Origin of the sequence: Enterobacter sp. HMSC16D10, from assembly GCF_001807145.1 — a bacterium.
GTDB classification, from domain to species: domain Bacteria; phylum Pseudomonadota; class Gammaproteobacteria; order Enterobacterales; family Enterobacteriaceae; genus Enterobacter; species Enterobacter roggenkampii.
This window is the reverse complement of record NZ_KV787817.1, coordinates 120,528-178,198: the sequence shown is the minus strand read 5'-3', so window position 1 is coordinate 178,198 and position 57,671 is coordinate 120,528. Positions and strand designations below refer to the sequence as shown.

The window sequence follows — 57,671 nt, the reverse complement described above, 5'->3', positions numbered from 1 at the left end:
CCAGCAGCTGGCGGGTGGCAAAACCCGCTGCCAGCGTGTCATCGCTGCAGGCCGGTGAGTATTCATCGCGCCAGACCAGCCCGTTTTGCGCCATCGCGCTGCGAAAGCCGAGCAGGCGCTGCTCGCGGATAAGACAGCCTTCCCGTCCGCCTATGTAGGCGATATTACGATGACCGCGCTCGATGAGATAACGCACCGCCAGACTGGCCGCCTGTCGGTTATCGCGCATCACCAGATTGCATTTTTCATCCAGCAGCGACTGCGAGACCACCACCAGCGGCAGCGGGCAGTGGCGAATCTTTTCCGGCAGGGTAGAGGTGCGGGTATCCGAGGCCAGATAGATCACCCCGGCGACGCCCTGCTGCTTAAACGACAGCAGGCAGCGCTCAAGCTGGTCATGGTCGTTCTGGGGCTGACCGAGAAAAACCATATACCCCTGTTTTTCAAGATCCTGAACGATGCTCGCCATCACCTTGATGGAGAAGCTGTCGCTAAAGTCGCGGAGGATCAGGCCAATCAGATTAGAGGTATTGGCGCGGAGGTTGGCAGCGGCAACGTTATGAACATAGCCCAGGGTATTGATGGCAGCGTTGACCTTCTCGATCGTTGCCTCTGAGATTTTCCCTTTCTGGCGCAGCACCAGCGATACGGTGGAAACCGACACGCCCGCGTGCTTCGCGACATCAATAATGCTGACTTTCTTCAAAACCGCTCCCTGAAATTTACCGATTATCAGCCAGATAAAACACGCCTCCCAGCGTACAGGAGACGTGTCGTTCAGGCATCTTATTATTTGCCGATCATGGTGGACATGGTCTGGGCGATAAACTGTGCTCTGGCACCGAAAATCACCTGAATACCGTTGTCGCCGACGAAGACCACGCCGCGCGCGCCGAGTCCGTTAAGACCGTCTTTATCCACCGCGTCGCTTTTTGCCACTTCCAGACGCAGGCGGGTGATACAGGCGCCGACGGAGTCAATGTTATGCGCGCCGCCCAGCAGGGTGATGATCTCGGTCGCGAGCTCGGAATCCGATTTTTCATCCGCGTTGGCGGTTACTTCGGTGCGGCCCGGCGTTTTCACGTCGAAACGACGGATCACAAAGCGGAACGTGAAGTAATAAATCAGGCCCATTGGAATGCCGATGATAATGGCGCTCAGGAAGTGGGTCTGGTAGCCGTTAAACGACGGCAGGATCCCGAATGACAGATAGTCGATAAAGCCTGCAGAGAACGACTTGGCGATATGCGCATGCAGCAGGTACATGGTCATGTAGGCCAGACCCGCCATGATGGCGTTAAAGACGTACAGAATCGGCGCCACGAAGATAAAGGTAAACTCAACCGGTTCGGTGATCCCCGTCAGGAAGCAGGTCAGCGCCGCGGAGAACAGAATACCGGCCGCGATTTTCTTATTCTTCGTATGGGCTTCGTGATACATCGCCAGGCACGCCGCAGGCAGCGCGAACAGCATCAGCGGGAATTCACCCTGCATGAACTTACCGGCGTTCTGGTAGGTGTCGCTGCTGAAGGATTTCACCCCTTCTTCCAGCATCTTGAACCAGATGGTCTGGTCGCCGTGGATCACCTGGCCTGCCTGGGTGGTGTAATCCCCAAACGAATACCAGAACGACGGATACCAGATATGGTGCAGACCGAGCGGGATCAGCGCGCGCTCCACCAGACCGAAGATAAAGGTCGAGGCCGCCTGGTTGTCGCCGTTAACGATCACGGAGAGGGCGTCGATACCGGCCTGGATATGCTGCCACACGTACGGCAGCAGCAGCCCCATCAGGAACGAGAGGAATGCCGTTGCAATCGCCACGAAGCGCTTGCCGGAGAAGAAGCCCAGGAATTCCGGAAGCTGCATGGTGTGGAAGCGGTTATAGCACCAGGCCGCGAGAATACCGCAGATCAGGCCGCCGAAGACGCCCATCTGCAGCGTCGGAATGCCCACCACCATGGCGTATTTCCCGCCCTGAGAGGCCATTTCCGGCGTGATGCTCAGCACGGTGCTGATGGTGATATTGGTGACAAACACCGACACCGCCGCGGACAGCGCCGCAATGCCGGATTCTGACGCCAGGCCCACGGCAGAACCAATGGCAAACAGCATCGGCAGGTTATCAAAGATAACCCCGCCCGCGTTCATCATCAGCGGCAGATGGAACTTATCGCCGAAGGCCAGCAGCAGGCCCGCAGCGGGAAGCAGTGAAATTGGCAGCATTAAGGCGCGACCAATCATCGATAACTTAGACAGCGATTTAACAAACCCTGATATCAGACTCATGCTGATTTCCCCCGAGTAGCGCTTTTTTTGGCGCTGTTATTGTAAGTAGAACGTTTTAGTAGAACGTTCTACTTATCGTGGGCAAAGCGTGAAAAACGCGCAACTGAATTTTCACTTTTCAACAGACGAAATACTGATTATTTGAAGTGGATCGATAAAAAACCGTGATGGGTGTGAGGGGATAGAGAAAGAAATTGCCGGGTGGCGGCTTCGCCTTACCCGGCCTACAAACGGAGACAGTACGTAGGCCCGGTAAGCGCAGCGCCACCGGGCATCAAACGGCTTACGCCGTCACGGTCACGCTCTGCCCTTCAAAGCTCACGGTCTGGCCCGCGACAATCTTGCAGCGCTTGCGGGTTTCCACCGCACCGTCAACTTTGACAAGCCCGTCGGCAATGGCAATTTTCGCCTGCGCGCCGCTTTCGCTCCAGCCTTCCAGCTTGAGCAGATCGCACAGCTCAACGTGCGGGTGTTTGCCTAATGAAAATGTGGCCATCTTACGCGTCCTCTACGTCGTGATATTCTTCGCATGCCTGCAGGGTATTCTGAATCAGCGTTGCGACGGTCATCGGGCCTACGCCGCCCGGTACGGGGGTAATGTAAGAGGCGCGCGCGGCGGCATCTTCATACACCACGTCGCCGACCACTTTGCCGTTTTCCAGACGGTTAATCCCGACGTCCACGACAATTGCGCCCTCTTTAATCCACTCGCCCGGAATAAAGCCCGGCTTACCGACCGCGACGATCAGCAGATCGGCGTTCTCAACGTGGTGACGCAGGTTTTTGGTGAAGCGGTGGGTAACGGTGGTGGTGCAGCCTGCCAGCAGCAGCTCCATGCTCATCGGGCGGCCCACGATGTTGGACGCGCCGATGACCACGGCGTTCAGGCCGTAAGTATCGATGTTATAACGCTCCAGCAGCGTCACGATACCGCGCGGCGTGCACGGACGCAGGCGCGGCGCGCGCTGGCACAGGCGGCCAACGTTGTACGGATGGAAGCCGTCCACGTCTTTATCCGGTGCAATACGCTCCAGCACCTTCACGTTGTCGATACCGGCGGGCAGCGGCAGCTGAACCAGAATACCGTCGATCTCTTTATCGGCATTCAGAGTGTCAATAAGTTCCAGCAGTTCTGCTTCGCTGGTGGTTTCCGGCAAATCGTAAGAGCGGGAGACGAACCCCACCTCTTCACACGCTTTGCGCTTGCTGCCGACATAAATCTGCGATGCCGGGTTACTGCCAACCAGCACAACGGCCAGCCCGGGGGCGCGTTTTCCGGCCGCTTTACGCGCCTTCACTTTTTCCGCGACCTCAGAGCGCACCTGCTGCGCAATCGTTTTACCGTCAATAATCTTTGCTGCCATCAGAGAGAAGATTCCGTCTGTAACGTTCGAAAGGGGGGATGCGTGTATTTTGTCAGAAGCGAGCCCCGCTGTCAGTCACCCTTTGCGCGTTTTTATCCGCAAGACGCAAAAACCCTTCTTAAGGGATGGTCAATTTCTTAGGCGGGATTAGGATGTGACCTGGTAAAATGGCAGCGTTTTGACATATTTAAAAATCTCCTCCTGAGCTACTTTGTCTCCTCCGAAATAAGCTTTCAATTACTCAATTGAACGTATTTCTTATTCCCGATTTTTCGCGGGAAGGGTTATTTACATTTTAAAGGAATAGACATGAAACTCAGCAACATTGCTTCTACTGTTATTGCAACTTTGGCCCTGGTTGCGGGTGCCGCAAATGCAGCGGATCCTGCTGCGCCGGTTTCCGTAAATGGCGGTACCGTACATTTTAAAGGTGAGCTGGTTAATGCGGCTTGTTCAGTAAATACTGATTCTTCCGAGCAGACCGTTAATCTGGGTCAGTATCGTACCGCGAAATTCACCAAAGTGGGCGACACCACCTCTAATATTCCGTTCAACATTGAACTGAACGATTGCGATCCGCTGGTGGCCAAAACCGCAGCCGTTGCGTTCACCGGTCAGATCGACCCAACCGACAAAACCCTGCTGGCCGTCACCTCCGGCAGCAACGACAACACCGCGAAAGGCGTGGGTATCGAGATCCTCGACAGCAAATCCAGCGTTCTGACCCCAGACGGTGCGACCTTCTCTGCTGCGCAGACGCTGATCGAAGGGACCAACACCCTGAAGTTCACCGCGCGTTATAAATCCACGGCTGCGACTACCGAGCCAGGCCAGGCGAACGCTGACGCCACCTTCGTAATGAAATACGAATAATTCCTCCGCACAGGGATGTTCAGGCCTCAGGGACGAAGCCCGTCATACGCTATTGCCAGGAACAAAGGATGACAAGGACAGGAACACTACTGCTGTTAACCCTTGCGATGGCTTGCCCGGCATCGGCGCATACCGTGGTGATCGAAGGCGGCAAGGTTCATCTCAGAGGTGAACTGGTGAACGGCGGCTGCGCCGTGGCGCCCGACAGCCAGAATATGCGCATCGATATGGGGCAGTACCGAACCAATTCATTTTCCGGCGTGGGCAGTTTTTCCACGGTGAATGTGCCTTTCACCGTACGGCTGCTGGACTGCAGCGTTGATGTTTCGCGCACCGTGGGGATCCAGTTTCAGGGGGCCACACCCGCAGAAGATCCTCAGGTCTTTCTGGCGACATCGCGACCAGGTGAAACGCCTGTCAGCAGCGGCGTTGGGCTGGCGCTCTTTGACGAGCAGCAGCGTCAGATTATCCCAAATGCCACGGCCGTCAGCTGGCTGCCGATCGATACCCGCGAGCTGGCGTTCCATTTTAGCGCCCGCTATCGGGCTATTTCCGAACACCTCGAGCCAGGCAAAATTCAGTCGGATGTCTGGTTTACGTTGATTTATCCATAACACCTGCGAACACATTATTAAAGGTACGGTTGTGATGAATACCCTAATTAAACCAGGACTTTTTTTATCGTTTATTTTAATGATGGTTTCTGCCTGCGCGAATGCATCCGGCGGTATTGCGCTGGGAGCCACCCGCGTTATTTACCCGGCGGACGCGAAGCAAACGTCGCTGGCGATCACCAACAGCAATAAACAGGAACGCTATTTAATTAACGCGTGGATCGAAAATGCGAACGGGCAAAAAGAAAAAACGTTTGCCGTCACGCCGCCCCTGTTTGTTAGCGAGCCGGACAGTGAAAACACGCTGCGCATTATTTACGCCGGGCCTGCGCTGCCTGCCGACCGTGAATCGCTGTTTTACATGAACGTGAAAGCGATCCCGTCAGTGAACAAAGCCAAAACGGAAAACAATAACGTGCTGCAGCTGGCTATCCTCTCGCGTATCAAGCTGTTTGTGCGCCCGAACAACCTGGCAATGCAGCCGGAAGAGGCGCTTTCCCAGCTGCGGTTTGAGCGCGCGGGTAACCATCTCAAAGTCAGCAACGCGTCTCCGTATTACATCACCCTCGTCAATCTGAAGCTGGGCGGGAAGACGCTGGATAACCTCATGGTGGCGCCGAAAAGCGCGGCACAGCAGGTGCTGCCAGCCGGTGCCGGCGGCACGCTCTCCTGGCAGAGCGTGAATGACTACGGTGCCATCACGCCGGCGCGTAGCGTCAACCTGTGAGCAGAGTCAGGGCGATGAAAAACCATCAGGGACGTTACTGCCCGGTTGCACTGGCGCTGATGGCTGCGCTCTGGCCGCAGGCTGGCTGGAGCGAAAGCTATTTCAACCCGGCCTTCCTGTCCGACGACACCGCCAGCGTGGCGGATTTGTCGCGTTTTGAACAAGGACACCAGCAGGCACCCGGCGTTTATCGCGTGGATATCTGGCGTAACGATGAATTTATCGGGACTCAGGACGTGCGTTTTGAGCAGGCGGAGAACACGCCGCCGATGGCGGGCGGGCTATCGCCGTGTATTACGCGCGCGATGCTCGACCGCTTTGGCGTCAACGTCGCGGCGTTTCCCGAGCTGGCTCAGGTCCAGGGTGAGGCGTGCGTACCGTTGACCACGGCCATTCCCGGCAGCGAAACGGTATTCAACTTTGCCTCACAGCGCCTGAACGTCAGCCTGCCGCAGGTGGCATTGCAGAACAGCGCCCGGGGCTACATTCCGCCGGAACAGTGGGATGAAGGCATCCCCGCCGCGCTGCTGAACTACAGCTTTACGGGCAACCGGGGCAGCGAAGACGACAGCTATTACCTCAACCTGCAGAGCGGGCTGAACTACGGCGCCTGGCGTTTACGTAACAACGGCGCATGGCGATACACGCAGACCAACGGGCAGCGGCACAGCGAGTGGCAGAATATTGGCACCTGGGCGCAGCGCACCGTGATCCCGCTGAAAAGCGAACTGGTCCTGGGCGACAGCAATACCGGCAATGACGTCTTCGACAGCATGGGGTTCCGCGGCGGACGGCTCTTCTCGTCTGACAGCATGTACCCGGACAGCCTGCAGGGCTACGCGCCCACCGTGCGCGGGATCGCCCGGACGCCCGCCAAAGTGGTGGTGCGTCAGAATGGCTACGTGATCTATCAAAGCTATGTGCAGCCGGGCGCATTTGCGATTACCGATCTCAACCCCACCTCCTCAAGCGGTGACCTGGAAGTGACGGTAGAAGAGAAAGACGGTACCCAGCAGCGCTATACCGTGCCGTACTCCACCGTGCCGCTTCTGCAGCGTGAAGGGCGCTGGAAGTATGACCTCGTCGCGGGGGATTACCGCAGCGGTAACAGCGATCAGGATACGCCGTTCTTCACCCAGGGCACCCTGATTACCGGGCTTGCCAACGGCTTTACGCTCTACGGCGGGACGCAGCTGGCGTCACGCTATACCGCGGTCGCCGTCGGGGCCGGAAAAAACCTGGGCGACTGGGGCGCGGTTTCGCTCGATATCACCCACGCCCGCAGCCAGCTCGCGGACGACAGCAAGCATGAAGGACAGTCCCTGCGCTTCCTCTATGCGAAATCCCTTAACGGTTTCGGCACCAACTTCCAGCTGCTGGGCTACCGCTACTCCACAAAAGGGTTTTACACCCTGGACGATGTGGCATGGCGCTCCATGGAAGGCTATCAGTATGCCGACAGCCAGGACGATAACGATGTGCCGGACGTGCAGAGCTATCACAACCTGACGTGGAATAAAAAAGGCCGCTTCCAGCTTAACGTTTCTCAGTCGCTGGGGGATTACGGCTCGGTCTATATCTCCGGCAGCGAGCAGACCTACTGGGGTACCGACGAGTCGAACCTCTGGTACCAGCTGGGGTATGCGGGGGGCATGAAGGGGATCAACTACTCCGTTTCGTGGTCGTGGAACAAATCCGTCGGGATCGACGGCACCGACCGGATCGCGTCGTTTAACGTCTCCGTGCCGTTCAGTATCTTTACCCGTCAGGGCTATCGCCGGGACAGCGCCATCGACAGGGCCTACGCCACGGCATCCGCCAGTCGGAACAGCGATGGCGACACGAGCTGGCAAACCGGCGTCAGCGGCACGCTGCTGGAGGACCGCAACCTGAACTACAGCGTGACTCAGGGACACACCAGCACCAACGGGTCAAGCGGAAGCGCCAGCGCCAACTGGCAGGCGACCTACGGCACGTTGGGCGTGGGCTACAACTACAGCGACGATCAGCACGATCTCAACTGGCAGCTCTCCGGCGGGGTCGTCGGTCATGCCGACGGCGTGACCTTCAGCCAGCCGCTGGGTGACACCAACGTGCTGATCAAAGCGCCGGGGGCATCCGGCGTCAGTGTGGAAAACCAGACCGGCGTGAGAACCGACTGGCGAGGCTATGCGGTGATGCCTTATGCCACCGTCTACCGCTACAACCGCGTGGCGCTGGATACCAACACCATGAGCAACAACACCGACATCGAAAACAACGTCAGCAGCGTGGTGCCGACCAAAGGCGCGCTGGTGCGCGCCAGCTTTGATACCCGCATTGGCGTGCGCGCCCTGCTGACGGTAACGCGCGGCAACCAGCCCGTGCCGTTCGGCGCGGTGGTCCGTGAGACCCGGAGCGGTGTCACCAGCATGGTGGGGGACGACGGGCAAATTTACCTGAGCGGGCTGCCGCTGGAAGGCGAGCTGCTGATCCAGTGGGGCGAAGGGGCGCAGTCTCAATGTCGCGCTCACTATCGCTTATCGCCTGAAAGTCAGAACCAGGCCATTACCATGGCGGGGGCCAGCTGTGATCGTTAACGGGGATCCAAAGATGCGCATTTTACGCAACGTAATGAGCTTTGCGCTGCTGTGCAGCGCGATGCCCGCTTGGGCAACGATTTGTCAGAACGCCAATGGGGTGGCGAAGGATATCTCCTACGATCTCTCAAACGTTTTTAACAGCTCCAATAACAAACCTGGGCAGATTGTGACCCTGGCGCAAAAGTCTGGGCTGGTCGGCGTGAATGCCATATGTCCCAGAGGGACGACAGGCAAGTCCACCATGCGTAGCTACGTCACCAGTCTGCCGATAACGACGGTGATTGATAGCTACAAGTATGTGAAGCTCAATGACTATCTTGATGGCGCGATGCAGATCCACGATGACTTCGCGGGGACGTTCTATCCGCCGGCGAACTACATCCAGATGGGGGAGCACCCTAACGTTCCGAAGAACAAAGCGTTTCCGGTTACCGACTCAAAGCTGGTCTTTCGCCTGAGAGTCACCCGACGGTTTATCAATATGGTGGTGATCCCTCAGCAAACCATGTTCACCGTGTATGTGACCACCACGCCATCTGACTCCCTGAATACGCCGGTGTATACCATCAGCTATAGCGGTACCATTCAGGTGCCACAAAGCTGCGCGATAAATGCCGGGCAGGTGGTGGAGTTTGATTTTGGTGATATTGGCGCATCGTTGTTCAGCCAGGCGGGTGCCGGAAACCGTCCCCAGAAAGTCTCGCCACAAAGTAAAACCATTGCCATTAAGTGTACGAACGTGGAGGCCAATGCGTATCTGACGATGCGTATCGAGGCGGAAAAAATCGCTGGCAATGCGCTGGCATCCGATAACCCCGATCTGGGATTTGTGGTGGCGAACGATAGCGGCACGCCTCTGACGCCTAACAACCTGAACAGCAAAATTCCGTTCCGCCTGGATGACAGTGCACAGGCGCAGGTGGGGATCCGCGTCTGGCCGGTAAGCATTACCGGGAATAAACCCGCAGAAGGCCGGTTCACCTCTCGCGGCTATCTCCGCGTGGATTACGATTAAGGGGGAGAGATGCGGAACTGGAAAGGACATGTTACTGCGCTGGCGCTGGTGATGTTTCAGACCAACGCGTGGTCAGTGACAGCACTGGGCGAGATCAATATTCAGATGTCCGGCAATATTGTTGATTTTACCTGCGTCGCGGAAGGCAGCGACAGCGACAAGACCGTCACGCTGGGCACCTGGCCCACGAAACAGCTCAGCACCACCGGGAGCCGCACGCAGCCCATGCCGTTTACGCTGAAGCTGACCGGCTGTCCGCCGGGTGCCGCGTCGATTACGTTTTCGGGCAAAGCCGACGGGAGCAATAACGGTTTGCTGGCGCTGAACGACGCCAGTACAGCGAGCCGTGTCGCGGTAGAGATCAGGGATGCGGATAAAACGCGTCTGGCTCTCCAGCAGGCCAGCCAGCCGGTCTCGGTTGATGCGCAGGGGAATGCAACATTGTCGTTTTATGCCAATTATATTGCCACTGCAGATAACCCTCAGCCCGGACGAGCCGATGCGGATGCCACCTTTATGATTAACTATAATTAGCACTGACCGCACTCCCTGCAGCTCAGATAAGCTGCAGGGAGTGAATTCAGGTTAAAGCAGCTCGTGCGCTTTGGCGTAGTCGATTAATTCCACGATGCTTTGCACGCCCAGCTTGGAATAAATATTGGATTTATGCGCGCTAATGGTTTTGTTGCTTAATAGTAGCTGTTCAGCAATTTCCTTATTGGATAATCCATTCGCCAGATAGCGTAATACCGTGACCTCGCGATTTGATAATGGCATATCGACTGCCATCCCTTTGCCTGAACCCAAATGGTTTATAAAGTTCAGCGTTTCCGATGGGAAAAAGGAATAGCCCATCAGGATCATTTCTACGGCGTTGTAGATCTCACCCAAATCTTTTCGTTTACTGACGAAACCATTTGCCCCGGCGCGAATGGCGCGACCCGCGTAAAATAACTCTGATTTAGATGAGAGGAACAGAACCTTAATGTCTTTGTTTAAGTTTCTGATTCTCTTAAGTAAAGCGAAAGCATCCGTGCCCGTGAGTTCAATGTCAAGGATCACCAGATCGATAGGGTGATTACGGATACAGTCAAGGACTTCATGGCTATCGCCAGACTTGAGCTTGACTGTGATATTCTTATTTTTCTGTAGCAGGACTTCTATCGACATTCTGACGATAGGATGTTCGTCCATAATGATAACGGATGCCGGTTTCATTTTTAATGCCTCAGATTGTTAAAAGCGTTATGCAGAGTTTGGTAAAACTCTCGAAATGCCGGAAGGATATAATGTGCAGATCCCTATACCGTAGTATTTCCCTGGAAAGAGCGAAAGCATCCTTGTTTACGTAATGAAAAGAACTATGCCTCAGCGCGGTCATCTCATTTGGCTGGTGTTGGCAAAAAGGTTTTTCTTATTCAGATTTGGTACGCTTCTTATTATACAGGGTAAGTTTTTTCCGAAAACCCTGTAAATTAATCACAGGATATTGGTTTGTATCATCTTCTGGATCTGAATCGCTATTTTTTTAAATTTAGCGGAAATATCCTGTTATCCCATTTACCGCATATTTTCATCTTTATGTAATAACAAAAAATAACAGATATCTCTGTATGTTGATCAATTGTTAACAAAAATACGCATCATTTTGGGGGACTCGCCCGGTCTGATGAGGTGAACAATTGCCCTCGCAGGCCGTCAGACCTTCATCTGAAAGCGTGAAGGTTGACCTTCAGCTCCGCAACTCCTGCACAGGAGAACATGCTATCTGCTTCGCTTTTCCCTCCAGGGCGCAGTCGCTAAGCTGCTTGTTTTTACATCATTATCATCTTGTTAACGCTGTCTGCATTCACTTAACGGATGGAGGAAAGTGCTGCCGTTCGTTCAATTTGTGGCATTTCACAAGGTTCTCGCCCATAAATTAGGAATAGTTATAATTTCGACTTTATTGTTAAAAATTAACATTTTTGAAACACGAATGGTAAGTAAATTCTTAAAGCGCTTTAGGAAATAAGGGGTTAGGACGTGAGTGAAAACGTGCAGTCTGAGAGGTTATTAAGAAGATGCAACAATTCCTGTCGATGACTCAGCCCCAGCTTCACCAGGATGCAGCTAAGACGATAGATAATGCGGCTATACGGACGATTCTGCATAAGGGCAATCTGACGTAACGTCTTGCCCCGGGAGAGTTCCTGCAGGATCGGCCATTCATTGCGGTTGAACCAGTCTTTGTCGGAGCCCTGTGGCGGGCGGGCATCCAGCAGGCTGTGCTGGAGTGCCGCGGCGTTCAGCTGGCGCTCGAGCACATGAAAGGGACCTGCCGCTTTGCAGAAAAGGCGGGTGTCGTAATTATCGGCCCGGACTAACAGCCAGGGCGTCAGGAACGGAGGAAACAGGCTATGCCTTCTCAACTGATCCAGTTTCTCCAGAAGCCCCGTTGACCGGCTTTCAATATCCACGACCAGACGGGCGGAGGGCCATTGCGTCTGTGCGACAAGGGCGTCGTCCAGCGTGGCGAAATCGCAGCAGCTGCTCAGGGGAAACTGCCCGTTGAGAAAACCGGTGCGCAGGAAATGATCCTCAGTCACCAGGAGAATAAACGGGGCGTCTGTTTTGCGGGGCTGGCTGATGGACTGGCTCAAAAATTCGAGCCGGTCGAAAAAGGGGGGAGCAAAAGGTGAGCGCGTAAATCCCAGTGCATCACTTCCTGTACGCCGCCGCCGGTAACGGCGCACTGTCATTCGCATGGTCTCCCTCCTGGAAATGGCGTTTTAATCCTCCGGCCATGTCCAGGACGGCCAGTAATATCCCTGGCCGAAGTCTGCGCCTGCCTGCAGTGCCCAGGTACGATCGCGTTCAGTCTCAATACCTTCGATAAGCACTTTCCCGGCAAGCTGAAAGCAAAGGGAAACCAGTTGCCTCAGCGCAGGGGTGTCGCGTAAACGCCAGAATGCTTCCTTATCTATTTTGATGCCGCTTAACGGAAGTCGACAGGATAAAAACGACTGCACTAAGACATCATCAATGTCATCCAGCCAGATAGCGTGCCCCTGTCTGCTCAGCTGCTGCAGATTCTGAACCACGCGCTGCTTCTGCGCGACGGACAGCGCCAAAAAAGCCGCAAGGTCGACAAGCTCAATATTGAGCGGCACGCAGGGGAGTCTGATGAGCCGCTGGAAGGACGCAGGCTCTGTCAGGACGGTTATCGGCAGATTAATAAAAAGGTTATGACCGTGCGGCGTATTTTTTAACGCAGCAAGCTGCGCCTCAAGCAGCGTTAGCGACCAGCCAGCGGACCGATCGCAAAAAAAATCCTCACTGTGCCGCGTATCGGCCAGGACGCTAAGGACCTCGACGCCAACCTGACGCAAAGAGGCGAGGGCGACGATAGGCTCAAGCTTAATGCCGACGATGTCCTGAGAGAGGTACTGTAACCGGGGGGGCGTATCGATCAGGTTTTGCGCTGTCACTCCATTGTCCTGTTGTCTGTCAGCCTCCAGGCGGCCGGGATACCTGGCTCTAGTGTGACGAGCTGACGTTCAGGAAAACAGCAGGCGTTACTTAAATGCAACTAAGCCTTTTCGCAGCGCTAAATTTTACGGTAAAACAGGGAGGAATGTTGAGAAAATAGCCGTATTTACAATCGGCTAGCGGTAATTGGCCCTGAAAACGGAAAAGGCATTGACTCACCTGCCATTGACCGTATAATTCTTCGCGTTTCACCACCGCGAAGTACACGCTTCTCAGTGCGCCCTTAGCTCAGTTGGATAGAGCAACGGCCTTCTAAGCCGTAGGTCGTAGGTTCGAATCCTACAGGGCGTGCCATTTCATTTCATAGAGTTACGCCTCACTCACATCCTCCTGATTTCCGTTGTGGGACATATTTGGGACATCGACCCTAAAATTTATCGGTCATGAAGGACATTTATGTGGTATCTACTCGCAATTTCGCTTGCCGCACTTTCCCTTAATAAAAGCCTGGCTTACCTGCTGCTGGGATTAACGGCATTTCTCGGCTGGAAACAGAGCATTCTTGACGCCCCGGCGCTGCTGGTTATTGCGTCAATCGTTATTGGCTGGTCTGTTGTTGAATGGCTACGTAATAAGGATGATAAATATACTTATCTGATTGAAGGCCTGTGTGTGATCATCGCCGTTGCCCTGGTTATGCATGTGCTCCCGGGCTTCCATAATCCCAAAGTGCTGGATGCTGTCGTCGTTGGTCCGCAAAGCATACCGTTCAGTATGTACTTTAATATGGACAAGGCGGTGGTGCCGTTCTTTTTAATTACGTGCATGCCAACGCTATTCGTAGCAAAACCCCTCTATAAAATGGGCAAGCTCGGCTGGGTAATATTGGTACTTGCGGTACCCGCGCTGTTACTTCTGGCTGTGGCGTTGGGCGGGCTGAGAATTGAGCCACATGCGCCAGAATGGTTCGCGCAATTTGCCCTTGCGAATATTTTCTTCGTCTCTTTGGCCGAGGAAGCCCTGTTCAGAGGCTACCTGCAGCAGCGCTTGTCCCGGATCGTTCATCCTGTTGTCGCGTTGTTGATGGCCTCAGTCCTCTTTGGGCTGATGCATTATAGCGGCGGTTTACTGCTGATTATTTTTGCCAGCCTCTCCGGCATTATTTACGGCCTGGCGTGGATGTGGAGCGGCAGGCTCTGGGTTGCAACGTTATTCCATTTTGGGCTGAACTGCGTGCATTTATTGTTCTTCACCTATCCTGTGTATGCCCCTCATGCGGCTATGTGATGCTTTTTAAATGAGTAGCCTAATAAATTTAGCTACCTCCGGATAAGCATAAAAAGCCCCCGCAATATCGGGGCTTTTTTATATCTGCCGGGCGCGAATAACAGTTTTACCTTCGCGCTATAATGAATAGAAGGCTAATGAATTTCGTTGTTGGCAGGCTTAAGGTTTTCTTAATCTAGAAATTATCTCGCATTAAAATTTGGATTTTTATCATTACAAAATCGGCTAAAAAGAAATTTTACACTTTTACGCGTAAACTGGATTGATACTAATTATCATTAGCGTTGTTGTATGCTTTAATCCTGTCCCACAAAGCTATGAGTGGTTACTCCCGTTGGTCTATTAAGGATATGTTCATGAATTCTCGCCTGCTGTCCTGCTTCTCGCTTGCCTTGTTGTCACCACCCCTTTTCCTTTCCACACAGTCGGTTGCCGCCGATAACAACGACGGTATCGTTATTTATAACGCGCAGCATGAAAACCTGGTGAAGTCGTGGGTTGACGGTTTTACCAAAGAAACCGGGATTAAAGTCACTTTGCGTAATGGTGATGACAGCGAGCTGGGTAACCAGCTGGTGCAGGAAGGCAGCGCATCGCCGGCAGACGTGTTCCTGACGGAAAACTCGCCGTCCATGGTGCTGGTGGATAACGCCAACCTGTTTGCCCCGCTGGATTCAGACACTCTGAAGCAGGTACCGGCAGAGTATCGTCCGGCGCATGGCCGCTGGATCGGCATTGCTGCCCGCAGCACGGTGTTCGTCTATAACCCGGCGAAACTGAGCGAACAGCAGCTGCCTAAATCGCTGATGGATCTGGCGAAACCCGAGTGGAAAGGCCGCTGGGCGGCATCACCGTCAGGCGCGGATTTCCAGGCTATCGTGAGCGCGATGCTGGCCCTGAAGGGCGAGAAGGCCACCCTGGAATGGCTCAAGGCGATGAAAGCCAACTTCGTGGCCTATAAAGGCAACAGCACCGTGATGAAAGCGGTCAATGCGGGTCAGATTGATGGCGGGGTGATTTATCATTACTACCGTTTTGTCGATCAGTCCAAAACCGGTGAAAACAGCAAAAACACCCAGCTCTACTACTTTAAGCACCAGGACCCGGGCGCGTTTGTGAGCCTCTCCGGCGGTGGCGTGCTGGCGTCCAGCAAGCACAAAGCGCAGGCGCAGGCCTTCATCAAATACATTACCGGCAAAGAAGGTCAGGAAAGCCTGCGTACCAACAACGCCTTTGAATACGCCGTGGGCGTGAACGCGGCCTCTAACCCGAAACTGGTTCCGCTGAAAGATCTTGATGCGCCGAAAGTTGAACCTTCAACGCTCAACAGTAAGAAAGTTATCGAGCTGATGACGCAAGCCGGTCTGCTGTGATCCTGAGAGTGAAGTGAACGTCTTATGTCTGGTCTGAGTCTCGACATCGGAAAAAACAGAGTGCAGGAGCCTGCCCGCAGGCGTCCTGCACTGCCGATGGTTGCGTTAGCTGTCTTGTTTTCATTACTGGCGCTTCTGCCTTTGGGTTTTATCATTGCCATTGGCATTGAGACGGGCTGGGAAACGATAAAGGCGCTGGTGTTTCGCCCGCGTGTGGCTGAGCTGCTCAGCAACACGCTGTGGCTGACGGCTTTAGCGGTTCCGCTGTGTATCGTGACGGGCGTGGCGATTGCCTGGCTCACAGAGCGCACCCAGCTTGCCGGACGGGGCATTTGGTCCGCGCTGGCGGTCGCCCCGCTGGCCATTCCCGCGTTTGTGCAAAGCTATGCCTGGGTGAGCGTGGTTCCGTCGATGCACGGGCTCTCCGCGGGCGTGTTTCTCTCCGTGCTTGCCTACTATCCGTTTATCTACATGCCGGTTGCGGCGGTGCTGCGCCGCCTTGACCCGACGCTCGAAGATGTCGCCGCGTCGCTCGGCACCCCGCCGTGGAAGGTCTTTTTCCGCGTGGTGCTACCCCAGCTCAAGCTGGCTATCTGCGGCGGCGCGCTGCTGGTGGCGCTGCACCTGCTGGCGGAATATGGTCTGTACGTGATGATCCGCTTTGATACCTTCACCACGGCCATTTATGACCAGTTTCAGTCTACCTTCAGCGGCCCGGCAGCAAACATGCTGGCGGGCGTGCTGGCTTTGTGCTGCCTCGCTATCCTGGTGCTGGAAGGCGTGACGCGTGGAAAAGCACGCTACGCGCGCATTGGCGCCGGGGCTGCGCGCGAGCAGAAACGCTGGCCGCTGAAGCCTGCGGCTGCCGCGCTGGGGCAGCTGTTTTTCATGGTGCTGATCGTCCTGGCGCTGGGCGTGCCGTTAGCTGTTCTGTGTCGCTGGATTTGGCTCGGCGGGGTGGAAAACTGGATAAGCGCCGATCTCTGGCACTCGCTGCGCCAGACGCTGATGCTCGGCGTGGGCGGCGCGCTGCTGACGACGACGTGCGTGATCCCCATCGCGTGGCTCGGTATCCGCTACCCGCACCGTATCTTCCGGATGCTGGAAGGGTGCATCTATATCACCAGTTCGCTGCCGGGCATTGTCACGGCGCTGGCGCTGGTCACCGTCACCATTCATTACGCCCGTCCCATTTACCAGACGGAAATTACCCTGTTCCTTGCCTACCTGCTGATGTTTATGCCCCGTGCGCTCATCAACCTGCGGGCGGGGATTGCGCAGGCGCCGGTTGAGCTGGAAAACGTGGCGCGCAGCCTTGGCAGCACGCCCGCGAAGGCGCTCTGGAGCGTCACGATGCGGCTGGCCGCGCCGGGGGCGGCGGCGGGGGCCGCGCTGGTGTTCCTCGGCGTCAGCAACGAGTTGACTGCCACGCTGTTACTCTCTCCCCTGGGCACGCGCACGCTCTCAACCGGATTCTGGGCGCTGACCAGCGAAATTGACTATGTCGCCGCCGCGCCTTACGCGATGCTGATGATCCTGATTTCCCTCCCGCTGACCGCCATTCTCTATATGCAGTCGAAGAAAATTGCAGGGCTATGACATGCTTGAATTAACCGCCATTTCTAAATCGTTTGCTGATGTGCAGGTGCTCGACAGCTTAAACCTGAGCGTTGCGCCGGGGAGCAGAACAGCCATTGTCGGGCCGTCGGGGTCAGGTAAAACCACGCTGCTGCGTATTCTTGCCGGGTTTGAGACGCCCGACACCGGTCGTATTGTTATGCAGGGGAGAACCCTGTTTGATGAAAACCGTTTTGTCCCTGCCCACCAGCGCGGGATCGGTTTTGTGCCTCAGGAGGGCGCGCTGTTCCCGCACCTCAACGTGGCAGACAACATTGCCTGGGGGCTGGACGGGACCCGCCACGAAAAACGCCAGCGCGTTGAGGCGCTGATGGAGATGGTTTCGCTGGACAGGCAGCTCGCCACGCACTGGCCTCACGAGATTTCCGGCGGACAGCAGCAGCGCGTGGCCCTTGCCCGTGCGCTGGCCCAGCGTCCTTCACTGATGCTGCTGGATGAACCGTTCTCGGCGCTGGATACCGGCCTGCGCGCCATGACGCGTAAGGCCACGGCCGATCTGCTGGCCGAAGCGGGCGTGGCCTCGATTCTGGTTACCCACGATCAGAACGAAGCGCTCTCCTTTGCCACGCAGGTTGCCGTCATGCGTTCCGGACGCTTCACGCAGGTCGGGACGCCTTATGAGGTTTACACCCGTCCCGTTGACGAAGAGACGGCGCTGTTTCTTGGTGATGCGCTGATCCTGCCTGCGCAGCTCACCGCGGGCTACGCCCTCTGCGCCCTGGGTGAGGTGCCCACAGACAACCCGCTGGCGACAGGGCAGGGCAGAGTGATGCTGCGCCCGGAGCAGCTGAGCGTGACGGCATGCGCCTCACATGAAAGCCCGATCTCCATTCTTGATGTGGATTTTACCGGTCACCTGTCGACGCTCACCCTTGGGCTTACCGGACAGCCGCAGCCCGTCACCCTCAAGACCGTCAGCCAGCCTGGATGGAACCCGGGCACGGCGGTTCGCATTGATATTGCTGGCACCGCGCGTGTATTCGACTATTCTTAATATTCATTAATAATTTCATGCAATGGGTTGTTATAAAAGAATTTTCCAGAATATATGGCATTTCCTGAGATTCTCTACCATGCTCATAAAACCTCACCATCATGCGTGAGGTTTTTCGTAGTTGCTGATTAATCTCAAGGAAAAAGGTTATGATAAAGACGACTGCTATTTTGTTGGGAACGGCGTTACTGTTTACGACCAATGCTTTTGCTGCCCAACTGCTGACTAAAAATGAGTTCAAGAAAGTCGAGTCTCAGTATCAAAAAATCGGTACGGTAAGCACCTCAAATGAAGTATCGGTTGATGATGCAAAAAAAGAACTGATTGAGAAAGCCGATAAGCAAGGCGCGGATGTTCTGGTGCTCACCTCAGGGAACACCAACAATAAAATTCACGGTACGGCTAATATCTACAAGAAAAAATAACGTCATTGCAGCCACCCCATTTTGGGGTGGTTGTTCCTCATCCTGTCTCCCCACCTCTTCCTGTTGTTCGCGGTTACGCTTGCTAACGCATGGATAATGCGTATAGTTCTCATTTGCATTGCTATCGATACATTCTAAGGCCTGACAACGGGCTATTTTTGCGCGCACTTTCAAATGAGTTAACGATGAACAACACCAGAATACACAAAACGCTGCTGGCGCTCGCCGTTGGCGCGGTAACGCATTCCGCCTTCGCGGCGGACGATCAAAAAGAAGATACCCTCGTTGTGCACTCTGCACCGGTCAACGATTTCAAATCCGGTGGCGACCAGCTGGTACCGGCCTTCCTTGACGGACAGGTGGCGAACGGCGGGCGTATGGGGATGCTCGGTCAGCAGAACGCCATGGACGTGCCGTTCAACATCATCAGCTACACCTCGAAGCTGGTGGAAGATCAGCAGGCGAAAACCATTGCTGACGTGGTCGCCAACGACGCGGGCGTACAGTTCGTTCAGGGGTACGGCAACAGCGCGGAAACCTACCGCATCCGTGGTCTGAAGTTCGACGGCGACGACATGACCTTTGGCGGACTGTCCGGCGTGCTGCCGCGTCAGGTGGTGGATACGCAGATGGTTGAGCGCATTGAGATCTTCAAAGGGGCAAACGCCCTGATGAACGGCGCGGCGAGCTCGGGCGTGGGCGGGATGATCAACCTTGAGCCAAAACACGCGGGCGAACTCCCGCAGGCGAAAGTGGGCCTGGACTACACCTCCGATTCTCAGATTGGCACCACGCTGGATGCGGGCCGTCGCTACGGCGACAGCGACCAGTTTGGCGCGCGGGTGAACCTGGTCCACCGCGAAGGGGAAACCGGCATACCGAACGACCGCCGCCGCACCACGCTGCTCTCCACCGGTCTGGATTACAAAGGCGACCGTTTCCGCACCTCGCTGGATCTGGGTTATCAGAAGAAAACCTTCCACGGCAGCCCGACCAGCGTCAATATTTCGGCGGTGGATTTCGTGCCCGAGCCGCCGAAAAACGATCGCAATTTCTCGCAGAAGTGGGCCTACAGCGATATCGAAAACGAATTTGGGATGTGGCGCAGCGAGTACGACATCACCGACGGCTGGACCGCCTATACCGGGCTTGGCGCGCAGCACGCGCACGAGGAAGGGATCTACAGCGCGCCGAAGCTGCTGGATAAAAGCGGTAAAGCAACGGTCAGCCGCCTTGATACCAACCGCATCAGCGATTCCGTCAGCGGCATGGCGGGCATTCGCGGTAATTTCAATACCGGCTTCGTCTCGCACAAGGTCAACGTTGGCTATTCGGCGATGACCAAAAATGAAAAGATCGCGTGGAAAATGTCGGCGGCGAAGGATAACCCGACCACCAACATCTACCACAACACCGGCGTGGATATGCCGGACAGCACCAACCTCAACGGCTCAGGCGGGAAGTACAGCGATCCGCTGACCAGCGGGCGCACCCGCACCCAGGGCTGGCTGTTGAGCGATACCCTGGGCGTGCTGGATGACAAACTGCTGTTCACCGCTGGCGCGCGCCATCAGAAGGTGGTCATTCGCGGGTATAACAAAGTTACCGGTGCGGAAAACGCGGCAGACGGCTTCGACGGCAGCCGCTGGATGCCAACCTACGGCGTGGTTTACAAACCGTGGGAAGAAATTTCCCTTTACGCCAACCACACCGAAGCGCTGCAGCCGGGCAAAACCGCGCCTAACACCGCCACCAACTACGGCCAGAGCACCGGTATCGTTCACTCTAAGCAGAACGAAGTGGGCGTGAAGGCGGACTTTGGCCGCGTGGGCGGATCGCTTGCGCTGTTTGAGATCAAGATGCCGTCGGCGATCCTCGATGCTAACAATCACTATGGCCTGGATGCCGAGCAGCGTAACCGCGGCGTGGAGCTGAACGTCTTCGGCGAGCCGATGCTCGGGATGCGCCTCAACGCCAGCGCCACCTGGCTGCAGGCGGAGCTGACCAAAACCAAAAACGGCGTAAATCAGGGCAACGATGCCATTGGTGTCCCGAACTTCTACGCCGTGCTGGGGGCAGAGTATGACATCAAGCCGATTGATGGCCTGACGGCGACCGCCCGCGTCAACCACTCTGGCGCGCAGTACGCCGATCTTGCCAACACCAAAAAGATCGACAGCTACACCACGCTGGATCTGGGGATGCGCTATCGCTTCGCGATGAACCACAATGCAAACCAGATGACGGTGCGCGCGGGCATCGACAACGTGACCAATGAAAACTACTGGGCCAGCGTGGACGATTCCGGCACCTACATCACGCAGGGCGAGCCGCGTACCTTTAAGGTCTCGGTTGGCTACGAGTTCTAAGCGTTCCACCTCGTTATCCGGGGCAGGGACGCCCCACACCTCCGCCGTTGTGTTATAAAATTGTAATAAAAGCTTCTTAGACTGGTCGCCGACTCCTTACCTCTTGGCCAATGACAGGAAGCCGCTATGGGCAGACCCCTCAAATCCGTTTTTAAAAAAGAACATCGCGACGACATCGCTAACCGCAGCGCGAACCCGGTATTCTCCGAGGTTGCAGAGGTGTTCCTCTCCCGCCGTCGTTTTCTCCAGATGGGCGCCGTGGCGGGCGCTGCCGTTTCATTCCCCTTTCTGATCAAACCCGAAAATGCGATTGCCGCGGTATCAAAGCCTTCTGCACTGGCAAAAGCGGTTTCCCTGGGCTTTACCAGCATCGACGTCTCCACGGAAGATACGGTGAGGGTGCCGGAAGGCTATATCGCCCGCCCGTTCTATCGCTGGGGTGACCCGACGGGGATCAAGAACAACATGCCGGCCTTTAAGCCGGACGCCAGCAACACCGCGGACGAACAGGCTGCGCAGGCGGGCATGCATCATGACGGCATGGCGTGGTTTAGCCTGCCGCAGGGGGAGCAAAACCCGGAGCATGGCCTGCTGGCAATGAACCATGAGTACATCGACAACGGGATGCTGTTTATCGACGGTACGGCGAACTGGAGCCTCGACAAGGCCCGCAAGGGGCAGAACGCGATGGGCGTGTCGGTGGTGGAAGTGAAAAAATCGGGCAGCGACTGGCAGGTGGTTCGCCCGTCTTCGTATGCCCGCCGCATTACCGTCAATACGCCGATGCAGCTTACCGGCCCGGCGCGGCATCAGGACTTAATGAAAACCGCCGCCGACCCGCAGGGGGAGCGCGTGCTGGGCACCATGCAGAACTGCGCAAACGGCCATACGCCATGGGGCACCTATCTCACCTGCGAGGAGAACTGGTCGGATATTTTTGTCAAAAAAACCGATCTCAACCCGCTGGAAAAACGCTACGGGATCAGCGACAGCGATGAATCCTACCGCTGGAACGAGGTGGACGAGCGATTTAGCGTTGATAAAACCCCTAACGAACCTAACCGTTTCGGCTGGGTCGTGGAGATCGATCCCTATAACCCGACCTCCACGCCGCGCAAGCACACCGCCCTGGGCCGCTTCAAGCATGAGGGGGCGGCCGTCACGCTTGCCGCCGATAGCCGCGTGGTGGTCTATATGGGGGACGACCAGAAGTTCGAGTACATCTATAAGTTTGTCTCGGACAAAAAATACGATCCCGCTAACCGTGAAGCCAATATGCAGCTGCTGACGTCCGGCACGCTGTACGTTGCCCGCTTCAACGAAGACGGGAGCGGCGACTGGCTGCCGCTGATCTTCGGGCAAAATGGCCTGGATAAGAGCAACGGGTTTGAAAACCAGGGCGATCTGCTGATTAAAACCCGCCTGGCGGCAGACGCGGTGGGGGCAACGAAGATGGACCGCCCCGAGTGGATAGCGGTCGACCCGCACGCCAGCGGCAGCGTCTACTGTACGCTCACCAACAACAGCGATCGCGGGAAGGAGGGTAAGGCACCGGTTGATGCCGCCAACCCGCGCGCTAATAACGTGTTTGGTCATATTATGCACTGGCACGAAGAGGGGGCCGATCCTGCTGCCGCTCGCTTTAAGTGGGATATTCTGGTGATGGGCGGGCGGACCGACAGCGACGATCCAAAGGCTAAAGGTTCCATGCAGGGGGCGGCCTTCGGCAGCCCCGATGGCCTGTCGTTCGATCATCAGGGCGTGCTGTGGATCCAGACCGACGTCTCTTCCAGCACCATCAATAAGAAAGCCTACGAGGGGATGGGCAATAACCAGATGGTGGCCACCATTCCGGGCACCAACGAGTACCGCCGTTTCCTGACCGGACCGCGCGGGTGTGAAATCACCGGGATTGCGTTTACGCCGGATAACCGGACGCTGTTCATCAACATTCAGCATCCGGGGGAGGGCGGGGATGATATCACCGACCCTGCTAACCCTCGCGCTGTTTCCAACTGGCCAGACGCGAACCCGAACGGACGCCCGCGTTCCTCAACGGTGGTCATCGTCAAAGCGGACGGCGGGATCATCGGCTCATAACCTTGCATCGCCGGGGGCATGCCGTGCTCCCGGCGTTAAACTTGCTACCGCCAGCATGAAGTGTTAAAACGTGCCCCTTCTAAAAAAGAGACAGGGGTAGGACGTGAAAGACGCGTCATCCGCTTCAGGCCATGGTAGCGCTGAAGCCTCGTTGGATCAGAATCCGACGCTGCAACGTGGTTTGCAAAATCGACATATTCAGTTAATTGCCCTTGGCGGCGCAATCGGTACCGGGCTCTTTCTCGGCATCGGCCCCGCTATTCAGATGGCCGGTCCGGCGGTGCTGCTGGGTTACGGTATCGCCGGGATTATCGCCTTCCTGATCATGCGCCAGCTTGGCGAGATGGTCGTTGAAGAGCCGGTGTCAGGCTCCTTCGCGCATTTTGCCTATAAATACTGGGGCCCGTTCGCAGGCTTCCTCTCCGGCTGGAACTACTGGGTGATGTTCGTGCTGGTCGGGATGGCGGAGCTGACCGCCGCAGGCATCTATATGCAGTACTGGCTGCCGGATGTCCCGACGTGGATCTGGGCGGCGGCCTTCTTCATCATCATTAACGCCGTTAACCTCGTCAACGTCCGCCTGTATGGTGAAACCGAGTTCTGGTTTGCGCTGATCAAGGTGCTGGCAATTATCGGCATGATCGGCTTTGGCCTGTGGCTGCTGTTCTCCGGCCACGGCGGCGAGCGGGCCACTATCGACAACCTGTGGCAGCACGGCGGCTTCCTGGCGACCGGCTGGAAAGGGCTCATCCTCTCGTTGGCGGTGATTATGTTCTCCTTCGGCGGGCTGGAGCTGATTGGCATCACCGCCGCGGAAGCGCGCGACCCGCATAAAAGCATTCCGAAAGCGGTTAACCAGGTGGTGTACCGTATCCTGCTGTTCTATATCGGCTCGCTGGTGGTGCTGCTGGCGCTCTACCCGTGGGTGGAAGTGAAGTCAGACAGCAGCCCGTTCGTGATGATTTTCCACGATCTGAACAGCAACGTGGTGGCTTCTGCGCTGAACTTCGTCATTCTGGTGGCGTCGCTGTCGGTCTATAACAGCGGCGTTTACTCCAACAGCCGCATGCTGTTTGGTCTCTCCGTGCAGAGTAACGCGCCGAAATTCCTCACCCGCGTCAGCCGTCGCGGCGTGCCGGTGAACTCGCTGTTCCTTTCCGGGGCGATTACCTCGCTGGTGGTGCTGATCAACTATCTGCTGCCGAAAGAGGCCTTCGGCCTGCTGATGGCGCTGGTTGTCGCTACGCTGCTGCTGAACTGGATCATGATCTGCCTCGCGCACCTGCGATTTCGCGCGGCGATGCGCCGCAAGGGGCGCGAAACGCAGTTCAAAGCGCTGCTTTACCCGGCGGGGAACTACCTCTGTATCGCGTTCCTGGGGCTGATTCTGGTGCTGATGTGCACCATGGATGAGATGCGCCTCTCGGCGATGCTGCTGCCGGTGTGGGTGATGTTCCTGTTTATCGCATTTAAGCTCTCACGCAAAAAGTAGCCCGTTTTTCTCCCTCTCCTTGTGGGAGAGGGCCGGGGTGAGGGCAACAGACCGCACCAAACCAGACCGCACCTGCCTTCACGCCCGGTGGCGCTGCGCTTACCGGGCCTACAAAACACTGCTTCATCTTTATCGTGACCCCCCTCCCAAATCTGTTTCGATCCACAGGATCTTTATTTTGTAATCGATTACTTTTTATTTGAATCATTTTGTAATCGATTACTTTTTCCGGGTGAGGCTTATTATGGTGTCAACTGAAAGTAGTGAAAAGGCGATAGCGCAGCATCGGCTGCTGGTGCCGCGGCTGTCGCTGATGATGTTTCTGCAGTTTTTTATCTGGGGTAGCTGGTCGGTTACGCTAGGCCTGGTGATGACCCAGCACAACATGTCTCTGCTGATTGGCGATGCGTTCTCCGCCGGGCCTATCGCCTCCATTCTCTCGCCGTTCGTGCTCGGCATGCTGGTGGACCGCTTCTTCGCCTCGCAGAAGGTGATGGCGGTGATGCACCTGGCGGGCGCGGCGATCCTCTGGTTCGTGCCGGGGGCGCTGATTGCCGAGAACGGCGCGCTGCTGATTGGCCTGCTGTTTGGCTACACGCTCTGCTACATGCCGACGCTGGCACTGACCAACAACATCGCGTTTCACAGCCTGGCAAACGTGGATAAAACCTTCCCGGTGGTGCGCGTGTTCGGCACCATCGGCTGGATCGTGGCGGGCATTTTCATCGGCGTCACCGGCGTGGCGGCAAGCGTTACCATCTTTCAGGTGGCGGCGGCCAGCTCCGTGCTGCTGGCGCTTTACAGCCTGACGCTGCCGCACACGCCTGCTCCGGCGAAAGGCCTGCCGGTGAAGGTGCGCGATCTTTTCTGCGCGGATGCCTTTGCGCTGCTCAAAACCCGCCACTTTTTCGTCTTCTCCGTCTGCGCGATGCTGATCTCCGTCCCGCTCGGCACCTATTACGCCTACACCGCCTCGTATCTGGCGGATGCGGGAATTGCCAACGTCAGCACCGCCATGTCCTTCGGGCAGATGTCCGAGATCGTCTTCATGCTGGTTATTCCGCTGCTGTTCCGCCGTCTGGGCGTGAAGGTCATGCTGCTGATCGGCATGCTGGCGTGGTTTGTGCGTTACGCCATGTTCGCACTGGGCGTCAGCGAGGAGGGGCGCATTCTGCTGTATCTCGGCATCCTGCTGCACGGCGTCTGCTACGATTTCTTCTTTGTCGTCGGCTTTATCTACACCGACCGCGTGGCGGGCGAAAAGGTGAAAGGCCAGGCCCAGAGCATGATCGTGATGTTCACCTACGGCATCGGCATGCTGCTCGGCTCGCAGATTTCCGGCGCGCTCTATAACCGCCTGGTGGCAGGGCAGACCGTGCCGCAGGCGTGGGTGACATTCTGGTGGATCCCGGCGGTAGCGGCCGCGGCGATCGCACTGATTTTCCTTCTCACGTTTAAGTATGACGATGACAAGGCGTAACGTTCAGGAGGTGGTATGAGGACGATGAAAGGACCCGGCATTTTTCTGTCGCAGTTTATTGGCGCAGAAGCGCCGTTTAATTCGCTCGACGGGCTGGCTGAATGGGCGGCAGGTAAAGGTTATAAGGCGGTGCAGATCCCCTGCAACCATCCGCACATCTTTGACGTCGAGAAAGCGGCGGAGAGCCAGACCTACTGCGACGACATCGCCGCTAAGCTGGCCGCGCACGGGCTGGTTATCAGCGAACTGTCGACCCATCTGGAAGGGCAGCTCGTGGCGGTGAACCCTGCCTACAGCGACGCGTTTGACCACTTTGCGCCCGCTTCCGTGCGCGGTAACGATGCTGCGCGTCGGGCGTGGGCCACGGAGAAACTGAAGCAGGGGGCGGTCGCCTCGGCAAGATTAGGGCTGAAGGCACACGCCACCTTCTCCGGCTCGCTGGCGTGGCCGTTTTTCTATCCGTGGCCGCCGCATAACGAGCAGCGCTTTCAGGAGGCGTTCGAGGAGCTGGCGACCCGCTGGCGGCCGATTCTGGATACCTTCGACGAGCAGGGCGTGGACGTCTGCTTTGAGCTGCATCCGGGGGAAGATCTGCACGACGGCGTCACCTTCGAGCGTTTTCTTGCGCTGGTGGACAACCATCCGCGCTGCAACATTCTCTATGATCCAAGCCATATGCTGCTCCAGCAGATGGACTATCTGACCTTTATCGACATCTTCCATGCGCGTATTAAAGCGTTCCACGTGAAGGATGCCGAGTTTCGCCCCAGCGGGCGCAGCGGCGTCTACGGTGGTTACCAGCCGTGGATCAACCGCGCCGGACGCTTTCGCTCGCCCGGCGACGGGCAGATCGACTTTAAGGGCATCTTCAGCAAGCTGACCCAGTACGACTACGACGGCTGGGCGGTGCTGGAGTGGGAGTGCTGCCTGAAGGATGGCGATACCGGCGCGAGTGAGGGCAGCGAATTTATCCGCCGCCACATTATTCCCGTTTCCGGACGGGCGTTTGATGATTTCGCCGCAGGGGGCAGCCATGATTAACGTCGGGATTATCGGCAGCGGGTTTATTGGCCCGGCACATATCGAGGCGCTCAGGCGCCTTGGGTTTGTTCAGGTGGTCGCGCTGTGCGACGGCTCGCTCGTTAAGGCGCAGGAAAAGGCGCGCCTGCTAAACGTACCGCACGCGTACGGCAGCGTTGAGAAGCTGCTCGCGCACCCTGATTTGCACGTGGTGCACAACTGCACGCCGAACCACCTGCATGCACAGATTAACCGCCAGATCCTGTGCGCGGGCAAGCACGTGTTTTCCGAAAAGCCGCTGTGCATGATCCCTGAGGAGGCGCGCGAGCTGGTGGCGCTGGCGGAGCAGACGGGCGTGGTGCATGGCGTGAGCTTTGTCTATCGCCAGTTTGCGATGGTGCGTCAGGCGGCGAGCATGATGCGCGCAAGCAGCCTCGGGCGGATTTTTGCCTCACACGGCAGCTACCTACAGGACTGGATGCTGCTGGAAACCGACTACAACTGGCGGGTGGATGCCGCGCTCGGCGGCGCATCGCGCGCGGTGGCGGATATCGGCTCCCACTGGTGCGACACGGTGCAGTTCGTTACCGGGCGGCGCATTACCGAGGTGATGGCTGATTTATCCATCGTCTGGCCGACGCGCAGGGCCAGCAAGGTCGGGAATCAAACCTTCTCCCACGACGAGCAGGCGGAGTATGTAGACAAACCGGTCACGACCGAAGACTTCGGCTCGGTGCTGTTCCGCTTTGACGACGGCAGCAAGGGCTGCTTTAGCATCTCGCAGGTGAGCGCCGGGCGTAAAAACCGCCTGACGTTTGAGATCAACGGCAGCGAGCGCTCGCTGGCGTGGGACCAGGAGGTGCCGCAGCAGCTGTGGATCGGCCATCGCGCGCAGGCCAACCAGACGCTCACCGACGATCCGGGGCTGATGAACCCTGACGTGGCCGACAGCGCCCACTTCCCCGGCGGACATATCGAAGGCTGGCCGGACGCCTTCAAAAATATGATGGCGCAGTTCTACCGCGCCGTGCAGGCGGGCGCGATGCCGGATACGCCGCAGTTTGCGACGTTTCACGATGGCGCAAACGTGATGTATATCATTGATGCCATTGTGAAAAGCCATCAGCAGCAGCGCTGGGTGCGCGTGGAACAATAACGCGTTGCCCGGTTCGCCGGGCAATAAATTTATGGTAGCCTGCACAAAACGCTAACCGCAGGATGTGTCGTCGCTATGTCAATTCAGAAAATCGCTCAGCTGGCCGGGGTCTCCGTGGCGACGGTCTCCCGCGTGCTGAATAACAGCGACACCGTGAAGGCGAAAAATCGCGAGCGCGTTCTGCGGGCGATTCAGGAGAGCAACTACCAGCCAAACCTGCTCGCCCGTCAGCTGCGCACCGCTCGCAGCTATATGATCCTGGTGATGGTGTCCAACATTGCCAACCCGTTCTGCGCCGAAGTGGTGAAGGGCATCGAAGCCGAGGCGGAGAAAAACGGCTACCGCATTCTGCTGTGCAACTCCGGCTCGGACATCGAGCGCTCCCGCTCGGGCTTAAGCCTGCTCTCCGGCAAAATCGTCGACGGCATTATCACCATGGACGCCTTCTCGAAGCTGCCGGAACTTGCCGCGCTGATTGGTTCTGCACCGTGGGTGCAGTGCGCCGAATATGCCGATGCGGGCGCGGTCTCCTGCGTCGGCATCAATGATGTGGACGCTTCACAGCATGCCGTCAGCCAGCTGGCCGACGGCGGCCGCAAGCGTATCGCGATGATCAACCACGATCTCAGCTACAAATATGCCCGCCTGCGCGAACGCGGCTACAAGAGCGTGATCCACCTGCGCGATCTGGACTATCAGGCGGTGGAGTATGCCAGCGATCTCAGCTCCGGGGCGGGCATGGCGGCGATGCAAAACCTGTTAAAAGATAATCCGCCGGATGCGGTATTTGCCGTTTCCGATACGCTGGCGGCGGGCGCGCTGCGCGCCATTCAGCAGGCAGGTCTTCGGGTGCCGGAGGATATTGCCGTGGTCGGCTTTGACGGTACGGAGCTGGCGGACATGATTTCGCTCACCACCATCGAACAGCCGTCGCGGGATATCGGGCGCAAGGCGGTCGATCTGCTCTTAAATAAGATCGACAACCCGGACGCGCCCACGGAAAGGGTGATGATGGACTGGCGCTTTATTTCCCGCGCCAGCACCTGATTATTGCGCGATGACGCCAGCCAGGGAGCGAATATCGTTCCCGGTTGGCGACTGGTGAATGCGCAGACCAAATTCATCCACCACCGCGAAAATATGGTCGAAGATGTCGGCCTGAATCTCCTCATATTCTGCCCAGACCACCGTGTTGGTGAAGGCGTATATTTCAATCGGCAGGCCGTTGGCGTCAGGCGCGAGCTGACGCACCATCAGCGTCATATCTTTACGAATGCGCGGGTGGTTGCGCAGATATTCGTTCAGGTAGGCGCGGAAAGTGCCGATATTGGTCATCTTGCGCAGGTTTAATACCGATTCCCCTTCACCGTTTTTCTGATTCCACAGGCTAATTTCCTCATGGCGTGCGGCCAAATAAGGCTTCAGCAGCTTCGCCTGAATGAGTTTCTGCTGCTCCTGCTCGTCGAGAAAATGAATGCTGGTGGTATCAATGTTCAGGCTGCGCTTAATGCGTCGTCCGCCGGAGGCCGACATGCCGCTCCAGTTGATAAAGGCGTCGGAGACCAGCGCCCACGTCGGAATGGTCGTAATCGTATTATCGAAATTGCGCACTTTCACGGTGGTCAGGCCGATATCCGTCACCGTGCCGTTGGCACCGTATTTCGGCATCTCCAGCCAGTCGCCGAGCTTGAGCATATCGTTGGCGGAAAGCTGGATACCCGCTACAAGTCCAAGTATCGGGTCTTTAAACACCAGCATCAGCACGGCGGCCATGGCGCCCAGACCGCTGATCAGAATCGCCGGGGACTGGCCAATCAGCAGGGAGATAATCAATATCCCCACCAGAATGGCGCTCACCAGCTTGATGCCCTGGAAAATCCCCTTCAGCGGCAGCTGCGACGCGGTGGCCATTTTCTGCGACAGATTGAAAATCACGTCCAGCAGCGAGAAGAAGGAGAGCAGGGCATAGACCATCACCCACAGCTTCGCGCAGGTGGTGAGTATTTCCGCCGCTTCGCTGCCTTTTTGCAGCCACAGTACCGCCTGGACGTTGACGATTATCCCCTGTAGGGTAAAGGCCAGACGGTGAAATAATTTATTCTGGGTGATGATCTGCAGCCATAAATGGCTGCTGGCCTGCGCGCGCTTTTCGAATGCGCGAAGTACCCCTTTGTGCAGAATAAAATGAACGATGATGGCGGTAAGAAAAATAATACCAAAGATAATCACTAAAGAGGTGGTGTGATTAATTTCAATGCCTAACTCTTCAACCTGAGCAATCAATTCCTGCATAACGTCTCCTGTATTTTTGCAGCCCCATAATGGCGGCTGCGGATCTATTATGCAAATTCACGAACTTATTTGGCGGCCTGACAGATCTTCGCCACCGGCAGGCACAGGCTATGGCGGATACGCAGCGTCGCCAGAGCAAGTACCCCCATCATAGCTGTTTCCACCATCAGGAAGACGTTCACCGCCTGGGTGTAATCCCCGTGATGGTTTTGAAGCGCGTGCAGCAAAATGGCGCCAAAAATGGCCGGGCCAAGGCCCAGTGCGGCCTGCTGCAGGGTGCTTAAAATAGCGCTCGCGGCTCCCGCGTCGTCAGGCTGAATGTCGCGCATCCCGATGCGATAGAAACTGTTCACGATCAGCGCCTGCCCGTAGCCCACCAGTCCGGTCGCGGGTGCCAGCGTCAGGGGGGTATTCTCCATGCCCCAAACGCGGAACGTGGCGATCAGCGCCAGCAGGCCGGTAATCTGGATCGCCAGACCCGTCAGCAGGATTGTGCTGGTGCTGTAGCGGGCAATCAGCCGCGGCGCGAACCAGGCCGAAACAAAGTAGGTCACGCCCAGGGCGATAAAACTGTTCCCGGACTGCCACGGCGCCATCCCCAGACCGGTTTGCATGGTCAGCGCCATACAGAACATAAACCCGGACCAGGCGCTGAAAAAGAGCATCGCAATCAGGACGCCAAAGCGCACGCTGCGAAGCGCAAGCAGGCGCGGCGGGATCAGCGGGTGGGCATTCTCACGCTCTTTTTTGCGCGCGTTCAGCGCCATCAGCCAGGCCAGCGGGACAAGGGCGAGCAGCATCGTCTTCAGCGGCCACGACCAGTGCCACTGGGGGCCGAGCGCCATCGGGAACAGCAGGCAGCAAAGCATGATGGCCAGCAACACGGTACCCGGCCAGTCGATGCGTGACGGCGTCTCGCGACGGGTTTCCGGTACGAAGCGGCGGCTCAGCGCCAGCACCACCAGACAAATCGGCACGTTGATAAAGAAGGCGTTACGCCAGCCCAGCCCGGCGATATCCGCCGATACCAGCCAGCCGCCGCCCATTTGTCCCACGATAAACGCAATCCCGCCGATGCCGCCGAACAGGCTGATGGCTTTGGCGTGGGCGGTGCCTTTCAGCGTGACGTGCAGCGTGGCAAGAATTTGCGGCACGATCAGTGCGGCCCCCGCGCCCTGAACGATGCGCGCGGCGAGCAGCTGTTCAATGTTCCCCGCCATTCCGCACAGCAGCGAGGCCAGGCCAAAGCTCGCCACACCCCACATGAACAGACGACGACGGCCAAAGTTATCCCCCAGCTTGCTGCCGAGCGCGAGGCAGACGGCAAAGGCCACGCCGTAGAGGGCGACGATCAGCTCCAGTTCGGTAGCGGTCGCATGCAGTGAATGGGTGATGGCGTCCAGCGCCACGTTAGTGATTGAGGTATCAATCATCGGCAGCATCTGGCCGGTTAACAGCAATATCAGGCCAGCGCGACCCGGTGAAACAACTGACGTATTCATGGTAACTCCATTGCGTCATTCAACAGATGGTCGTAGCATCTACCATCAGATAAACGGGTACCAGTTCTTGCTTATACTGGTACTGGCACTACCATGCAGGGGGATTTATGGCGCTGATGTCTGAACCGGTCGTTTCACGTCAGGATGACACCCGAAAACAGCTCGGGGCATTTTTACGCGCCCGGCGGGAAAGTCTCGATCCGCAGCGCTTAGGTTTGTCGCGCAGCGGTCGCCGCCGCACGCCGGGCCTGCGCCGGGAAGAGGTGGCGATGCTCGCTGATGTAGGCGTCACCTGGTACACCTGGCTTGAGCAGGGCAGGGACGTCAATCCGTCCAGCGCGGTGATGGCGGCCGTGGCAAAAGCGCTGCAATGTACCCCGACCGAGGCCCGACATCTGTTTGTGTTAGCAGGTTTACCGCCGGGTGAAGCGCCGCAGGCGGCCTGCTGCGAGGGCATTAGCGAAGGCACCCGACGCTTGCTGGATACGCTGATGCCGAAACCCGCCAGCATTCAGAAACCGAACTTCGATATCGTGGCGTGGAACGACAGCTTCGGGCATCTGATGGGCGTCGATTTCAATGACATCCCTCCCGAAGATCGCAACTGTATTTATCTGTTCCTCACGCATCCGGCGTGGCGCGCGCGCCTCGGCAGACGCGACGACGTGCTGCCCATCTTTGTCTCCTATTTCCGCGCGGCGATGGCCGAACACCGGGGCGATCCGCTGTGGGAGGCCAAGCTGGCGCGCTTCTTTGCGGTGTCCGAAGAGTTTAAAACCCTGTGGCACCAGCGCAACGACGTGCGCGGCGTGGAGAACCAGCTCAAGCTGTTTACCCATCCCGAGCTGGGGGATTTTACGCTGCAGCAGATGTACTGGTATTCCGCGCCGCGAAACGGATCGCGGCTGCTGGTGTATCTGCCGGTGGATGAGGCGGGAGAGCGGGCGATGGCGTGGCTGGCGGCGCAGGGGAAATAATTTTTGCGAGGGGCTTTCAGGGAATAAGAGCCGTCTCTGCTAAGTGGAGAAGACTGGCGTAATGTGGGGATTAACTTAAACCCATCACTGAATCGACATCATTTCGACGGGGTGTTAAGTCGTCTATACTCACGCCATGAGAAACCACCATGTCGCCACTGATGATTGATTTCGCAGATTTCAGCCAAAAATTAGGCCTTATTTCCCGAAACGTCGAACATACCGAAGCGTTTCTTGCGCGGGGTACGGTGGATTTTCATCTGCCCGGATTTATGCTGCCTGTGGGATATCGCTTGTTAAAATCGCGCTACGGCGATGAATACCGTCTCGTGACCACCGAGGACGGAAAACCCTATACGGCGTATGCGGTCAAGCTGACGTTTCATAAAGAAATTACGTTCCCCCACGGTGCTGCGACACAGGTCATGGTGTGGCGTACGCCACGCGCTGTCCATCAGCGGGTTATAAGTGGTTTACCACAATCCTTCTTTCAATGGGTGCTAAGCGAATACGACATTGTTGTGTCTGACAGCGAACAAACCGGCGACGGACAGCGGTTTTGGTTACGCATGATAGACTGGGCGTTCAGCATGAATTATCGGATAAGCGTGGCTGACGGTACGGTAGGAGAAGAGTGGCACTTAACGCCGGTGAGCTCATATGCCGAGCTGGAAGAGCGCTGGATTGCGTTTGCCTGGGGACACGATCGTGATGTGCACCCACATCGCAGGTTAGTCATCAGTAAAGCGTAACGGGCCGCACAGAGCGGCCCGTTTTGTTTAGCACTCGGTCACAATCGTGCTCAGCGGCAGGCGAGATTTCGGCAGCGTGGCGTTGAAATCTTCCACGCTGTGATGCCCAACCGGCACCACCACCAGGCTGGTGAAGCCTTTCTCTTTCAGGCCAAACTCTTCGTCGAGGATCGCGGCGTCGAAACCTTCAATCGGTACCGCGTCCAGGCCCAGCGCAGCCACGCCCAGCAGGAAGTTACCGACGTTCAGGTAAACCTGCTTCGCCATCCACTGGTCGTCATCTTTCAGATCCACGCGGTGCATGTCGGCAAAGTAGGTACGGCCCTTATGGTTTGCCGCTTTCGCTTCCGGGGTATTAAAGCGACCATCGGCCTCTTCCTGATCGACAACGCGCTCCAGCCAGGCGTCGTCCATCGCGGTTTTCGCGCAGAACACCACCACGTGAGAAGCATCCAGCATTTTGCGTTCGTTGAACACATAGGTGCCCGCCGCGGATTTCGCCACGCGCGCTTTTCCTTCCTCGGTGCTGGCGACAATAAAGTGCCACGGCTGGGAGTTGGTGCTGGACGGGCTGTACTGCAGCAGGGTTTTGATTTTTTCCGCTTCTTCAGCGGTCAGTTTTTTGCTTGCGTCGAACGCCTTGGTGGAGTGGCGTTTCAGCGCAACAGAAATGATATCCATAACAACTCCTGATGATGAAATTCGCCCGCGTGCGGGCGCGAAAGGTGAGCAGATTACAGCGGGACGCGGGAAAAGATAAGGGCAATTCGAGCGCTTAATCTGTTCGTCTCAGACGAACAATCAGACCGGCCGGATCCACTTCTGGTCTTTTTTCGGCAGTTTATCCACCACCAGATGCCAGGAATCATTGATGAGATCGGTAACCAGTTCCGGCGTCACGTCGTCCGTACCGTAAAGGGAAATCCAGTGCTTTTTGTTGAGGTGATAGCCCGGTTCAACGCCGCGATAAATCTGCTGATTTAACAGCGATTTTTCCGGGTCTGACTTCAGGCTAACGTGCGGCCGCCCGTGGGCGACGGCCACAATCATGAAAATTTTCCCGCCCACTTTAAACACGTCAAACTCCGGCCCAAACGGCCAGCAGTGTTCGGTGAACGGCAGTTCCAGCGCCACGCGTTTTGCGTGTTCCTGCAACGTTTTACTGTCCATCGCTCTCTTCCTGGGCAAGCCCGCGCCACATTACCTCAAAGCCGAGCGCTTTAAACTCAACGGCGCGGGACGGATCGCGGGTGGCAAATTCCATCGTGCTTTCGGCCAGCGATAAGAAAAGCGCATCGCCAAACGTTTTAAATTCATCAGACATAAACACCTGACGCACCGAGCGGCGGCAGAGCTTATGCAGCTCCGGGAACATCTCTTTCACCGCCTGTTCCGTTTCGGCGCTCAGCTTTTCACTGACGCCAATCTGGCGGAACGCCGCATGGGCAACCGGGTTACGAATACCCCAGTCCACATAGCTGTTCCAGATATTGCGGGTATGTTCTTTGGGCAGCGTGATGGTGCGATCGAGGTTCGCCAGCATGGTCTGGCAGAGATCCTGCTTCAGGTGCAGATAGAGGGCATTCAGCAGATCGTCTTTCGTAGCAAAGTAGCGGAACAGGGTGCCTTCGGCGACGCCCGCCTTACGGGCAATGAGCGCCGTTGAGGCGGCAATACCTGACTGTGCAAACGCCGTGGTTGCGGCGTCCAGTAAGGCCTGTTTTTTATCTTCACTCTTCGGACGTGCCACTAAATTTTTCCTCCTGTCAATTATAAAAACCCTGATTGAAACACGTGCTTTGACACGCTGCAACGCGGAATGTCAAAGATCGAAAACGTCTTGACGACTTTATCATCACATCTATAATGAGTGCTTACTCACTCATAATCAAGTTTACCCTGCGCACGCTATCGGATGGGGCGCGTTTTCGGGTCAGGATATGAAAAAACCTCTCTTCATCTGCGTGGTGTTAATCATGATTATTGCTTCAGCCGCGAGTTTACCGTTTGTTCTGAATGCCGGATTCGGCCAGCCGCCGCAGGGTGAACGGCTTACTGAAGTGGAGGCCTCTCCACAGTATCGCGAGGGGAAATTCCACAATACGCTGCCGACGCCGGGTTATAACGGTGACAAAAATATGCTGGTCGCGATGTGGGAGTTTCTGACCAAAAAAACCGAAAACGCTCGCCCGGCCCAGCCCCTGCCGCTGGTGAAAACCGATCTTGCGAGCCTGCCGCTGGAGCAGGACACCCTGGTGTGGCTCGGTCACTCCTCGTGGTATCTGCAGCTCGCGGGCAAACGCATCCTGGTTGACCCGGTTCTTGGCAACTATGCCGCGCCGTTCTCGTTCCTCAATAAGGCCTTTGCCGGGGAGTATCCGTGGCGGGCTGAAATCATGCCGGCGATCGACCTGCTGATTATCTCGCACGATCACTACGATCATCTGGATTACGCCACCATCAGGGCGCTACTGCCGAAGGTGAAGCGGGTGGTGACGCCGCTGGGCGTCGGCTCCCACCTGCGTTACTGGGGGATGAAGCCCGAGATTATTGACGAACGCGACTGGAACCAGTCGGTGCGCATCAGCGATGCGTTGACGGTGCACGTTCTGCCGGCACGTCACTTCTCCGGCCGCGGCATCAAACGCGATCGCACCTTGTGGGGCAGCTTCATGTTCGTCACGCCAGAGCAGAAGGTTTACTACAGCGGGGATTCCGGTTACGGCCCGCACTTCAGGGCCATCGGTGAACAGTTTGGCGAAGTGGACGTCGCCATCATGGAAAACGGCCAGTACGACCAGGACTGGAAGTACATCCATATGCTGCCGGAGGAAACGGCGCAGGCCTCGGCGGATCTGAACGCGAAAGCCGTGGTGCCCGGGCATAACGGACGCTTCGTGCTGGCGAAACACGCCTGGAACGATCCGCTGATCCAGCTGGCAAAAGCCAGCCAGGATAAAAATTATCGGTTGCTGACGCCGGAACTGGGCGAGCCCGTCCGGGTAAGCGACACCGCGCAAACCTTTCGTGCGTGGTGGGAATAATGTTTAAGCGAGAAGCAGAGGGGGACAGCAGTATGACCATTTCCGCTCAAGTCATCGACACTATCGTCGAATGGATCGACGACAATCTGCACCAGCCATTACGAATAGAAGAGATTGCCCGCCACGCGGGTTACTCGAAGTGGCACCTGCAGCGGTTGTTTATGCAGTACAAAGGGGAGAGTCTGGGGCGCTATATCCGTGAACGCAAGCTGCTGCTGGCGGCGCGCGATCTGCGTGAATCCGACGCCCGGGTGTACGACATCTGCCTGCGTTACGGGTTTGACTCGCAGCAGACGTTTACCCGCATCTTTACCCGCACGTTCAACCAGCCGCCTGGCGCGTACCGTAAAGAGAACCATAGCCAGACACATTAACCTGTCGCGTGTAGGCCGGGTAAGGCGTAGCCGCCACCCGGCCTTTTTATGGGCTCACGACGCCAGTGAAAACCAGCGTCGCCAGACGAAACGCAGCACAAAGAATTCAATCGCCCCGAGCAGTAAAAACCACACGCAGAACAGAATGGTATAGAGCTGGTTAAGATCGACCATGTGAAAGGTCTGAACCAGCTTCTGCGCCAGTACCAGCCCAAGCGAAGGCGCAGGGAGCAGCAGGCATGAAAGCAGTGCCAGCAATAAAATGCCGCCTGCGGTGAGCAGCGATTCTAGCGGGTGTTTCATCGTAATGTTAATCGTCAGTTAAAAATGTCATTGTCCGGCATCCCGGAACGTAAAGCAATATAAACCCGGCGCACGTTTACGGATAAAACGAATGCGCTATTCTGTGAATAATTAACAGAAAAAGATAAATATCCCAGACGCGATTAAATAATTATCGCGTAGTGTAAATAAACGTCCGTCTCAGGAAAATAATTTTACAAATGTATAGGTGCTATAACCAATTAACGTGGCAATAACAATGGCCGCGATAACGTATAACACCAGTCTCCGCCCGCGATAAATACCCCACATGGTTCCCCCTCGTTTAGTTTTGGTTTAGAAATATTTTGTAAAAATCAGATCATCGAAATAGTTTTAATCAGTTTTGAATAACCGAGAAGTCATTATATTGCGGTAGATCAATTTTACCCGCAAGACTTTAAAATGAATTTATTTAAGCCCGAAAGGAATTCAGGCTTCTGTTCACCGGAAATTGAAGGAAAAATACGATGACTGAAAAAAAAGTGATTCCGAACGTGCCGCCTTCCGGCGGGCTGGCATACCAGCAGACCGTAGAGCAGGTGCTTGCTCACGCGCAGAGCCAGGCCAGCGGTCTGGACCGTGCAGAGGCGCAGGCGCGTCTGCAAAAAACAGGGCCGAACGCGCTGCCGGAGAAAAAAGGGAAACCCGCCTGGCTGCGTTTCCTGGCCCATTTTAATGATGTCCTGATTTATGTCCTGCTGGCCGCCGCCGTATTAACGGCAGTAATGGGCCACTGGGTTGATACGCTGGTTATTTTGGGCGTGGCGGTAATCAATGCCTTAATTGGTCATATTCAGGAAAGTAACGCGGAAAAATCCCTGAAGAGTATTCGTAATATGCTCGCCAGCGAGGCGCGCGTTATTCGTAACGGCAACCATGAAACAATTCCCACAACTGAAATAGTCCCGGGCGATATTATTGTATTACGCGCGGGAGATCGTATTCCGGCGGATATGCGTTTAATTGAAGCGCATAATTTACGCGTGGAAGAGGCGATTCTGACCGGTGAATCCACCGTGGTGGATAAACACGTTAATCCGCTGAGCGGCGAATTACCGCTGGGCGATCGCACCAATATGGTCTTCTCCGGGACGACCGTCAGCGCGGGCGGCGGCATCGGCGTGGCCACCGCCACCGGTCAGGATACGGAACTCGGCCACATCAACCAGATGATGGCGGGTATCGAGAAGCACCGTACGCCGCTGCTGGTGCAAATGGACAAGCTGGGTAAGGCGATCTTCGCGATTATTCTGGCGATGATGGCCGCGCTGTTTGTTTTCAGCCTGGCGTTCCGCGAGATCCCGATGGGCGAGCTGCTGCTCTCCCTGATTAGCCTGGCGGTCGCCTCCGTACCGGAAGGTCTGCCGGCGATTATCTCCATCATCCTCTCCCTGGGCGTGCAGGCAATGGCGCGCAAGCGGGCCATCATCCGCAAGCTACCGACGGTGGAAACGCTTGGCGCGATGACCGTGGTCTGCTCGGATAAAACCGGCACCCTGACCATGAACGAGATGACGGTCAAAGCTATCATCACCGCCGACGCCTGCTACCGCGTGGACGGCAACAGCTACGAGCCGGTGGGCAACCTCTACCTGGAAGGCAGCGACGAGCCGGTCCACATCCAGCCGGGCACCGTGCTGGAGCAGTACCTGCGCACCATCGACCTGTGTAACGACAGCCAGCTGATTCAGGACGATCGCGGGCTGTGGGGCATCACCGGCGGCCCAACCGAGGGCGCGCTGAAGGTGCTGGCGGCGAAGGCCAACCTTGAGCCGGTGATGACCACGCTGGTTAACAAAATCCCGTTCGACTCGCAGTACAAGTACATGAGCACCCACTACCAGATTGGCGGTGAGGAGCAGATTTTGATCACCGGCGCGCCGGACGTCATTTTCGCCCTGTGCGCCGAGCAGCAGACCCGCAACGGTGCGGAAGCCTTCAACCGCGCATACTGGGAAAGCGAGATGGAGCGCTATGCCCGTCAGGGGCTGCGCATGGTCGCCGCGGCGTTCAAGTCGGCGAACGGCGAGCAGGAACTGACGCACGATGACCTGAGCCACGGTCTGATCTTCCTCGGCATCGCCGGGATGATGGATCCGCCGCGTCCGGAAGCGATTGACGCGATTAACGCCTGCCAGCAGGCGGGGATCCGCGTGAAGATGATCACCGGCGATCACCCGCAGACGGCAATGAGCATCGGGCAGATGCTGGGGATCAGCAACAGCGAGCAGGCGGTCACCGGCTATGAGCTGGAGAAGATGGACGACGCCGCGCTGGCGGAAGCCGCGGTGAAGTATGACATCTTCGCCCGTACCAGCCCGGAGCATAAGCTGCGCCTGGTGAAAGCGCTGCAGGACAAAGGTGAAATTGTCGGCATGACCGGTGACGGCGTGAACGACGCCCCGGCGCTGCGTCAGGCGGACGTGGGCATTGCGATGGGCATTAAGGGCACGGAAGTGACCAAAGAGGCGGCGGACATGGTCCTGACGGACGATAACTTCGCCACCATTGCCAGCGCGGTGAAAGAGGGGCGTCGCGTTTACGACAACCTGAAGAAAACCATCCTGTTCATCATGCCGACCAACCTGGCGCAGGGGCTGCTGATTGTGATTGCGCTGCTGGCGGGGAACATCATTCCGCTGACGCCGGTCCTGATCCTGTGGATGAACATGGCGACCTCCGCCACGCTCTCCTTCGGCCTGGCCTTTGAAGCCGCCGAGCGCAACATCATGCGCCGTCCGCCGCGTCAGACCGGCCAGCACGTGATGGACGCCTACGCCGTCTGGCGCGTGGCCTTCGTCGGCACCATGATTGCCATCGCCGCCTTTGCGCTGGAAGCCTGGCTGGCTCCGCGCGGCCACAGCGCGGAGTTCATCCGCACCGTGCTGCTGCAGATGCTGGTCTGCGCCCAGTGGGTGTACATGATTAACTGCCGCAACACCGAAGGGTTCTCCCTCAACCGCGGCCTGCTGGCGAACAAAGGGATCTGGCTGGTGACGGGCGTGCTGTTCCTGCTCCAGGCGGCGATTATCTACCTGCCGTTTATGCAGATGCTGTTCGGTACCGAAGCCCTGCCGCTGCGCTACTGGTTTGTGACCCTGGCCGTTGCAGGCGTGATGTTCTTCGTCGTCGAAATCGAGAAGCGGCTGACCCGCAGGTTCCGTAAGGCTGCATAACGAAAACCTTCCCCCCCACCCTAACCCTCTCCCCACAGGGGAGAGGGCCGGGGTGGGGGGAGAAACAACGCTGAGGTACTCCCATGAAATTCCCGGTCCTGTTAGCACTTCTTGTCAGTACCCTGCAACCCGCATTCGCCGCCATTCCCGTTCGCGTCGCCACCGTGGAGCAAACCGCCCACGCCGCCGAGCGCCAGATCCCGGGCCGCATCGAAGCCATTCACACCGTTGAGCTACGCGCACGCACGGAAGGCGCGATCGCCAAAATCCACTTCCGCGACGGGCAGTACGTGAAAAAAGGCGACGTGCTGTTTGAGCTGGACGACGCCGAGCCGCGCGCCGCCCTGCGCCTGGCGCAGGCCGAAGTGAAAAGCGCCGAAGCCACGCTGCGCCAGGCGCAGCAGCAGCTTTCCCGCTTTGAAAGTCTCGGCAGCAGCAACGCCATCAGCCGCCACGACGTGGACAACGCCCGCATGCAGCGCGACGTCGCCAGCGCAGCCCTCGAGCAGGCGAAGGCCCGGCTCGACGCCCGCCGCGTCACCCTGAGCTACACCCGCATCACCTCGCCGATTGACGGCCGCGTGGGGCACAGCAGCTTCCACGTGGGTAGCCTGGTCAACCCGGCGAGCGGCGTTTTGGTGGAGGTGGTGCAGCTTGACCCGATCCGCATCGCCTTTGCGCTGGAAGAGGGGGCGTTTGCCGCCAAAGCCGGACAGCATGCGGATATTAACGCCATGAAGCGTGCCTGGCAGGCGCTGATCGACAGCAACGGCCAGCGCATCAGCGGCGAGCTGACGTCAGTGGATAACCGCATTGACCCGCGTACCGCCAGCGTGATGCTGCGCGCCGAGTTTGCCAATCCGCGCCATCAGCTGCTGCCCGGCGGCAATGTGAACGTGTTTTTGCGCCCGGCAAGCGAGCAGCCGGTGCTGACCCTGCCTGCCGCAGCGGTCCAGCAGAACGGCGACGGCTTCTTTGCCTGGGTGGTTAATGCCGACGGCAACGCCGAAATGCGCCCGCTGAACGTGGCTGGTCAGATTAGCCAGCAGTTCCAGATCACCTCTGGCGTGAATCCCGGTGAGCGAGCGATTACTGACGGCGCGCAGCGCGTGCAGCCCGGCGCTGCTGTCCAGATACTGAATTAAGGAGCCATCATGCTGACGTTTTTCATCAAACGCCCGCGCTTCGCGATGGTGATTGCGCTGGTCATCACCCTGCTGGGGGCCATTGCGCTGAGGATTATTCCGGTGGAGCAGTACCCGCAGATCGCGCCGCCGGTGGTGAACGTCTCTGCCAGCTGGCCCGGTGCCAGCTCCGCTGACGTGGCGGAGGCCATCGCCACGCCGCTGGAGACGCAGCTGAACGGCGTGGACCATATGCTCTACATGGAGTCCACCAGTTCGGACGAAGGCACTTACAGCCTGAACATCACCTTTGCGGCGGGGACCGATCCGGACCTTGCCGCCATCGACGTGCAGAACCGCGTGGCGCAGGCCGTGGCGCAGCTGCCGACCGAGGCGCAGCAAAACGGCGTGCAGGTGCGCAAGCGCGCCACCAACCTGATGATGGGGGTAAGTCTTTACTCACCGAATAATACCCACACGCTGCTGTTCGTCAGCAACTACGCCAGCACCCAGGTGCGCGAGGCGCTGTCGCGTCTGCCCGGCGTGGGGCAGGTGCAGATGTTCGGCGCGCGCGACTACAGCATGCGCATCTGGCTGCGCCCGGACCGCATGAACGCCCTGAACGTTACCACCGATGACGTGGCGCAGGCGCTGCGAGAGCAGAACGTGCAGGGGGCGGCCGGCCAGGTGGGCACCCCGCCGGTGTTTAACGGCCAGCAGCAGACCCTGACCATCAACGGGCTGGGGCGCTTAAGCCAGGCCGACGAGTTTGCCGATATCATCATCCGCGCGGGGGAAATGGGCCAGCTGGTGCGCCTGAAGGACGTCGCCACCATCGAGCTCGGCTCGCGCAGCTACAGCTCCGGCGCGCAGCTGAACGGGCACGACTCCGCCTATTTGGGTATCTACCCGACGCCGTCCGCCAACGCCCTGCGCGTGGCCGACGCGGTGCGCGCGGAGCTGGAACGGTTATCCACGCGCTTCCCGGACGATCTGGTCTATGAAGTCAAATTCGACACCACCTCGTTTGTGGCCGCCACCATCAAAGAGATTGGCGTCTCGCTGGCGCTGACGATGCTGGCGGTGGTGGTCGTGGTGTCCCTGTTCCTGCAAAGCTGGCGCGCGACGCTGATTGTCGCCCTTGCCATTCCGGTGTCGCTGGTGGGCACCTACGCGGTGCTCTATACGCTCGGCTACTCCGCCAATACGCTGAGCCTGTTCGCCATCATTCTGGCGCTGACCATGGTGGTGGATGACGCCATCGTGGTGGTGGAGAGCGTCGAAACCCTGATGGCGGAAGGGCAAAGCCGCACGGCGGCGACCGCGCTGGCGCTGCGCCAGATTGCCGGGCCGGTGATTGCCACTACGCTGGTGCTGCTGGCGGTGTTTGTACCGGTGGCGCTCCTGCCAGGGATCGTGGGCGAGCTGTACCGCCAGTTCGCGGTGACGCTCTCGACCGCCGTCACGCTCTCAAGCCTGGTGGCGCTGACCCTGACGCCCGCGCTCTGCGCGCTGCTGCTGCGCCCGCGTCCGGCACAGCCCGCCGCCGTTTTCCGTGGGTTCAACCGCGGGCTGGACGCCACGCGCACGCTTTACACCCGGATCGTGAGCGTGTTCAACCTCCGTCCGTGGCTGGCGCTGCTGGCCACCGCAGGCGCGGCGGCGGTGGTGGTATTCAGCTTCATGTCGATGCCAAAGGGCTTCCTGCCCCAGGAGGACCAGGGCTACTTCTTCGCCAGCGTTCAGCTGCCGGAAGCGGCTTCGCTGGAGCGCACCGAAGCGGTGATGACCACCGCGCGGGAGCTGATCGCCCAAAATCCGGCGGTGGAAGACGTGATTCAGGTCTCCGGGTTTAACATCCTCAACGGCACCAGCGCCTCCAACGGCGGGTTTATCTCCATCATGCTCAAAGACTGGAGCGCGCGTCCGCCGCTGGATGAGGTGATGGGTACCCTTCAGCGCCAGCTGCTGGCCCTGCCGGAGGCGACCATCATGACCTTCGCGCCGCCGACGCTGCCGGGGCTGGGCAACGCCTCGGGCTTCGACCTGCGCATCCAGGCCCAGGCGGGGCAGAGCCTGGCGGAGCTGGAGCGCGTCACTCGCGAGGTGCTGATGAAAGCCAACCAGCACCCGCAGCTGAGCCGCGTGTTCACCACCTGGAGCAGCAACGTGCCGCAGCTGACGCTGACCGTTGACCGCGAGCGCGCCGCCCGCCTCGACGTGCCGGTATCGCGCATCTTCAGCAGCCTGCAAACCGCCTTTGGCGGCACCCGCGCCGGGGATTTCAGCATCAACAACCGCGTCTACCACGTGGTAATGCAGAACGAGATGCAGTGGCGCGAGCGCGCAGAGCAGATCGGCGAGCTGTTCGTGCGCAGCAACAGCGGCGAGCGGGTGCGCCTGAGCAACCTCGTCACCATCACGCCGACCGTCGGCGCGCCGTTCCTGCAGCAGTACAACCAGTTCCCGTCCGTATCGGTGAGCGGCTCGGCAGCGGCTGGGGTGAGCAGCAGCACCGCGATGGCGGCGATGGGCGAGCTCCTGGCGGAAAGCCTGCCGGCCGGCTACGACTACGCCTGGAGCGGTATGTCGTACCAGGAGCAGCAGACAGGTAATCAGGCGATCTGGATCGTGCTGGCGGCGGTGGTGATGGCGTGGCTGTTCCTCGTCGCCCAGTACGAGAGCTGGACGCTCCCGGCAAGCGTGATGCTCTCGGTGCTGTTCGCCCTCGGTGGGGCGCTGGTCTGGCTGTGGCTGGCGGGCTACGCCAACGACGTGTACGTGCAGATTGGTCTGGTATTGCTGATCGCGTTAGCGGCCAAGAACGCGATTCTTATCGTCGAGTTCGCCCGCGCGCGGCGTATGGACGGAATGGCGATTGTCGATGCCGCGCGGGAAGGGGCCTCGCGCCGCTTCCGGGCGGTGATGATGACCGCCGTGTCGTTCATTATCGGCGTTTTGCCGATGATGCTGGCGACCGGGGCGGGTGCCCAGAGCCGCCGCATCATCGGCACCACGGTCTTCAGCGGCATGCTGGTGGCGACCGTGGTGGGGATTCTGTTCATCCCCGCGCTGTTCGTGCTGTTCCAGCGCCTGCGGGAGTGGGGTCACGGCCTTACGGACTCGTCGCCCACAGCTCGCAGTGTTTCTGCACCAGAGAAATCAGCGAGCCGCCGTCGGCGATAAAGTCCCGCATGCGCTGCGCCTCGCTCTTGCCCTGCTTTAACAGCAGGGCAATTTCATTGATTGCGCTTGTCGCGCCGAGCTTCTCGGCCGACGGCGCCACCTGCTCCAGCAGCCAGGCGATATCTTCCGCCACGGTTTTGTGCTCGCCGGTGTGCACGTCCGTCAGGATCCCCTCCAGCCCGTAGCGACACGCCTGAAAACGGTTAAAACGGTAGAGCAGAAAATCCTTTTCCTGATGCTTATACGGCCGCGTGGTCAGCAGCCAGTGCGACGTGGCCTGAATCAGCCCGGCGATGTTAATCGCGTGGCCGAGCGTCAGCGGCGTATCCATCACCCGCACCTCCACGGTGCCAAAATGCGGGCTGGGGCGAATATCCCAGTGCAGATCTTTGATGCTGTCGATCATGCTGGTGGCGCTCAGGCGGCGGAACAGCCCTTCGAACTCCTGCCAGCTGTTGACCCACGGCATCTGTCCGTTATCCGGGAACCCGGAGAAGATGTTGAGCCGCGACGTGGAGAACTTCGTGTCCGTGCCCTGCATGTACGGCGAGGCGGCCGCCAGGGCAATAAAGTGCGGTACAAAGCGCGACAGGCCGTGCAGCAGGTAAATCGCGTCATCTCCGGTCCGGCAGCCGACGTGCACGTGCTGGCCGAACACCGTCGCCTGCAAAATCAGGTAGCCAAAGCGCTCCAGCGTGACGTTATAGCGCTCGTCGTCGCACACCTCCTGACGCTGCCATTTCTGGAACGGATGCGTCCCGCCGCCGCAGATCTGGATGTGCTGCTCCGCCGCCGCGCGCAGGATGCTCTGCTGCATCACCGAGAACTGCGCCGCCGCCTGATCGATGGTCTGACACACGCCGGTGGCGATTTCGAGCATGCTTTCGGTGATGTCGTGTTTGACTTCACCGCCTTTGATGTCGTCTTTGACGGCGGCGATGAGCGCGGAGGAGTCCTGGCTGAGATCGTACCCCGGCGGGTTAACCACCTGCAGTTCGAGCTCGATGCCAAGGGTGAACGGTTCAGAGGATTTAAAATCGGGTAAAGGCATGGCGCACTCCGTTGTCTGTGAATGTTGAGTATAGACAACGGGTGTAGCGCGCTCGCCTCAGGGTGGTATAACTGATAGCAGGCTTAGCAAAAGGGGAGTGACTCATGTCTGACTATCCAACCATTGCGCTGATTGGTCCCGGTGCGATTGGCACCACCATTGCCGCGGTGTTGCATGACGCGGGCCGCACGCCGCTGCTCTGCGGACGCACCGCGCATCCGGAATTACGCCTGCGTCACGATGAGGGTGAAACGGTGGTGCCCGGTCCGGTATTAACCGATCCAGCGGCCATCACGCGCCCCGTTGACCTCGTGTTTATCGCGGTAAAAACGACGCAAAATGCCGACAGCGCCGGGTGGCTGCGCGCCCTTTGCGATGAAAATACCGTGGTCTGCGCGCTGCAAAATGGCGTAGAGCAGAAGGCGCAGCTTGAGCCTTTGGTCAGTGGCGCAACGGTGCTGCCGTCGGTGGTCTGGTTCCCGGCGCAGCGCGAGCCGGATGCCTCCGTCTGGCTACGGGCGAAGCCGCGCCTGACGCTGCCGGACGTGCCGCAGGCGCAGCGGGTGGTGGAGGCGCTTCGCGATACGCGCTGCGCGGTTGAACTCTCGGCGGATTTCCCCACCGTCGCCTGGCGCAAGCTGCTGCAAAACGCGGTCGCCGGGCTGATGGTGCTCGCTAACCGCCGTGCCGGGATGTTCAGGCGCGAGGATATCAGCGAACTTGCGCTGGCCTATCTGCGGGAAGGGCTTATTGTCGCCCGCGCCGAGGGGGCGAAGCTGGCCGATGACGTGGCGCAGGAGATTCTGGCGAACTTTCAGCGCGCGCCTGAGGACCTCGGCACGTCGATTCTCGCTGACCGTCAGGCGGCTCGCCCGATGGAGTGGGACATCCGCAACTGCGTGATCCAGCGCTACGGCCGCAAACACGGCATTGCGGTGCCCATCAGCGACGTGGTGGTGCCGCTGCTGGCGGCGGGGAGCGAGGGGCCGGGTTAACGGTTACTGTTTTTCCGTTCGGCGAGGGCTGGCGTTGGGCAATAATCTGGGGATAGTCAGCCTTAAACACATATGCGAAACTTGCCGCTTCTGAAAATATGTGGTGGGACCCGCTCAATGTCAGAACAACATTCGCAGTGCCTGTTCAGTGAAGGACAGATCACCTTTCCTGAGGGTTATCAGGATCGTACCGTCAACGTATTCGCGCCGCCCGCTGCGGATGCGCCGGCGTTCAACATCTCCCGCGATGCCCTCAACCCCGGCGAAGCGCTTGCCGCGTATATCGATCGCCAGCTTGACCTGATGGAAAAACACATCAAGGGCTGGAAGCAGGGGGAGCGCAGCGCCGCTACGCTTGGCGATAATCTTTCCCTGGGTGAAATTGTCCATGCCAGCTACCTGCGCGACGGGAAACGCATCTGGCAGCAGCAGGCCGTATTTAATGTCGACAGCGATAACATTCTGGTCTTCACCATGACCTGCACCCGCGCGCCGGGCGATGTCGACAGCGCGCTGTTTGGCGATCTTCTCAGGAGCTTCCGCTTCCACCATTAACACCAGGGACAGTTGTTATGTTTGAAGCAGCACGCGTTGGCGATGATATCGGCCACTCCGGTGCGCTGGCCGGGATGATTGCCGGAACGATTGTCGGTGGCCTGATTGCTGCCGCCGGGGGCATTCTGGCGGGGGCCATGTTTATTGCCGGTCTCGGCGCATCCTGTCTTGGCGTGGGCGTCCTGCTCGTCGGCGCCAGCCTGGCCGTGGGGTATTACACCGGGGAGCTGGCGACCGCCGCCCGGGACAGCATCGCGGACGCCGGGGCATCCAGCATGACGAAGAAAGGCGTCATCACCTCCGGCTCGCCCAATGTGTATATCAATGGTAAACCCGCAGCCATGGCAACAGACAGCACGGTGAAGTGCTCTGACGACGGCTCGCAGCAGATGGCCGAAGGCTCTTCGCGGGTCTCTATCAACGGCCTGCCTGCGGCACGCATCGGGGATCGCACCACCTGCGACGCGAAGGTGATGACCGGTTCGAACAACGTCATTATCGGCGGCGACCCGCAGCAAACCCTGCCCATTCAGTCTGAAGTCCCCGAGTGGCTCTACAAAGTCTCCGATCTTACCCTGCTGTTCGCCGGGCTTATTGGCGGGTGGGGCGGTGCCGCGGGTAAAGTCGGGGCGCTCTCTAAGCTGCTGGGCAAAATCCCCGGTATCAACAAGCTGGCCCGTATCGCCTGTCGCGCCGGCACGCTGATGACCGGCGTGGCGGCCGCGGGGATCATCGCTCGCCCGGTGGATATCGTCAGCGGACAGAAGTTTCTCAGCGGGGATGATGAGCTTGATTTCGTTCTTCCTTCCCGCCTGCCGGTGCGCTGGCAGCGCTACTGGCGCAGCGGCAACCCCGGCGACAGCGTGCTGGGCCGCGGCTGGAGCCTGTTCTGGGAAAGCCGCCTGGAGCATTATCAGGACGGGCTGGTGTGGCGCGCGCCGTCCGGCGATTACGTCGCCTTCCCGAAGGTCCCTAGAGGGCTGCGCACCTACTGCGAAAGCGAAAAAATCTGGCTTGAACATCATCAGGACGACAGCTGGTCGGTGTATGACGTCAGCGGCGAGCGCTGGCACTATGCGCCGCTTAAGGATGATGCACCGTCGCTGCTTCAGCGCCTCTCTGAACCCTGTGGCAACGAGATCCTCTTCGAGTGGAATGCGGATCATACCCTGCATGCCCTGACCGACGGCGCGGGCCAGCGCGTGGTCTGCCGCTACGACCGCGACAGGCTCCTCGGCGTCTGGCTGGATGACGAGATCTGCCTGGTCAGTTACGCTTATGATGAACAGCGCCAGCTGGTCTGTGTGACCGGCCGGGGCGGTAGCGTGCGCCGACGCTTCCGCTGGCAGGACGGGCTGATGAGCGCCCACGAGGACGCCAACGGCCTGTTGAGCGAATATCGCTGGCGGGAGATTGACGGCCTGCCGCGCGTGGTCGGCTTCCGCCACAGCGGCGGCGAACAGCTGACGCTCGAATACGATTTTGATAACGGCACCCGCCGTGCGACTCGCGAAGACGGCGCGCAGGCGCACTGGCTGGTGGATGACGACGACAACGTTGCCCGCTTCACGGATTACGACGGTCGCCAGACGACGTTTGTCTACCGCGACGGCGAGCTCTGCGACGTCATCCTGCCCGGCGGTGCGATGCGCCGCAGCACGTGGGACAAATACGGCCGCATGACCAGCGAGACGGACCCGGCGGGCCGCCGCACGGAGTATCACTGGCATCGCCTGACCGACCGCATCACCTGCACGGTATACCCGGACGGCACCTCATCGCAGGCCATGTACGACCTTCGCGGTCGCCTGCTGTCGGAAACCGACCCGGTCGGTAGCACCACCGCGTATCGCTATCCCGACGATGAAGAAAACCTGCCGGAAAGCATCACCGACGCCATCGGCGGCGTGGTGCGCCTGGTCTGGAACCACCAGGGGCTGCTGACGCAGCGCACCGACTGCTCCGGGAGCGTGACCCGCTTCACCTACGACCGATTCGGGCAGCTGATTGCCAGTGAGGATGCGGAAGGGAACATCACGCGCCGGGAGTGGAGCCGTGCCGGACTTTTGAGCGCCGTGATCCATCCGGACGGCAGCCGCGAGTCGCTGGTGTGGAACGAACGCGGCCAGCTCACGGGCTGGCGCGACCCGCTGGAAAGCGAGGTTAGCTGGGCCTATAACGCGCTCGGCCTCCCGGTCAGCCTCACCGACCGTATTGGCCGCGTGCGCCAGTGGCGCTACGACCCGCGCGGTAACCTGCTGCGACTCGATAACGGCAACGGGGTGGAATACCGCTTCACCTACGACGCCGTGGGCCGCCCGCTCAGCGAAACGCGCCCGGACGAGACCGTGCGCCATATGGAATGGGACGCGCGAGGGTTCCTCTGCGCGCTCGAAGAAAACGGCCGGCCTGCCGCCGACGGCGGCATCGCCCGGCGCGTCCAGCAGTTCAGCTATGACGACAGCGGGCTGCTGATCGGGCGCACCCAGCGCCACGCGGAGTACCGCTACTTCCGCGATCTGAGCGGCCAGATCACCCGCATTCGCCGCACGCCGACGGCCGAAGGCGTTGCCCTGGGTATCGAAAGCGATGAGATCGCTTACCGCCACGCCGCCGGGCGCGTGCTGAGTGAGTCCGGCATTAACGGCGCGGTGGGCTACGAATGGGATGCCCTGAGCTACCTGACCGGCCTGACCCTGCCCGGCGAGCAAAAGCTGGCCTGGCTGCACTACGGCTCCGGCCACGTCAGCGCCATCCGCTTCGGGCAGCAGCTGGTGACCGAGTTCACCCGCGACCGCCTGCACCGCGAGGTGCGCCGCACCCAGGGCGCGCGCGAGCAGTTCCGTCAGTATGACAGCCTCGGCAGACGCACCCTGCAGCGCAGCGAGTTGAGCACGGACGTGACCCTGCCGGAGCAGGCGCTGCTGGAACGCCTCTATCGCTACACCGCGCGCGGCGAGCTTTCCGGCGTCAGCGACACCCTGCGCGGAGAGGTGGACTACGGCTACGATGCCGAAGGGCGTCTGCTGAAGCACTACGAGGCCCGACAGGGGCACAGCCGCGCGCAGTACAGCTACGACGCCGCGGATAACCTCGCCGCCAGTGACGATCCGGTACCGGTCACGGATAACCGCCTGCAGCACTGGCAGGCGCTGTTCATGAAATACGACCACTGGGGCAACCTGGTCAGCCGCCGCAACGGGCTGTATGAACAGCATTATGCGTATGACGCCGAGAACCGTCTGGTGTCCGCCCGGGGAACCGGGCCGGAAGGGCGGTTTGAGGCGCGCTATCACTACGACGCGCTGGGCCGCCGCACGCGCAAAATCGTCACCACGACGCACGGCACCACCGACACCCGCTTCCTGTGGCAGGGCTACCGCCTGCTGCAGGAGCAGCAGGAGAGCGGGCTGTGCAGCACCTATGTATACGACCCGAATGAGGCCTGGAGCCCGCTGGCGCGGGTGGATCACCTTCGTGATCAGAGCAGCGGTGAGATTTACTGGTTCAACACCGACCTGAACGGCGCGCCGCTGGAAATAACCGACGAGCGCGGCGCGGTGCGCTGGAGCGGCCAGTACGGCAGCTTTGGCGAAGTGCGCCACCAGAGCGAAGGGTTCTCACGGCTTGTGAATCGCTCGGCAATGCCACACCAGCCGCTTCGCTATGCCGGGCAGTACGCTGACGGGGAAACGGGGCTGCACTATAACCTGTTCCGCTACTACGACCCGCAGGTCGGGCGGTTTATTGTGCAGGATCCGATTGGGTTGAACGGTGGGTGGAACCTTTATCAGTATGCGCCGAACCCGTTGGGGTGGATTGATCCATGGGGGTTAGCAGGTGTCAGGCTCCCAAGAAATAATGGCCATTGGGACGGAATACCAGGAGAAAGTAACTGGTATTCATATAATGACAAAGTTAATGCAGTTACATCGAACCAGCCTATACCTTTCAGTGATGGAAGGCCTGATTTTTCTGCGTGGTCAAAAGGTACACTTACTTTCGAAGATGGTGTGCTGAATGGGACGGATAAAGATTTTTCAAAAGTATATAGTGCCATTGCAGAGAAAAAAGGCATTACACAGAAAGCGGCTCAGAATTTGTTAAGGGAAAAAATGCTTACTCCACATCATCTGAGTGCGAATACTATAATTCTTGTCCCAAGAGATCTTCATGGCAATGTGCCACATATTGGCTCCGCATCAGATATGAGGAGGAAAGGAAAATGTTGAAAAAATTAGAGCGCTTTGGAGCGAAACCGACGCCATTACCATTAGATGAACTGAAAAAGAGTTTAAATACATTAGAAACATCAATAGGGCCAATTCCTGAAAGTTATCGTGCCTATTTACTTCATTTTGGCGTTTCAGTTCTTTTTGAGGTAAATGTTGTTTTCAAAGCGTCACAACCATCTCCGTGGTCTGATGAGCAAGGAAACGATACGCTTGAGTCTTTGTACGGCCTTGCAGAATCGGGTAAAGAATATACTGTCTTTGAAATGGCTGATACATACCGGAATGATTTTCGCGATCAATGGTTACCGATAGGAGCCTCGTCTGGTGATAATCAAATCTGTCTTTGCCTCAAGGGAGGTATGTCGGGAGAGATCTGGTTTTGGGATCACGAGTCTGATCCAATATTCAATGATTCAGTAGTGACCTCCGGGCTGACGAAAATAGCAAACTCCTTCGATGAGTTTGTTGATATGCTTACTGCGCGGGATGATAAAATAGATGCATCAGGAGTAGTTAAAGTCGATCTTGATTTTTAATAAAAGTGTACTTGCGGTGATCCTGGCGAAGCCCATCTATTGCTGTAAGGTGGGTGTAGCTGGTGCAGCAGATTACAGCATCAACAGCCGCTTCGCTATGAAAGAAATATATATTTTGCTTTTAAAGAGAAATAATGGATATCTTTTCCATCATAAATGATTAAGATTTGAGTTCTGTATTAGGGAGAGCTAGGATTGAATTATCGACTGGACAGTTAACTCACGGACTTAGGCACACCTTTGCTTCTCATTTTATGATGAATGACGACAAAATATGAATGTTGCAAAAAAAATTCGGTCATACCAATATAAAAATGACTATGAGATACGCTCATTTTGCACCTAATAATCTTGAAGAAGCGTTAAAATTAAAACTATTAAATTATTGTGGTGAAAAAGATGATAAAAAATGATGAGCCCCTTAACGAACATTTGATAACATACCTTGAGTATTATACTGGTTTAACAAATCCCAAGTATGCTGTGCTAGTTGATGGTGAGTGGGGGGTAGGTAAAACCCATCTTATCAATAAAATTTTCAAAGAAAAACCAAACATTTATGTAAGTCTATTTGGATTAACAACAATACAAGAAGTACACTCAACAGTTTTTGTTAAAATGTACCCCAAAAGATCTCGACTTAGAAAATTTTTCAACTGGTTTGGAAACTCCAGTATGAAAGCTAATGACTTAACACTCGCATTAGGGCCATTAATCGGAAACATAGCAAATGCTCTTATAAAAGAAAAGGTTGATAACTCCAAGTCAATCATTTTTGATGATTTGGAAAGGTGTAAAATAGATCAAGAAGATATATTTGGTGCAATAAATAAATACATCGAACACCATCAATGCAAAGTGATTGTAATTGCGCATGATAAAAAATTACAGGAAGGTTTGACAGATAAAAAGGAAAAAATCTTCGGGCAAATTCTAAAAGTCTCACCAGATATTCAGGGCGCCTTTAATCAATTTATCAAAAGAAGCAAGGCACCAAAAGCTTTTGAAAGTGTTAAAGATATTATTTATAAATCTTTTATTGCTTCGCAATGTAAATCATTAAGAGTATTAGATTACGTAATTAATGATTGTGCAAGGTTCCTACCTTGTATTCCTGAAAATTTATATAATGATAAAAGATTATTGTCAGAGTTATTTGTTTTGTTTACCGCAATAGATATAAACTATAGGCTAGGTCAATTAAGAGACAAAGACATTGAATCAAGAAATTCTGTTTATTATTACATGAATAAGGATAAAAATGCAGAAGATATATTTGATACAATAAAAAATAATTATAAAAAAACGAAGTCCTCTTAGATATTGAAAGTGATTTGATTTCAAATGAAATTTTAATCAATACGATTATTAATGGCGTATATATAAAAGAGCAAATCCATGACTGCATAAGTAAAAGCCGTCATTTTATGAAACCAGAGAGCTATGGACCTTGGTTTACTATCTTGAGCTTCGACTCATGCAAAACTGAAGAGGTGGATAAAGCGTTATAAGAACTTTATGCTCTCTTTGAGAATATGCAGTTAGTCGAAAACGGTGAAATCCAGCATTCTATCAATGTATTGTTTTTATTATCAGATGCTCAACATATTGATAAAAGTTTTGATGAAATATATTCATTTTTTTTAGACTACGTTAAAAAATTACAATGTAATGATAAATTCCTACCCGCTGATCTCTTCACAGAATATGATCCAATTCGTGATTCAGCTTATGGATATGGATTTTGGATAAATGATTCTTATAGAAAATACTCAGCGAAATTGTACAAGATATTAATGGAGCATAGACAAATATCCTTAAGAAAAAAATATCCAATTTTTAGATCTGAGCTGAAAACAAATTTAAAGGAAGATACCGGAAAGTTTTGTGAACAAATTTCTAGAAATGGCTTCAGAGAGATAAATATATATGGTTATATTCCGATTCTAGCAAGTTTCAAACCTCATGAATTTGTTGATCTATGGCTTAGTATTGATATGTCAAAATGGCATAGTGTTAGAACAGCCCTAATAAATCGATACTCTGGCGGATCATTGCATGGTGATTTAGAGGACGAGGGAAAATGGCTAAAGTTTGTCAAAATGAATCTTAAATATCGTGCATCTAAGGGAACTGGTATCGACAAATTGAGAATTTCAAGATTGTTGATGGGACTGTAAATTAGGTCCCTCTTAAAAAATATCGCAAAAGTGTTACTGCAACTTCCTGAGACTCGTTTATTAAATCAAGGTGACAGGTCGGCACGGAGCGGGTTAGTCATCTTCTTGCTCACAGAAGTCTGATTAATTGTTGCGAGTTTGGATCTCACTTATTTCAAGATATGTTTATTGACGGAGAATAATTTTGAATCTGCGCAAAGATGGATATCCACAAGCCCCGTTGGTACGGGCTGTATGGGGGTGCTGTGATGAACTTTATGAGAAACTAGGCCGAGCCCCCTCCCGCCAGGAATTTAATGACGAAATTGGTAAACGCGAACCACATCGTATAGGTATTAGTACACATTCTCGCCAATGGGGAGAGTGGATGCGTCATCATAATTTCTCAACATTTGTTGCTAGTGAGTCGGGTATCATCCCTGAAGAAATGCACTATCCACAATACCTACGTGTATGGTATGCCGTGACACAACTCGGTTCCGCCTCTGCTGCAAATATTGTTAAGTGGATCCGTAACAGCAACGCCACTCTGAAAGAAACCGAGATTCGCATTCAACTGGATGCATTAACTGTTAATAGCAATTCACGTTATCGATATCTTGGTAGCCGTAAAAGCGCTCGTACTGACCAGGGCAATCCATACGACGTGTTGTTTCGTACAGGAAACCTACGAAATACACGGTATGAACTATATATCCAAGAACTGCACGGTATATGGGATATTGGCGATGATGGGAGAACACCAGTTCAGATTGCTGTCCCAAGGCCATATGATCGGTTAGTACTTGAAATGAGGGATGAATTATTCACGGAGTCGCCGGAGGATGAAGGTGACATCCGTCTAAAGGCTTTACGTGAAGTTATTGTTCGGGAAGGACAACCCGTATTTAGACGAAAACTAATCGAAGCTTATGACGGCAGATGTGCGGTAACAGGTTGTTCTATCCAGGTGTTACTAGAGGCTGCTCATATAACACCTTATGCCGGTTCCTGGCATACCCGCGCCCAGCATGGTTTATTATTGAAAACAGATATTCATACTTTATTTGATCGTGGTTTGCTCTGGATTGATGCCGAGCTAAAAATAAGAATATCTGAACAGCTCGTTGGGACGGAATATGCAGAGTTAGATGGCAGGTACCTTAGATTGCCAAAAGATAAGAAAGACTGGCCGTTAATCACTCATTTGCAAAATCATCGGCAATATTGGAGTGATAAATATAATTATGGTTAATGCACTTAATCCAGAAACGTCACTTCCTCGCTCTCGAAGGAATTGATGGAATTAAATCATGTCCACTCTTGGTTAAGAGTGGACTATAAACATGGTAACCGCTTAACTAAATATAAATTTTATTGACAATATTGTTTAACTATGCATGATTAGATTTAGCAAGTTAACTTCATCTAAATCATATTTTTTAGCAAACCTTTTCCATCTTTCGACAAGAGCTCCATGGTTAACTTTATACGTTACATGCAGCTTTTTACCATGATATCTTATGTACTCTTTATCTTTGATCTGTGGGGAAAAGTAAATTACGAATGAGTTCGGTTCGATTGCAAATAGATCCAGATCGTAAAGAGTATGCATATCACAGCGCAATAATAGTCCATTGCTGACATGATTATGTGTATCATTTTTGTATGCAGTGATATGTGCCGCTTCGAGGATATCAACTATTTCACAGCCACTTACTGCACATTTTGCTTCTTGATTTAACAAATTGTCACGGAAACTTTTTTGCCCGCGCCTTTGCTTAATTTGCCGTAAAACCGCCTTGCGCTGATCATCTACATCGAGACAAGTATCATCAATGTCAGCTTCAGAAGACTCCAACTGAATGATGCCATTAAATAGACTACTTGCCCATTCAAAATCAATTTCTTGAATTGAACTTTGAACGTTGTAACGCGGTGTATGAGATACTAAATCCATCATGGAGATAGAATTAATGGGCATGTAGTTGTGCTTATACTCAGCTTTAAATTTGAGTGCCGGCACGTTTTCGACTTTGGGCTGCTCAAATTCATGATCATTGCTGCATCGCCACTTTGGATTTTTTGATTTTCGAAGGGTCAATTTTGCTGGTGTGCAATTCTCATATGGGCATCGGTTACGAGCTTTTAGATATGGGGAAGATGATAAATTATCTATAACTGATACACCCAGAACGTTATTCCTATCAGTTATTATGACAATATCCCCTTTTTTGACTTGCTTATGGTTTGGTACAAAGTTGTCATATTGGTAAAAACTAGTTGAGTCATCGTGATAACCATTATTCCCAAAGTACCGGAGATCATCATTACCTACTGCTTTAAAAGACCATGCTTTCTGATTCATCCATTTGATTCCGTCATAAAAAATTACAATTGATCATAAAGCAATAATGGGATGTTGAGAACAAAGTGTACAATTTATGATCTTCTGTAGCGCTTCAACTATAGATGATAGCTTCTAAAGTCTGCTCCTCGCTCCTAATGAACATTCAACAAACAACGTTGTTCTTTGCATAAGGCCGAAATCCCGCTTTTTACCCAGCAGAACCCCGGCCTCCGATCAACCACCTCAGTGCGCCGTAATATACGGCTCCTTCACAAATTCCGCCAGCAGCCAGACCATATCATGCAGCAGTCCGGTGAGTTCTTTCGACACGCTCGCAGGCAGTGTCCCGCCCATCACCGCCAGCGTTAACGCCACGGTATAGTCCACTTGCAGCGTCGTTTCCTGCCAGCAGTCCGGCACGCAGGAGGTAATCTTTTCCCCTGCGATCAATTGTTCAACCAGATACGAAGGCAGTTCGGCATCGCAGCACTCACGCAGCCGCTTCAGCACAGCCAGCAATCGCTTGCAGAGCGTGGCAAACGTCACCGCGTCATCAGTTTCCACCAATACGCTCACATACGCAGTGCAGGCGTCAGCCAGTTCAAAGAGATCCGCAGAATCGGGAAGTTGTACGTGGAGAAGGTGATAAACAGCGCTTTCTTCAGTAAGCGCGTAAGAAAATCCAGGGATAGTAGCCATAAGGCATCCTCTTTATGCAAAAAATGTTAACCGCCCGATGAGTTCCTACGCTCAGAGGGGGTAGCGCTGAC

The 57,671-nt window shown here is 56.3% G+C and carries 49 protein-coding genes, 1 tRNA gene and 1 pseudogene (2 of these 51 cut by a window edge); 34 read left to right on the top strand and 17 right to left on the bottom strand.

What is annotated here, in order from left to right; genetic code table 11:
* The 4 genes from malI to folD form a co-directional block, all read right to left on the bottom strand.
* Window positions 1–706, bottom strand: the 5' portion of a protein-coding gene (gene malI, locus HMPREF3143_RS01035) for a Mal regulon transcriptional regulator MalI (protein ID WP_008499330.1). Its footprint begins 311 nt before the window's first position; the window shows 706 of its 1,017 coding nt (coding positions 1–706); it begins with the start codon at window positions 704–706; the stop codon falls past the left edge of the window.
* Between the two features lie 83 nt (window positions 707–789).
* Window positions 790–2,289 carry a PTS transporter subunit EIIC gene (locus HMPREF3143_RS01030; protein WP_023343521.1) on the bottom strand — a complete coding sequence of 500 codons (1,500 nt, stop codon included), beginning with the start codon at window positions 2,287–2,289 and terminating at the stop codon, window positions 790–792.
* Between the two features lie 283 nt (window positions 2,290–2,572).
* Window positions 2,573–2,785 carry a ribosome-associated protein YbcJ gene (gene ybcJ, locus HMPREF3143_RS01025; protein WP_004143016.1) on the bottom strand — a complete coding sequence of 71 codons (213 nt, stop codon included), beginning with the start codon at window positions 2,783–2,785 and terminating at the stop codon, window positions 2,573–2,575.
* A 1-nt stretch (window position 2,786) separates the two neighbouring features.
* The gene (folD, locus tag HMPREF3143_RS01020) at window positions 2,787–3,653 is read right to left on the bottom strand and encodes a bifunctional methylenetetrahydrofolate dehydrogenase/methenyltetrahydrofolate cyclohydrolase FolD (protein ID WP_008499332.1); all 867 of its coding nucleotides are present in this window, start codon (window positions 3,651–3,653) and stop codon (window positions 2,787–2,789) included.
* Window positions 3,654–3,962: 309 nt separating this feature from the next.
* Here folD and fimA point away from each other — a divergent pair, with 309 nt between their 5' ends.
* The 6 genes from fimA to sfmF all read left to right on the top strand — a co-directional run bounded on the left by fimA (window position 3,963) and on the right by sfmF (window position 9,998).
* The gene (gene fimA / locus HMPREF3143_RS01015; RefSeq protein ID WP_008499333.1) at window positions 3,963–4,526 is read left to right on the top strand and encodes a type 1 fimbrial major subunit FimA; all 564 of its coding nucleotides are present in this window, start codon (window positions 3,963–3,965) and stop codon (window positions 4,524–4,526) included.
* Window positions 4,527–4,594: 68 nt separating this feature from the next.
* On the top strand, window positions 4,595–5,140 hold the full coding sequence (gene fimI, locus HMPREF3143_RS01010) for a type 1 fimbrial protein subunit FimI (protein ID WP_008499334.1): 546 nt from the start codon (window positions 4,595–4,597) through the stop codon (window positions 5,138–5,140).
* 34 nt (window positions 5,141–5,174) lie between these two features.
* A complete protein-coding gene (gene fimC / locus HMPREF3143_RS01005; RefSeq protein ID WP_023326827.1) occupies window positions 5,175–5,867 on the top strand; it encodes a type 1 fimbria chaperone FimC in 693 nt (230 codons plus the stop codon).
* A gap of 14 nt (window positions 5,868–5,881) precedes the next feature.
* Entirely contained in the window at window positions 5,882–8,446 is a 2,565-nt protein-coding gene (locus HMPREF3143_RS01000) for a fimbrial biogenesis usher protein (protein ID WP_070531449.1), read from the top strand.
* Between the two features lie 13 nt (window positions 8,447–8,459).
* On the top strand, window positions 8,460–9,464 hold the full coding sequence (fimH, locus tag HMPREF3143_RS00995; protein WP_070531447.1) for a type 1 fimbria D-mannose specific adhesin FimH: 1,005 nt from the start codon (window positions 8,460–8,462) through the stop codon (window positions 9,462–9,464).
* Window positions 9,465–9,473: 9 nt separating this feature from the next.
* Window positions 9,474–9,998 carry a fimbria assembly protein gene (gene sfmF / locus HMPREF3143_RS00990; protein WP_070531444.1) on the top strand — a complete coding sequence of 175 codons (525 nt, stop codon included), beginning with the start codon at window positions 9,474–9,476 and terminating at the stop codon, window positions 9,996–9,998.
* 51 nt (window positions 9,999–10,049) lie between these two features.
* Here the strand turns inward: sfmF and fimZ are convergent, their stop codons facing one another.
* The 3 genes from fimZ to HMPREF3143_RS00975 all read right to left on the bottom strand — a co-directional run bounded on the left by fimZ (window position 10,050) and on the right by HMPREF3143_RS00975 (window position 12,934).
* Window positions 10,050–10,682, bottom strand: coding sequence for a fimbria biosynthesis transcriptional regulator FimZ (gene fimZ / locus HMPREF3143_RS00985; protein WP_008499339.1), 633 nt, complete (start codon window positions 10,680–10,682; stop codon window positions 10,050–10,052).
* An 800-nt stretch (window positions 10,683–11,482) separates the two neighbouring features.
* Window positions 11,483–12,211, bottom strand: coding sequence for a helix-turn-helix transcriptional regulator (locus HMPREF3143_RS00980; RefSeq protein WP_023326829.1), 729 nt, complete (start codon window positions 12,209–12,211; stop codon window positions 11,483–11,485).
* A gap of 24 nt (window positions 12,212–12,235) precedes the next feature.
* Window positions 12,236–12,934 (bottom strand): EAL domain-containing protein, encoded by a 699-nt coding sequence (locus tag HMPREF3143_RS00975; protein WP_008499341.1) that lies wholly within the window; start codon window positions 12,932–12,934, stop codon window positions 12,236–12,238.
* Window positions 12,935–13,212: 278 nt separating this feature from the next.
* Between HMPREF3143_RS00975 and HMPREF3143_RS00970 the strand changes: the two genes are divergently transcribed.
* The 13 genes from HMPREF3143_RS00970 to HMPREF3143_RS00910 all read left to right on the top strand — a co-directional run bounded on the left by HMPREF3143_RS00970 (window position 13,213) and on the right by HMPREF3143_RS00910 (window position 29,316).
* Window positions 13,213–13,289 (top strand) — tRNA-Arg (locus tag HMPREF3143_RS00970).
* A 102-nt stretch (window positions 13,290–13,391) separates the two neighbouring features.
* Window positions 13,392–14,222: a CPBP family intramembrane glutamic endopeptidase gene (locus tag HMPREF3143_RS00965; RefSeq protein ID WP_023343525.1), complete on the top strand. Its 831-nt coding sequence runs from the start codon at window positions 13,392–13,394 to the stop codon at window positions 14,220–14,222.
* A 356-nt stretch (window positions 14,223–14,578) separates the two neighbouring features.
* Entirely contained in the window at window positions 14,579–15,595 is a 1,017-nt protein-coding gene (locus tag HMPREF3143_RS00960) for an iron ABC transporter substrate-binding protein (RefSeq protein ID WP_070531442.1), read from the top strand.
* Window positions 15,596–15,619: 24 nt separating this feature from the next.
* The gene (locus tag HMPREF3143_RS00955; protein ID WP_070531439.1) at window positions 15,620–17,194 is read left to right on the top strand and encodes an ABC transporter permease; all 1,575 of its coding nucleotides are present in this window, start codon (window positions 15,620–15,622) and stop codon (window positions 17,192–17,194) included.
* Window position 17,195: 1 nt separating this feature from the next.
* On the top strand, window positions 17,196–18,227 hold the full coding sequence (locus tag HMPREF3143_RS00950; RefSeq protein ID WP_021241597.1) for an ABC transporter ATP-binding protein: 1,032 nt from the start codon (window positions 17,196–17,198) through the stop codon (window positions 18,225–18,227).
* Window positions 18,228–18,376: 149 nt separating this feature from the next.
* Window positions 18,377–18,652: a DUF1471 family periplasmic protein YahO gene (gene yahO, locus HMPREF3143_RS00945; protein ID WP_070531435.1), complete on the top strand. Its 276-nt coding sequence runs from the start codon at window positions 18,377–18,379 to the stop codon at window positions 18,650–18,652.
* 185 nt (window positions 18,653–18,837) lie between these two features.
* Complete coding sequence (locus tag HMPREF3143_RS00940) at window positions 18,838–21,021, top strand: TonB-dependent receptor (protein ID WP_070531431.1); 2,184 nt, start codon at window positions 18,838–18,840, stop codon at window positions 21,019–21,021.
* A 126-nt stretch (window positions 21,022–21,147) separates the two neighbouring features.
* Entirely contained in the window at window positions 21,148–23,121 is a 1,974-nt protein-coding gene (locus HMPREF3143_RS00935) for a PhoX family protein (RefSeq protein WP_070531428.1), read from the top strand.
* Between the two features lie 103 nt (window positions 23,122–23,224).
* On the top strand, window positions 23,225–24,613 hold the full coding sequence (gene pheP, locus HMPREF3143_RS00930; RefSeq protein WP_070531426.1) for a phenylalanine transporter: 1,389 nt from the start codon (window positions 23,225–23,227) through the stop codon (window positions 24,611–24,613).
* 244 nt (window positions 24,614–24,857) lie between these two features.
* A complete protein-coding gene (locus HMPREF3143_RS00925) occupies window positions 24,858–26,093 on the top strand; it encodes an MFS transporter (protein WP_070531422.1) in 1,236 nt (411 codons plus the stop codon).
* Between the two features lie 15 nt (window positions 26,094–26,108).
* Complete coding sequence (locus tag HMPREF3143_RS00920; RefSeq protein WP_070531419.1) at window positions 26,109–27,134, top strand: sugar phosphate isomerase/epimerase family protein; 1,026 nt, start codon at window positions 26,109–26,111, stop codon at window positions 27,132–27,134.
* Window positions 27,127–28,269, top strand: coding sequence for a Gfo/Idh/MocA family protein (locus HMPREF3143_RS00915; protein WP_070531416.1), 1,143 nt, complete (start codon window positions 27,127–27,129; stop codon window positions 28,267–28,269). Before HMPREF3143_RS00920 ends, HMPREF3143_RS00915 begins: the two co-directional genes overlap by 8 nt.
* Window positions 28,270–28,344: 75 nt before the next feature.
* Complete coding sequence (locus HMPREF3143_RS00910; protein WP_021241589.1) at window positions 28,345–29,316, top strand: LacI family DNA-binding transcriptional regulator; 972 nt, start codon at window positions 28,345–28,347, stop codon at window positions 29,314–29,316.
* Here HMPREF3143_RS00910 and HMPREF3143_RS00905 read toward each other — a convergent pair whose 3' ends face one another.
* Together HMPREF3143_RS00905 and HMPREF3143_RS00900 are read right to left on the bottom strand one after the other, a co-directional pair.
* Complete coding sequence (locus HMPREF3143_RS00905; RefSeq protein ID WP_021241588.1) at window positions 29,317–30,561, bottom strand: mechanosensitive ion channel family protein; 1,245 nt, start codon at window positions 30,559–30,561, stop codon at window positions 29,317–29,319.
* A gap of 65 nt (window positions 30,562–30,626) precedes the next feature.
* Window positions 30,627–32,063: an MFS transporter gene (locus HMPREF3143_RS00900; RefSeq protein ID WP_070531413.1), complete on the bottom strand. Its 1,437-nt coding sequence runs from the start codon at window positions 32,061–32,063 to the stop codon at window positions 30,627–30,629.
* Window positions 32,064–32,170: 107 nt separating this feature from the next.
* On the opposite strand from HMPREF3143_RS00900, the gene HMPREF3143_RS00895 reads away from it, so the two are divergent.
* A complete protein-coding gene (locus tag HMPREF3143_RS00895; protein ID WP_070531410.1) occupies window positions 32,171–33,040 on the top strand; it encodes a helix-turn-helix transcriptional regulator in 870 nt (289 codons plus the stop codon).
* Between the two features lie 149 nt (window positions 33,041–33,189).
* Window positions 33,190–33,792 carry a hypothetical protein gene (locus HMPREF3143_RS00890; protein ID WP_032663988.1) on the top strand — a complete coding sequence of 201 codons (603 nt, stop codon included), beginning with the start codon at window positions 33,190–33,192 and terminating at the stop codon, window positions 33,790–33,792.
* 27 nt (window positions 33,793–33,819) lie between these two features.
* Here HMPREF3143_RS00890 and nfsB read toward each other — a convergent pair whose 3' ends face one another.
* The 3 genes from nfsB to HMPREF3143_RS00875 form a co-directional block, all read right to left on the bottom strand.
* Window positions 33,820–34,473 (bottom strand): oxygen-insensitive NAD(P)H nitroreductase, encoded by a 654-nt coding sequence (gene nfsB / locus HMPREF3143_RS00885; protein ID WP_021241586.1) that lies wholly within the window; start codon window positions 34,471–34,473, stop codon window positions 33,820–33,822.
* Window positions 34,474–34,593: 120 nt separating this feature from the next.
* A complete protein-coding gene (locus HMPREF3143_RS00880) occupies window positions 34,594–34,962 on the bottom strand; it encodes an MmcQ/YjbR family DNA-binding protein (RefSeq protein WP_023293103.1) in 369 nt (122 codons plus the stop codon).
* Window positions 34,952–35,542 (bottom strand): TetR/AcrR family transcriptional regulator, encoded by a 591-nt coding sequence (locus HMPREF3143_RS00875; RefSeq protein ID WP_070531406.1) that lies wholly within the window; start codon window positions 35,540–35,542, stop codon window positions 34,952–34,954. Before HMPREF3143_RS00875 ends, HMPREF3143_RS00880 begins: the two co-directional genes overlap by 11 nt.
* Window positions 35,543–35,732: 190 nt before the next feature.
* Between HMPREF3143_RS00875 and HMPREF3143_RS00870 the strand changes: the two genes are divergently transcribed.
* Window positions 35,733–36,836 (top strand): MBL fold metallo-hydrolase, encoded by a 1,104-nt coding sequence (locus HMPREF3143_RS00870; RefSeq protein ID WP_070531403.1) that lies wholly within the window; start codon window positions 35,733–35,735, stop codon window positions 36,834–36,836.
* Between the two features lie 32 nt (window positions 36,837–36,868).
* Window positions 36,869–37,210, top strand: coding sequence for a RamA family antibiotic efflux transcriptional regulator (locus HMPREF3143_RS00865; RefSeq protein WP_010428317.1), 342 nt, complete (start codon window positions 36,869–36,871; stop codon window positions 37,208–37,210).
* Between the two features lie 54 nt (window positions 37,211–37,264).
* Here HMPREF3143_RS00865 and HMPREF3143_RS00860 read toward each other — a convergent pair whose 3' ends face one another.
* Window positions 37,265–37,513, bottom strand: a complete 249-nt coding sequence (locus HMPREF3143_RS00860; RefSeq protein ID WP_013097677.1) for a DUF1158 domain-containing protein — start codon at window positions 37,511–37,513, stop codon at window positions 37,265–37,267.
* A gap of 488 nt (window positions 37,514–38,001) precedes the next feature.
* Here HMPREF3143_RS00860 and HMPREF3143_RS00855 point away from each other — a divergent pair, with 488 nt between their 5' ends.
* From HMPREF3143_RS00855 to HMPREF3143_RS00845, 3 genes are all read left to right on the top strand, one after another.
* Complete coding sequence (locus tag HMPREF3143_RS00855; RefSeq protein WP_070531400.1) at window positions 38,002–40,710, top strand: cation-transporting P-type ATPase; 2,709 nt, start codon at window positions 38,002–38,004, stop codon at window positions 40,708–40,710.
* 83 nt (window positions 40,711–40,793) lie between these two features.
* Window positions 40,794–41,855 (top strand): efflux RND transporter periplasmic adaptor subunit, encoded by a 1,062-nt coding sequence (locus HMPREF3143_RS00850; RefSeq protein WP_070531396.1) that lies wholly within the window; start codon window positions 40,794–40,796, stop codon window positions 41,853–41,855.
* Window positions 41,856–41,864: 9 nt separating this feature from the next.
* Window positions 41,865–45,020, top strand: coding sequence for an efflux RND transporter permease subunit (locus HMPREF3143_RS00845; RefSeq protein ID WP_070531393.1), 3,156 nt, complete (start codon window positions 41,865–41,867; stop codon window positions 45,018–45,020).
* Here HMPREF3143_RS00845 and HMPREF3143_RS00840 read toward each other — a convergent pair.
* The gene (locus HMPREF3143_RS00840; protein WP_070531390.1) at window positions 44,950–46,071 is read right to left on the bottom strand and encodes a YbdK family carboxylate-amine ligase; all 1,122 of its coding nucleotides are present in this window, start codon (window positions 46,069–46,071) and stop codon (window positions 44,950–44,952) included. The two genes, HMPREF3143_RS00845 and HMPREF3143_RS00840, sit on opposite strands and share 71 nt — an antisense overlap.
* A gap of 104 nt (window positions 46,072–46,175) precedes the next feature.
* On the opposite strand from HMPREF3143_RS00840, the gene HMPREF3143_RS00835 reads away from it, so the two are divergent.
* The 8 genes and pseudogenes from HMPREF3143_RS00835 to HMPREF3143_RS00810 all read left to right on the top strand — a co-directional run bounded on the left by HMPREF3143_RS00835 (window position 46,176) and on the right by HMPREF3143_RS00810 (window position 55,806).
* Window positions 46,176–47,066, top strand: a complete 891-nt coding sequence (locus tag HMPREF3143_RS00835; protein ID WP_070531386.1) for an oxidoreductase — start codon at window positions 46,176–46,178, stop codon at window positions 47,064–47,066.
* A gap of 117 nt (window positions 47,067–47,183) precedes the next feature.
* Window positions 47,184–47,621 carry a DcrB-related protein gene (locus HMPREF3143_RS00830; protein ID WP_070531382.1) on the top strand — a complete coding sequence of 146 codons (438 nt, stop codon included), beginning with the start codon at window positions 47,184–47,186 and terminating at the stop codon, window positions 47,619–47,621.
* A 17-nt stretch (window positions 47,622–47,638) separates the two neighbouring features.
* Complete coding sequence (locus HMPREF3143_RS00825; RefSeq protein WP_252909055.1) at window positions 47,639–51,853, top strand: RHS repeat-associated core domain-containing protein; 4,215 nt, start codon at window positions 47,639–47,641, stop codon at window positions 51,851–51,853.
* Window positions 51,847–52,392: an SMI1/KNR4 family protein gene (locus tag HMPREF3143_RS00820; RefSeq protein WP_070531379.1), complete on the top strand. Its 546-nt coding sequence runs from the start codon at window positions 51,847–51,849 to the stop codon at window positions 52,390–52,392. The genes HMPREF3143_RS00825 and HMPREF3143_RS00820 overlap by 7 nt, the downstream gene beginning before the upstream one ends.
* 173 nt (window positions 52,393–52,565) lie before the next feature.
* A pseudogene (locus HMPREF3143_RS26145) lies at window positions 52,566–52,805 on the top strand (tyrosine-type recombinase/integrase); the annotation flags it as partial.
* On the top strand, window positions 52,792–53,712 hold the full coding sequence (locus tag HMPREF3143_RS26140) for a P-loop NTPase fold protein (RefSeq protein WP_254668409.1): 921 nt from the start codon (window positions 52,792–52,794) through the stop codon (window positions 53,710–53,712). The pseudogene HMPREF3143_RS26145 and the gene HMPREF3143_RS26140, both read left to right, overlap by 14 nt.
* A gap of 215 nt (window positions 53,713–53,927) precedes the next feature.
* Window positions 53,928–54,572 (top strand): hypothetical protein, encoded by a 645-nt coding sequence (locus tag HMPREF3143_RS26135; RefSeq protein WP_254668408.1) that lies wholly within the window; start codon window positions 53,928–53,930, stop codon window positions 54,570–54,572.
* Between the two features lie 184 nt (window positions 54,573–54,756).
* The gene (locus HMPREF3143_RS00810) at window positions 54,757–55,806 is read left to right on the top strand and encodes an HNH endonuclease (protein WP_070531376.1); all 1,050 of its coding nucleotides are present in this window, start codon (window positions 54,757–54,759) and stop codon (window positions 55,804–55,806) included.
* Window positions 55,807–55,941: 135 nt separating this feature from the next.
* Here the strand turns inward: HMPREF3143_RS00810 and HMPREF3143_RS00805 are convergent, their stop codons facing one another.
* The 3 genes from HMPREF3143_RS00805 to HMPREF3143_RS26440 all read right to left on the bottom strand — a co-directional run.
* Entirely contained in the window at window positions 55,942–56,919 is a 978-nt protein-coding gene (locus HMPREF3143_RS00805) for an HNH endonuclease (RefSeq protein WP_070531373.1), read from the bottom strand.
* A 225-nt stretch (window positions 56,920–57,144) separates the two neighbouring features.
* The gene (locus HMPREF3143_RS00800; protein ID WP_070531370.1) at window positions 57,145–57,600 is read right to left on the bottom strand and encodes a hypothetical protein; all 456 of its coding nucleotides are present in this window, start codon (window positions 57,598–57,600) and stop codon (window positions 57,145–57,147) included.
* 26 nt (window positions 57,601–57,626) lie between these two features.
* Window positions 57,627–57,671, bottom strand: the final stretch of a protein-coding gene (locus tag HMPREF3143_RS26440) for an ash family protein (protein ID WP_157843337.1). The gene runs 63 nt beyond the window's last position; 45 of the gene's 108 nt are visible here — the last part of the coding sequence; its start codon lies off the right edge, out of view; it ends in the stop codon at window positions 57,627–57,629.

Coding starts and splice junctions, on each gene's coding strand:
- HMPREF3143_RS01030 (WP_023343521.1), bottom strand. CDS start 2,289: ATGAGTCTGATATCAGGGTTTGTTAAATCGCTGTCTAAGTTATCGATG.
- ybcJ (WP_004143016.1), bottom strand. CDS start 2,785: ATGGCCACATTTTCATTAGGCAAACACCCGCACGTTGAGCTGTGCGAT.
- folD (WP_008499332.1), bottom strand. CDS start 3,653: ATGGCAGCAAAGATTATTGACGGTAAAACGATTGCGCAGCAGGTGCGC.
- fimA (WP_008499333.1), top strand. CDS start 3,963: ATGAAACTCAGCAACATTGCTTCTACTGTTATTGCAACTTTGGCCCTG.
- fimI (WP_008499334.1), top strand. CDS start 4,595: ATGACAAGGACAGGAACACTACTGCTGTTAACCCTTGCGATGGCTTGC.
- fimC (WP_023326827.1), top strand. CDS start 5,175: ATGAATACCCTAATTAAACCAGGACTTTTTTTATCGTTTATTTTAATG.
- HMPREF3143_RS01000 (WP_070531449.1), top strand. CDS start 5,882: ATGAAAAACCATCAGGGACGTTACTGCCCGGTTGCACTGGCGCTGATG.
- fimH (WP_070531447.1), top strand. CDS start 8,460: ATGCGCATTTTACGCAACGTAATGAGCTTTGCGCTGCTGTGCAGCGCG.
- sfmF (WP_070531444.1), top strand. CDS start 9,474: ATGCGGAACTGGAAAGGACATGTTACTGCGCTGGCGCTGGTGATGTTT.
- fimZ (WP_008499339.1), bottom strand. CDS start 10,682: ATGAAACCGGCATCCGTTATCATTATGGACGAACATCCTATCGTCAGA.
- HMPREF3143_RS00980 (WP_023326829.1), bottom strand. CDS start 12,211: ATGCGAATGACAGTGCGCCGTTACCGGCGGCGGCGTACAGGAAGTGAT.
- HMPREF3143_RS00965 (WP_023343525.1), top strand. CDS start 13,392: ATGTGGTATCTACTCGCAATTTCGCTTGCCGCACTTTCCCTTAATAAA.
- HMPREF3143_RS00960 (WP_070531442.1), top strand. CDS start 14,579: ATGAATTCTCGCCTGCTGTCCTGCTTCTCGCTTGCCTTGTTGTCACCA.
- HMPREF3143_RS00955 (WP_070531439.1), top strand. CDS start 15,620: ATGTCTGGTCTGAGTCTCGACATCGGAAAAAACAGAGTGCAGGAGCCT.
- HMPREF3143_RS00950 (WP_021241597.1), top strand. CDS start 17,196: ATGCTTGAATTAACCGCCATTTCTAAATCGTTTGCTGATGTGCAGGTG.
- yahO (WP_070531435.1), top strand. CDS start 18,377: ATGATAAAGACGACTGCTATTTTGTTGGGAACGGCGTTACTGTTTACG.
- HMPREF3143_RS00940 (WP_070531431.1), top strand. CDS start 18,838: ATGAACAACACCAGAATACACAAAACGCTGCTGGCGCTCGCCGTTGGC.
- HMPREF3143_RS00935 (WP_070531428.1), top strand. CDS start 21,148: ATGGGCAGACCCCTCAAATCCGTTTTTAAAAAAGAACATCGCGACGAC.
- HMPREF3143_RS00925 (WP_070531422.1), top strand. CDS start 24,858: ATGGTGTCAACTGAAAGTAGTGAAAAGGCGATAGCGCAGCATCGGCTG.
- HMPREF3143_RS00920 (WP_070531419.1), top strand. CDS start 26,109: ATGAGGACGATGAAAGGACCCGGCATTTTTCTGTCGCAGTTTATTGGC.
- HMPREF3143_RS00915 (WP_070531416.1), top strand. CDS start 27,127: ATGATTAACGTCGGGATTATCGGCAGCGGGTTTATTGGCCCGGCACAT.
- HMPREF3143_RS00910 (WP_021241589.1), top strand. CDS start 28,345: ATGTCAATTCAGAAAATCGCTCAGCTGGCCGGGGTCTCCGTGGCGACG.
- HMPREF3143_RS00905 (WP_021241588.1), bottom strand. CDS start 30,561: ATGCAGGAATTGATTGCTCAGGTTGAAGAGTTAGGCATTGAAATTAAT.
- HMPREF3143_RS00900 (WP_070531413.1), bottom strand. CDS start 32,063: ATGAATACGTCAGTTGTTTCACCGGGTCGCGCTGGCCTGATATTGCTG.
- HMPREF3143_RS00895 (WP_070531410.1), top strand. CDS start 32,171: ATGGCGCTGATGTCTGAACCGGTCGTTTCACGTCAGGATGACACCCGA.
- HMPREF3143_RS00890 (WP_032663988.1), top strand. CDS start 33,190: ATGTCGCCACTGATGATTGATTTCGCAGATTTCAGCCAAAAATTAGGC.
- nfsB (WP_021241586.1), bottom strand. CDS start 34,473: ATGGATATCATTTCTGTTGCGCTGAAACGCCACTCCACCAAGGCGTTC.
- HMPREF3143_RS00880 (WP_023293103.1), bottom strand. CDS start 34,962: ATGGACAGTAAAACGTTGCAGGAACACGCAAAACGCGTGGCGCTGGAA.
- HMPREF3143_RS00870 (WP_070531403.1), top strand. CDS start 35,733: ATGAAAAAACCTCTCTTCATCTGCGTGGTGTTAATCATGATTATTGCT.
- HMPREF3143_RS00865 (WP_010428317.1), top strand. CDS start 36,869: ATGACCATTTCCGCTCAAGTCATCGACACTATCGTCGAATGGATCGAC.
- HMPREF3143_RS00860 (WP_013097677.1), bottom strand. CDS start 37,513: ATGAAACACCCGCTAGAATCGCTGCTCACCGCAGGCGGCATTTTATTG.
- HMPREF3143_RS00855 (WP_070531400.1), top strand. CDS start 38,002: ATGACTGAAAAAAAAGTGATTCCGAACGTGCCGCCTTCCGGCGGGCTG.
- HMPREF3143_RS00850 (WP_070531396.1), top strand. CDS start 40,794: ATGAAATTCCCGGTCCTGTTAGCACTTCTTGTCAGTACCCTGCAACCC.
- HMPREF3143_RS00845 (WP_070531393.1), top strand. CDS start 41,865: ATGCTGACGTTTTTCATCAAACGCCCGCGCTTCGCGATGGTGATTGCG.
- HMPREF3143_RS00840 (WP_070531390.1), bottom strand. CDS start 46,071: ATGCCTTTACCCGATTTTAAATCCTCTGAACCGTTCACCCTTGGCATC.
- HMPREF3143_RS00835 (WP_070531386.1), top strand. CDS start 46,176: ATGTCTGACTATCCAACCATTGCGCTGATTGGTCCCGGTGCGATTGGC.
- HMPREF3143_RS00830 (WP_070531382.1), top strand. CDS start 47,184: ATGTCAGAACAACATTCGCAGTGCCTGTTCAGTGAAGGACAGATCACC.
- HMPREF3143_RS00825 (WP_252909055.1), top strand. CDS start 47,639: ATGTTTGAAGCAGCACGCGTTGGCGATGATATCGGCCACTCCGGTGCG.
- HMPREF3143_RS00820 (WP_070531379.1), top strand. CDS start 51,847: ATGTTGAAAAAATTAGAGCGCTTTGGAGCGAAACCGACGCCATTACCA.
- HMPREF3143_RS26140 (WP_254668409.1), top strand. CDS start 52,792: ATGATAAAAAATGATGAGCCCCTTAACGAACATTTGATAACATACCTT.
- HMPREF3143_RS26135 (WP_254668408.1), top strand. CDS start 53,928: ATGCAGTTAGTCGAAAACGGTGAAATCCAGCATTCTATCAATGTATTG.
- HMPREF3143_RS00805 (WP_070531373.1), bottom strand. CDS start 56,919: ATGAATCAGAAAGCATGGTCTTTTAAAGCAGTAGGTAATGATGATCTC.
- HMPREF3143_RS00800 (WP_070531370.1), bottom strand. CDS start 57,600: ATGGCTACTATCCCTGGATTTTCTTACGCGCTTACTGAAGAAAGCGCT.